This is a genomic window from Methylobacterium sp. 092160098-2 (assembly GCF_028920805.1).
Classification (GTDB): domain Bacteria; phylum Pseudomonadota; class Alphaproteobacteria; order Rhizobiales; family Beijerinckiaceae; genus Methylobacterium; species Methylobacterium fujisawaense.
The window spans coordinates 226,371-281,123 of sequence record NZ_JAQPZJ010000003.1 but is presented as its reverse complement, the minus strand read 5'-3'; the positions used below and the strand labels follow the sequence as shown (position 1 = coordinate 281,123).

The following is a 54,753-nucleotide window of genomic DNA, read 5'->3' as shown; positions in this document are numbered from 1 at the left end:
TGATCTGGGTCCGCGACGGCAGGGCGCGCAGGTCCGCGAGGCTCAGCGACAGCGGCGTCTGGACGAGCCCGTCGACCGTGAGTTTGAACTCGGCGAACTTCTTGGCCGCGAGGGCCCGGTAGGCGCGGTCCGGCGGGTCGATGGTGCCGTTCGGCTTGAACCAGGGCGAGATCATCGCGGCCGGGAATTCCCGGGCCAGGGTTGTCGGCGACATCAGCAGGCGCTGGACGTACTGGTTGGCGTCCTCGCCGACCTGGAGGGTCTGCCGGCCCGCATCGGATCCGGCGAATCTGTCGCAGCCGCCGAGCAGGGCGGTGCCCATCAGGCCGGCGCCGGCGGTGAGGAGCTTGCGGCGGTGGAGGATCATCGGGCACCTTCCCGGTCACGGCCGAGGCTGAACCAGCCGGTGATCATGCCGCGCATGTTGTTGACGAGGCCGGAGACCAGCACCAGCAGCACGTGGACCACCACGAACAGCACGATGAGCCCGGCGGCGATGAAGTGGACGCTGCGCGCCGATTGCCGGCCCCCGAACAGCTCGGTGAGCCAGGGCCAGGCGGCATCCATCCCGGGCGACATGGCGAGTCCCGCGAGCACCATCGCAGGTAAAAGGCCCAGCACCAGGACGAGATAGGTGAGCTTCTGGATGACGTTGTAGCGCTTGGCCTCCGTGCCCTCGGGGAAGCGCAGGAGCAGGTGTTCCTTCACGGAAGCCCCGAAGTGGCGGATCTGGTCCCCGTCCGGAATCAGGCGACGGCGGAGCTGGCCGCTGAACAGGCCGTAGGTGAGATAGACGGCGCCGTTGATCACCAGCAGCCACGCGAACAGGAAGTGCCAGCGGCGGCCCGTGGCGAGGTCCTGGTTGGCCGGTAGGGTCGCCCAGGACGGGAAGGCCCGCTCCACCTCCGTGCCGCCCTCACGCGACAGGCCGAGAACGCCCGTGGTGTCGAAGGTCCGCGTGCCGACCGTCACCACCCCGCGGCTCTTGCCGTCGCGGCCCTGATCGCTCGTGATGGCGAGCGCCGGGTCGTCGAAGGTCGAGACCGCGCCCCAGTAGAGTGCGGGGTGGGCGTTGAAGATCTGGAGGCCGCTCATCAGCAGCACGAGCAGCACCGCGGCGTTGATCCAGTGCGCCAGACGGATCACCAGCGGATGGCGGTAGAACCACCGGCGCCCCTGCCGGTCGACGGTCTCGGGGGCTTGGAGAGCAGGGGAGGCGGCCAAGAATCGGGTCCCGGTTGGGCGTCGCTGGGCCGGGGATCGTCCGAACCCCGACCGTTCGGGCCAATACGTGGCGCGAGGAGCACCGGTTACCATCGGGCGGAAAAAAGGCCGCAGGGCCCGTCCGGCTTCCCCGGCGCGGCCGCGGGCTGCAGGGCCTGCGGGGGCTCCAGGCACGGGGCCGAGGGCGGAGCGCGGCCTGTCCCCTTTCCGAGCGGACGGGCCAGCCGGGAGCTCACGCCGAGCCAGCCCCTGTGCGCCGGAGGACGCGTCCCGGCCTGAACCGCGATGGATGCGCGCGATGGATGCATCGGACAGCCTTGCCGGGACGGCGCGCCGCACCTACACCCGGGCCTCATCATGACGACGCCCGCGCCCCCGGCCTTCCCGCACCGGCACCTCCTCGGCATCGAGGGTCTGACCCGGCCCGACATCGAAGGGCTGCTCGACGCCGCCGAATCCGCCGTCGACCTCTCGCGGCAGGTGGAGAAGAAGCGCACGACCCTGCGGGGCCGCACGCAGATCAACCTGTTCTTCGAGCCCTCGACGCGGACGCAATCCTCCTTCGAACTCGCCGGCAAGCGGCTCGGCGCCGACGTGATGAACATGTCGGTCGCCTCGTCCTCGGTGAAGAAGGGCGAGACCCTGATCGACACCGCGGCGACGCTGAACGCCATGCGGCCCGACATCATCGTGGTCCGCCACGAATCGGCCGGCGCCGTGCACCTGCTCGCCCGGAAGGTCGATTGCGCGGTGGTCAACGCGGGCGACGGCGCCCACGAGCACCCGACCCAGGCGCTCCTCGACGCGCTCACCATCCGCCGCAACAAGGGCCGGATCGAGGGCCTGCAGGTGGCGATCTGCGGCGACGTCCTGCACTCGCGGGTGGCGCGCTCCAACATCATCCTGCTCCAGGCCATGGGTGCCCGGGTCCGCCTGATCGCGCCCTCGACGCTGCTGCCCGCCGGCATCGAGCGCTTCGGCGTCGAGACCTTCACGGACATGCGCAAGGGTCTCGTCGGCTGCGACATCGTGATGATGCTGCGTCTCCAGCGGGAGCGCATGAACGGTTCGTTCGTGCCCTCCGTGAAGGAGTATTTCCGCTATTTCGGCCTCGACGCCGAGAAGCTGGCGCTCGCCAAGCCCGATGCCCTGGTGATGCATCCGGGCCCGATGAACCGCGGCGTCGAGATCGCCTCGGACGTCGCCGACGGGGCGCAGTCGCTGATCCGCGAGCAGGTGGAGATGGGCGTCGCCGTGCGCATGGCGGTGCTGGAAGCGCTCGCCCGGCATCTCCCGAACGGCTGAGCCCCGGACAAAGCCCATCCGCCTTCACCCGCGCCGCTTGCTCGCAGGGCGGTCGTGGCGCAGTTTCCTGCCGAAATCCGGCCCGGATCCGTATAAGGGGCCGGCGCAACATGCAGATCGCTTCATGACCGCCTACACGCTCGCCGACCTCGCCGCCCTCGTGGCGAGCCGCGCCGGGACCGATCCGGCCACCTCCTACACGGCCAAGCTCCTGTCCGAGGGCCCCGCCAAGGCGGCCAAGAAGCTCGGGGAGGAGGCGGTCGAGGCGGCGATCGCGGCCGTGCAGGGCGACAAGACCGGCCTGAGGAACGAGGCCGCCGACGTGCTCTACCACCTCGTCGTGCTGCTCCGGGCCGGCGGCGTGGAGCTCGAGGCGGTGATGGCCGAGCTGGAGCGCCGGACGGCCCAGAGCGGCATCGCCGAGAAGGCCGCGAGGCGCCACGCGTGAACGCGGCCGCGCTGCCGGGCTCGGTCGAGGCGATCCTCGACGCGTCGGACCGGCTCTCGCCCTATCGCCGCTTCAGCCGGGAGGAATGGGCGCAGCTGCGCGCCGACACGCCGCTCACCCTCAACCAGGAGGATCTGGAGCGGCTGCAATCGATCAACGATCCGATCTCGGTCGAGGAGGTGGTGGCGATCTACCTGCCGCTATCGCGCCTGCTGGCCCTCTACGTCGCGGCGACGCAGGGGCTGTTCAAGGCGACGCAGCGCTTCCTGATGGCCGAGCGCGAGACCAAGGCGCCCTACATCATCGGGCTCGCCGGATCGGTGGCGGTGGGCAAGTCCACCACGGCCCGCATCCTGACCGCCCTGCTGGCGCGCTGGCCCAACACGCCGAAGGTCGACCTCGTCACCACCGACGGGTTCCTGCTGCCCAACGCCGAACTCGCCGCCAACGGCCTGATGGAGCGCAAGGGCTTTCCCGAAAGCTACGACACCGCCGCGCTGCTGCGCTTCCTCCACGACGTGAAGGCCGGCCACAAGCGCGTGACCGCGCCGCTCTACTCGCACCTCGTCTACGACCGGGTGCCCGGAGAGGAGCGGGTGGTGGAGAGCCCCGACATCCTGATCGTCGAGGGCCTGAACGTGCTCCAGCCCGCCCGCCTGCCGCGGGACGGCACCGCGATCCCGTTCGTGTCCGACTTCTTCGACTTCTCGATCTATCTCGACGGCCACGAGGACGACCTGCACCGCTGGTACGTCACCCGCTTCATGAAGCTGCGCCAGACCGCCTTCCGCGACCCACGCTCCTACTTCCGAAAATACGCCGAGATCCCGGAAACCGAGGCGCTCGACATCGCCGACCGGCTCTGGACCACGATCAACCTGCCGAACCTGCGCGAGAACATCGTGCCCACGCGGCAGCGGGCGAGCCTGATCCTCACCAAGGGCGCGAGCCACCGGATCGAGAGCGTGGCGCTGCGGCGGCTGTAGGTCGGTCCAACCCTCCAGCTGATCCTGAGGTGACCGCGAAGCGGGCCTCGAAGGAGGTCTTCCGGGCCCACAGAGCCCTCTGGATGAGGGGAGGCCTGAAGCGACCGCCTCACGCGAACGGAAAGTCCGCCTCCGCCACATACGGCCCACCCCCGGTCGAGTCCCGCGCCGAGAACAGCGTCACCCGGTCAACCGCGAAGGCCAGCGGCGCGAAGACCGGCGCCTGCGACAGGTACATCGCCGTCGCCTCCGGCGTGGCGTCGCGGCGCAGCCGGGCCAGGGTGACATGCGGGGTGAACTTCCGCCGTTCCGGCTCGACCCCGGCGCGGCGCACCAGCCGCTCCTGCTCGGCCTGGAGATCCGTCAGCGCCGGATCGGCCACCACCGCCGCGTAGAGCGCCCGCGGCCTGTCGCCGCCGAAGATGCCGAGGCCGTCGAGGGTCACCGTCAGGGGCGGGCGCGCCCGCATCTCGGCCAGCGCCTCCACGACATCGTCGGCGACGGTGGCCTCGACATCCCCGAGGAAGCGCAGGGTGACGTGAAAGTCGCCGGGCTCGATCCAGCGGGCGCCGGGCAGCCCGCCCTGGTAGCCCTTGAGGGCGTCGGCGACCGCCGGCGGCACGGCGAGCCCTGTGAACAGGCGCGGCATCAGCGGACCGGCGCCTGGCGGATCCGGTCCAGGAACGAATCGACCGTCGGCAGCATGCGGGCCGCGATCGTCTCGACGCCCTGCCGGTTCGGGTGGATCATGTCATCGAGGTGCTGCGCCCGGTCGCCCACGATCCCGTCGAGGAAGAACGGGTAGAGGGTCAGCCCGTAGCGCTTGGCGAGGGCCGGAAAGATCGCGTCGAACCGCGCCTTGTAGTCCGGCCCGAGATTGGGCGCGGCCTGCATGCCGGCCAGCAGAACCGGGATGCCCCGGGCCTTCAGCCGCTCGATGATCGCCGACAGCGCCCCCTCGGTCACCTTCGGGTCGGTGCCGCGGAGCATGTCGTTGGCGCCGAGTTCGAGGATCACGCCCGCGGTCCCGTCGGGCACCGACCAGTCGACCCGGTCGAGGCCACCGGTGGCGGTGTCGCCGGAGACGCCGGCATTGGACACGGTCACGTCCTCGCCCTTGGCCTTGAGCAGCCGCTCCAGGACGGTGGGGAAGGCGGCATCGGCGGGCAGCCGGTAACCGGCGGTCAGGCTGTCGCCCAGGGCGACGAGCTTGACCGGGCCGTTCGGGGCGGCCTGCGGTGCCGTCATGAAAGGGACCATGAGGACGGCTAGCGCTGCGGCAAACAGGGCCGTGCGCCGGAACACAGCGCCGTCGTCATGGCGCGGCCCCAATGCGGATCCCATATCGCGGTGCCCCCGCGGCCCGTGCAGCCAAGTTCGCAGCCAACCGAGGACCTCGCGCGCCATGCTCGTCATCGCCCACAGATCGGCTCGCCCGTGAGCCAAGGCAAGGTGCTGCGCGATCCGGCGATCGCGCTGTCGAACATCGATCTCAGCCTCGGCCGCGGCGCCGCCCGGGTCCACATCCTCCGCGGCATCTCGCTCACCGTCGACCGCGGCGAGGCGGTGGGGCTCGTCGGCCCGTCCGGCTCCGGCAAGTCGACGCTTCTGATGGTCATGGCCGGGCTGGAGCGGCCCGATTCCGGCGGCGTGGTCATCGAGGAGACCGATCTCGTCCGCCTCGACGAGGACGCGCTCGCCCGCTTCCGGGGCCGGCGCATCGGCATCGTGTTCCAGGCCTTCCACCTCGTGCCGACCATGACGGCGCTGGAGAACGTGGCGCTGCCGCTGGAACTCGCCGACCGGCCCGGCGCCCACGAGCGGGCCCGCGCCGAGCTGGAGGCGGTGGGCCTCGGGCACCGGCTGCACCATTACCCGGCGCAGCTCTCGGGGGGCGAGCAGCAGCGCGTCGCCATCGCCCGGGCGGTCGCCCCCGACCCGGCGATCCTCGTGGCCGACGAGCCCACCGGCAACCTCGACGAGGCCACCGGCCGGCAGATCGTCGATCTCCTGTTCCGGCTGAAGCGCGACCGCGGCGCGACCCTGGTGCTCGTCACCCACGACAACGGCCTCGCCCGCCTGTGCGACCGCACGGTGCGCCTGCGCTCGGGCCGGATCGAGGAAGCGGTGACCGCCTGATGCACGGCACGATCACCCGACCGGACCCCGGCCCCCGCCGCCTCCCGCTCATCCTGCGGCTGGCGCTCCGCGAACTGCGCGCCGGCCTCACGGGCTTCGCGGTGTTCCTCGCCTGCATCGCGCTGGGCGTCGCGGCGATCGCGGGCGTGGCGTCGATCTCGCGCTCGCTCTCGGACGGGCTCGGCCGGGAGGGGCGGCGGATCCTCGGCGGCGACCTCGCCTACAACCTGATCAACCGCGAGGCCACCGACGCCGAGCGGCAGGCCCTGGCGCGGGAAGGCCGGCTCGATAGCGTCGCCTCCCTGCGGGCCATGGCGGTGGCGGAGAGCGGCGACGCGGCCCTCGTCGAGCTGAAGGCCGTCGACCCGGCCACCTACCCGGCGGCGGGCGACCTCGCCACCGACCCGCCGGGCCGCCTCGCCGACCGGCTGGCCGAACGGGACGGGGTGCCGGGGGCGCTCGCCGACCCGGCCCTGCTCACGCGCCTCGACGTCAAGGTCGGGGACCGGATCGCGCTGGCTGGGCACAAGGTGGCGATCCGCGGGACCATCGTGTCCGAGCCCGACAAGATCGCCGGCGGCATCGGCTTCGGGCCGCGGCTGATGATCTCCGAGCCGACGCTGCGCGCCACCGGTCTCGTCCAGCCCGGCAGCCTCAACCGCTGGAGCTACCGGATCCTCCTGCCGCCGGGCACGCCGGATGCCGATCTCGACGCCGCGCAGGCCCGGATCCGTGCCGCGACGCCGGAGGCGGGCTGGGAGGTCCGCTCGCGCAGCAACGCCGACCCGCGCTTCGCCAAGAGCATCGAGCGCTTCACGCAGTTCCTGACCCTGGTCGGGCTCACCGCGCTGATCGTCGGCGGCGTCGGCGTCGGCAATGCCGTCCACGCCTTCGTGGAGCGCAAGCGGGCCTCGATCGCGACCCTCAAGAGCGTCGGCGCGCCCGGCTCGCAGGTGGTCGCTCTGTACCTGACGCAGGTGATGCTGATCGCCGGGATCGGCACCCTGATCGGGCTGGCGATCGGCGCGAGCCTGCCCTTCCTCCTCGACGCGCTGTTCTCCGCCGACCTGCCGCTGCCCCTGAACCCGACGCTCGCCCCGGGCGAACTCGCGCTCGCGGCCGCCTACGGGCTCCTCACCGCCTTCGCCTTCGCGATCACCCCGCTCGGCCGCGCCCACGACGTGCCGGTCTCCGGCCTGTTCCGCGACACCGTCGATCCCGCACGGGTGAGGCCGCGCTGGCGCTACCGGATCTGGTTGGGCCTGAGCCTCGCGGCGCTGGTCGGCCTGTCGGTGGTCACCGCCTTCGACCGGCGCGTGGCGCTGATCTTCATCGCGGCGGCCGCCATCGCCTTCGGCCTGCTGCACGGGGTGGCCCTCGGCCTGATGGCGCTCGCCCGCCGCCTGCCGCATCCAAGCTGGCCCGCGCCCCGGATGGCGCTCGCCAACCTCCACCGGCCGGGGGCCCTGACGCCCGCCATCGTCCTGTCGCTGGGCCTCGGCGTGACGCTCCTCGTGACGCTCAGCCTGATCGACGCCAATGTCCGCCGGACGATCAGCGCGACCCTGCCGGCCCGCGCGCCGAACCTCTTCTTCCTGGACATCCCCTCGCGGGACGCCGCCCAGTTCCGCGAGTTCCTGGCGCGCGCCGCCCCGAACGGGAAGATCGAGGACGTGCCGATGATGCGCGGCCGGATCGTCGCCCTGAACGGCGTGCCGGCCAGCAAGATCCGGCCCCCGGAGGACGCCGCCTGGGTGCTCGACGGCGACCGGGGCATCACCTACGCCGACACGGTGCCGGAGGGCTCGAGCCTCACCGAAGGCGCGTGGTGGAGCGCCGAGCAGGGCGCCAAGCCGCTGGTCTCCTTCGAGGCCGACCTCGCCCGCCAGCTCGGCCTCAAGCTCGGCGACACCGTGACGGTGAACGTGCTCGGCCGCGACCTCACCGCGACGATCTTCAACCTGCGCCGGGTGGAGTGGCGCAATCTCGGCATCAACTTCGTGATGGTGTTCTCGCCGGGGACCTTCCGCGGCGCGCCGCATTCCGACCTCGCCACGCTGACGCTGCCGGGCGGCACCGACGCGGCCGCCGAGAACCACATCCTGCGCGACGTCGCCAAGACCTTCCCGTCGGTGAGCGCCGTGCGGGTCAAGGACGCGCTGGACGCGATCGGCGACCTCGTCGGCCGGCTGGTCCTGGCGATCCGCGGGGCGAGCGCCGTGGCGGTCCTGGCGAGCCTGTTCGTGCTGGCCGGCGCCATCGCGGCCGGGCACCGGGCGCGGCTCTACGACGCCGTCGTGCTCAAGGTGCTGGGCGCGCGCCGGTCGCGGCTGCTCGCCGCCTACGCCCTCGAATACGCCGCCCTGGGCCTCGCCACGGCCCTGTTCGGCCTCATGGCCGGAACGCTCGCAGGGTGGGTGATCGTCGCCAAGGTCATGCACCTCGACTTCCGCCTCGACCTGTCGGGCGCGCTGGTGGCGGCGACGGCCGCCGTCGCGCTGGCGATTCTCCTCGGGCTCGCCGGCACCTGGCGGATCCTGGGGCAGAAGCCGGCGCCGTATCTGCGGCAGATCTGAGGAGCGCCTCCCGGTCCCGGGAGGACCGCCCGGGCGCTCAGACCCGACGGGCCGCCGTCAGCGCCAGAATGTCCACCAGGGCCGTCGCACGACGGGCACCTCGCGATAGCCGCTTCCCGAAAAGCCGTGCTGGAACGCCCCGGGCGCACTCTCCGCGACGTCCGCAGGCCGGGGGAACGGTTTGGAGCCGCCGAGCAGGAGGTTCTCGACCAGGAAATCGAGACACCGCGCCTGATACTCGGCTCCGTGCGTCGCGAGCATCGGCTCCGCGCACAGGGCCGACACGACGCGGTATGTCTCGCCGTGCCGCTCAAATCCGACCCGGTAGACGCCGAGGCCGGTCCAGCTCCGGTGAAAGCAGAGATCGAGTCCGTCGAGATAGATGAACCACTTGTCTTCCATCACCTCCGGACGCAGCCCCTTCGCCAGCTCCGCGAATTGGGCGGGGTCGAAGGCCGCGCGATAGGGGATCGGGGACATCGCCGCGAAGGGCAGGCGCTTCCAATCGTCCGGCTTCGCCGTCGCCCGCATCGCCATGTTTCCGGGGTCTCCAGCCTTTGCCGCCGGCAGCGTCAGCCCTCGGCAGGTTCCGAGCCGACCATCCCCACTACCGCTTCGCCGAAGCGTCGGCGCGCCGCCGGATCGAGCTGGCGGAGATGGACCTTCACCAGAGCCAGGAGCCGCTCCGTCTCCCAATCGATCGCCGGCCGCGTGGCAGGGCCGCACCGATCCGGCTGGTAGAACGCCTCGATCGGAAGATCGAGGGACTGCGCGATTCGAATGAGGGCTTGGGACGACGCAGTGTCCGCTTTCGCGCCGGCAATCATGCGCAGACGTTCGAGCCCGTTCTCATCCATGACCGACCCTCGAACATCTCCAGGAAGGCGCAAATCGACCCACAGCACCGCGGAGTGCCCGACCGCAACTTTATCCGCAAGTGAACTCTTTGTCATTTGTGTGATATATTGGTACGGAGAAAGACGTTCGGGCTCCGGCCGACCAGAGGACCAACCGTCATGGGCATTACCGTCATCGATGGCTACGGGGAGGATACGGAGCGTCTCCGTGCCGCCCTCGAAGCCTCGTGCGTCGTGGGTGCCTGGGAATGGGACCATGTCGGCGGCCGTGTCGTCTACGATGAGGGCGCGGCCATGTTGCTGACCGGCACCCCCGACCTCGCCAATCGCCCGATCAGCGGACCGATGGCACTGGCCGCGGTGCATCCGCAGGACATGACCTGGCTGATGGACCACATGCTCCGGGCCGTCCGGTCCGGTGGACTGGTGCTGGCCGAGTACCGCGTCTTCAAGACGGACGGCTCGGTGCGATGGCTCCTCAGCCGCGGACGGACGCATCGGGACGCGGCCGGCCAGCCGGTCCGCTCGCACGGGATCCTGATGGACATCACGGAGATCCGGGACGGCGGCGATCGCTACGTCCTGGGCAGGCCTCCTTCGGGGGGCGCCCCGCTGGAGCGCGCGGCCGACCTGGCGATCGCGCTCAAGGAGACGCTCACCGACGATATGCCGGCTGAGGTGCAGGTCGCCGCCGAGCTGATGCTGCTGAGCCTGGGCCGCGCCTTCGCCCGCAGGGCCGCGCACTGAGCCCTGGACGTCCGGTCCGCCGGAACCCTGCGGACGGGCGGCGGCCGGCCCGCGGCGGACAAACCGGCGCGGGCGCCGCCGCGGGTGGCATCAGGAAACCGTTAAGACTGCTCGCACGGCTATCGAAACACCTGCATCCCGGCAACCGTCAGTCGAAAGACACGCTTTGCAACAGGAAATGCATTTTAATCCCTGCCCGGATGGACAAAAATACATCCTCCGGACACGGAAAACCCGGGCCGCAACCGTGGCCGGGGACTTGTGTCCAGGACGCGGGCGCAACATATTCCTGACCGAGGCGCCAGCCTGGCGCCAGAGGTCCTGCGTGGGCCTCGCCCGAACACCACGCTGAGAGAGCCTCCGCAAGGAAACTCCCATGGCATTCGAGAATAGCCCTTTCCGGTACGGCGCCCAGCAGCCGACCGGCTACGCCGGCACCCAGGTCGAAGTCGACCAGGGCCTGCGCACCTTCATGCTCGGCGTCTACAACAACATGGTCGTCGGGCTTGGCATCTCGGGTCTCGTCGCGCTCGGCCTCAACATGGCCTCCGTGGCGGCCTACCAGGGCACCCGCCCGATCCTGACCCCGTTCGGTCAGACCCTCTATCTCAGCCCGCTGAAGTGGGTCCTGATGCTCGCCCCGCTGGCGTTCATCTTCGTCTTCTCCATGCGGATGGACCGGATGTCGGCCTCTTCCGCGCGGACGATGTTCTTCGCCTTCGCGGCGGTGATGGGCGCCTCGATGTCCTCGCTCCTGCTGGTCTTCACCGGTGGCAGCGTGGTCCAGGTGTTCTTCATCACGGCGGCGGCCTTCGGCTCGCTCAGCCTCTGGGGCTACACCACGAAGCGTAGCCTCTCGGGCATGGGCTCGTTCCTGATGATGGGCCTGATCGGCATCATCCTCGCGTCGCTGGTGAACATCTTCTTCGCCTCGTCGGCCCTCCAGTTCGCAATCTCGGTGCTGGGCGTGCTGATCTTCGCGGGGCTGACCGCCTACGACACGCAGAAGCTCAAGGAGATGTATCTCTACGGCGGCTTCGACGGTGAGATGGCGGCCAAGATGTCGGTGAACGGCGCCCTGACCCTCTATCTCGACTTCATCAACATGTTCCAGTTCCTGCTGAGCCTAATCGGCGACCGCCGCTAAGCCGCAAGAACCGATCGTTGAGAGAAACCCCGGCGGGCAACCGCCGGGGTTTCTTTTTGTCTCGCCGCACCGACCGGATGCGCTAAGCTCGGGCCATGCCCGCGCTCTCCGGCCTTTCCGGCCTCTCAGCCTTCCCGATCACCCCGAGCGACGCCGACGGTCGGGTCGATGCCGGAGCCCTGCAGCGCCTGCTGGAGCCCCTCGTGGCCGCCGGGGTCGATTCGATCGGCCTGCTCGGCAGCACCGGGACCTATGCGTATCTGAGCCGCGACGAGCGTCGCCGGGCGGTGGCGATCGCCCGCGAGGCCGTGGGCGGCCGGGTACCGCTCCTGGTCGGCATCGGCGCCCTGCGCACAGACGAGGCCATCCGCCTCGCGCAGGATGCGCGGGCGGCCGGCGCGGATGCGGGACTGCTCGCCCCCGTCTCCTATACGCCGCTGACCGAGGCCGAGGTCGAGGCGCATTTCGCGGCCGTGGCGGAGGCGGGCGGATTACCCCTCGTCCTCTACGACAACCCCGCGACCACGCATTTCCGCTTCACGCCGGCGCTGATCGGCCGGCTCGCCCGCCGTCCCGGGATCGTGGCCGCCAAATGCGCCGCGCCGGCCCCGGCCGACGCCGCGGCCGGTGTCGCGGCCCTGCAGGCGGCGGTCCCGGCGGGCTTCTCCATCGGCTTCAGCGGCGACTGGAACGCGACCGAGGCGCTGATCGCCGGCGGCGCGGCATGGTACAGCGTGGCGGGCGGCCTGTTCCCCCGGACCTGCCGCGCGATCGTCCAGGCCGTGGAGGCCGACGACACGGACCGGGCGCGCACCCTGAACGCGGAACTGGAGCCGCTCTGGACGCTGTTCCGGACCCATTCCAGCCTGCGGGTGGTCTACGCCTTGGCCGATATCCTGGGCCTGTGCCGCGCCGAGCCGCCGCGGCCGATCCGTCCCCTGCCGCCGGAGGTCGTGGCCGAGATCGCCGCGACCGTCCGGCGGATGCCCCTGTCCTGAGGGGCGGAGCGGGATGCTGTGCGGGGGCAGACCGCCGGTCAGACCGCCTTGGGCGCCGGCTCCAGCACGGCGATGACCCGGGCGAGTTCCGAGCCGCGCTTCAGGATCTGGCCGCTCGCGGCGATGACCGCGTAGGCCCCCTGGCGGCGGGCAAGCTTGGGATCCTTCTCGATCCGGTAGAGCGGCATCTCGGAGGCGCGGCGGTAGATCGAGAACACCGCCCTGTCGCGGCGGAAATCGAGGGCGTAGTCGCGCCATTCGCCCGCGGCCACCTGCCGGCCATAGAGGTTGAAGATCGTGCGCAGCTCATCCCGGTTGAAGGCGACCTGTGGAGGAGCCGCGCGGGCGGGGAAGGGAATGACATGCCCCGCCGCCTCGTCGGGCCTCGGCCCGGCGCTCGTCCTTTCGGTCATCACCACTCCCGTGCATCGTTCCTTTGCCGGATGATGGGCTTCGCCGCAGCGGCCCGCAAGGGTGACGGCCGCCCCGCGCCGTGACCTGCGAGACACGCCCAAGCGACAAAAAACATGGTTTGGCCAGATTCGCGCCTTTTGCAGGCCGCGTTGCCGCGCGACAACAGACGTCGAACCTCGCCGGGTCCTGCCCGGCCGGCGCCCGACACCCAGCTCCCCAGCCATCGGCCGCCGTTCGGGATCCCAGGATCCGGCACTCCGAGGTTTCGAGACCCAAGACTTCAGGCCGCCCCTCCGGGCGGCCTTTTTTCTGTTTCCCGTTGGGCCCGGGAAGCGGGTATGCCACCGGCATCATGGGCCCGCCTGCCTTCGACGACGCCTTCCTGCACGACCTCGACGCGCTGTTCGCGTGGCGCCGCGACGTGCGCCGGTTCCGGACGGATCCGGTGGACGAGGCGTGCCTGCGCACCTGCCTGACGGCGGCCCACCGGGCGCCGTCGGTCGGCAACAGCCGGCCCTGGCGCTTCGTGCGCGTCTCGGATCCGGCGCGGCGCCGCGCGGTGTCCGACAACTTCTCCGGCTGCAACGCCGCCGCGGCCGCAGGCTACGATGCGGACCGCGCCGCCCGGTATCGCGGCCTCAAGCTCGCCGGCCTGCGGGAGGCGCCGGTCCATCTGGCCGTCTTCTGCGACGCGGCGACCGAGACCGGCCTCGGGCTCGGACGGGCCAGCATGCCGGAGACCCTGGCCTATTCGGTGGTGGGGGCGGTGCAGTGCTTCTGGCTCGCCGCACGGGCGCGCGGCCTCGGCGTCGGCTGGGTCTCGATCCTGGAGCCGCAGACCGTCTCGGCGATCCTGGCGGTGCCGGAGACGTGGCGGCTCGTGGCCTATCTCTGCGTCGGACACCCGGTGGAGGAGCATCTCGACCCGGAGCTGGAGCGCCACGGCTGGCAGCCCGAGGACAAGCGGGGCAGCACGCTCTACGAGCGCTGAGGGGCGGCCGAGCGGCCCCGCCGCCGCCCCCGCGCCGTCGATCGTGGTTGCTCTTTTACCGTGCCTCACGGATGCGGCACGCTGACCCCACATCAACCATAGCTATTCTTGGAACGGTAAGCTCGGCCGCGGATTACTTGCCCGCGTCAACTCTTGCTTGTCGAGGATCGTAGTGATGTCGGGTCGGGTGGCGGCTGTATTCGGTTTGGCCGGCGCGATGCTGGCCGGTTGTCTTCAAACGGCGCAGGCGCGCGAGGTCGTGCCGTTCCAGAACGGTGTCGCGCCGGGCTCGGTGGTGATCAGCGTGTCGCAGCGCAAGCTCTATCTCGTGAACGGCGACGGCACGGCGATCCGCTACCCCGTGGCGGTGGGCCGGCCCGGCAAGCAGTGGTTCGGCACGAAGCCGATCGACGGCAAGTACGTCGCCCCCGCCTGGTCGCCCCCCGCGGAGGTGAAGCGCGACAACCCGCGCCTGCCGAACCTCATCGCGGGCGGCTCGCCGCACAATCCGATGGGTGCGGCGGCCATGACCCTCGCGGGCGGCGAATACGCGATCCACGGCACCAACCGGCCGAGTTCGGTGGGCACCTACGCGTCCTATGGCTGCATCCGGATGTACAATCAGGACGTGGTCGACCTCTACGCGCGGGTCGATGTCGGCACGCAGGTCTACATGACCCACTGAGGCCCGCGGGCCTCAGTCGGCCGGCGGCGCGGTCGCCTCGACGGCCGTGAACGTCTCCAGGATCCGGTAGGTGTGCGCGGCGCCCGCCGGCACGCAGTAGGAATCGCCCGGAGCGAGGGCGAGGGTCTCGCCCTCCAGGACGAGCTCCGCCCGGCCGCTGACCACGTAGCCGACGGTCTCGTAGGCCGATTTGGTCATCGGCTTGTCGGCGTTCGGCTCCTCCGCCCGCCACATCCGCATCCCGAGCCGCTCGCCGCGGGCCAGGGTGATCGCGCCGTGCGGTCCCGCGACCGCGCTGCGCGCCGATACCGTTGTCGCCATGCTCGCCTCCTCCGGGTGAATCCGCTCAACGGGCCCGGAGGCTCGACGTTCCGCGCCGGACGTTCCGTGCCCGACGGCGCGCCGCTTGACGGCCCGCACCGGGCCCCGACAGGATGACGCACCGGTTCGACAGACGCCCGACAGAGGCGCGGACCGGGGCGGCGCCCGCGAACCCGCCCGGGTCCGATGCGCCGGCGAGCGATCCGGATCGGGAGGATGCGCGCCATGCAGATCAAGGCGGCGATCGACAGGATTCCCGGCGGCCTGATGCTGGTGCCGCTGCTGCTCGGAGCCCTGTGCAGGACCTTCGCGCCGGGGTCCCCGGCCTATTTCAAGGGCTTCACGCAGGGGATCATGACCGGCGTGATCCCGATCCTGGCGGTCTGGTTCTTCTGTATGGGCGCCTCGGTCAGCCTGAGGGCGACCGGGACGGTGCTGCGCAAGTCCGGCACGCTGGTGGCGACCAAGCTGGTCGCCGCCTGGGCGATCGTGCTGGTGGCCGGGCTGTTCATCCCGCCCGAGGGGATCCAGACCGGCTTCTTCGCCGGCCTCTCGATCCTGGCGATCGTCTGCGCGATGGATATGACCAATGGCGGCCTCTACGCCTCGCTGATGCAGACCTACGGCAGCCGCGAGGAGGCCGGCGCCTTCATCCTCACGTCGATCGAATCCGGCCCGCTGATGAGCATGATCATCCTCGGGGCCTCCGGGGCTGCGCATTTCGAGCCGCAGATCTTCGCGGGCGCGGTATTGCCCTTCCTCGTCGGCTTCGCCCTCGGCAACCTCGACCCGAAGCTCCGGGCCCTGTTCGCCCCGGGCGGCCAGCTGATGATCCCGTTCTTCGCCTTCGCGCTGGGGAACACCGTGGACCTCAGCAACCTGCTCTCGCCGCTCGCGGGGCTCGGCATCGTGCTGGCGCTGGCGGTGATCGTCCTGACCGGCATCCCGCTGATCCTGGCCGACCGGGCGATCGGGGGCGGGACCGGCACGGCGGGGCTGGCGGCCTCCTCGACGGCCGGGGCCGCCGCCGCCAACCCGCTGGCGATCGCCGCCGTCGCCCCGCACTTCGCCCCGGCCGCGCAGACCGCCACCGTGCTGGTGACGATCTGCATCATCGTCACCTCGATTCTCGTGCCGATCCTGACCGGGCTCTGGTACCGGCGGTTCGGGGCGGGTGCGGCGGAGGCCCGGACCGAGACCGGCCCGCCGCTGGCGGTCCCGGCCGAATAGGGCCGGACCGGTGCGCCGGCCCCTGCGCCGTCCTCAGAAGTCGACCGCGAGGCCCTTCACCTCCCAGTCGTCGTAGCGCACCGGCTCCAGGCCGCCGCGCCCCTGGCGCTCGGGCCGGGCGCTGATCTCGGCGGCCCGGGCGTCGATCGCCGCGCGGCGCTCGGCGGCCTCGGCCAGGGCGCGCTGCGCCGCCGGGCTGAGCGCGCGGGGCGGGGCCGTGCCGTCGCCGGCCTCCGGTCCGTCCGGATCCTGCCTGTGCGGGTCTTGTGCGGTCGGCTCTTGCATCGCGCTCGCTCGAGTGTGAGGGCGTAGGCCCAGAAGACGTTGGATCTGGAGCAGAAGTGGCATCGCGGGACACAGGCCGCAACACGCGGAAGGAAGCTTCGACGGGCGAGACTGGGCCGGATACGGCGGGCCTGGGCGCGCGCCGCGCGGCGATGCAGGCGGTCGCGGCCCTGATCGGGCAGGAGCGCCCCCCCGCCCTCGACGACGCCCTCGCCCAGGCGATCCGCGCCGAGGCGCTGGCGCCGGCCGATGCCGGGCTGGCGCGGGCCATCGCGGTGGCGACCTTCCGCCGCTACGGGCTGATCCGCGCCGCCCTGGCCGCGCGGCTGGAGCGCGGGCTGCCCGCGGCCAAGCCGCAGCTCACGGCCCTTTTGGCCACCGCGACCGCGCAGCTCCTCGACCTCGCTGTCCCCGACCATGCCGCCGTCGACCTCGCGGTGCGGCTCGCCAAGGGGGATACCCGCACGGCCCATCTCGCCGGGCTGGTCAACGCGGTGCTGCGCCGGATCGCCCGGGAGCGCGACGCGATCCTGGCCGCGGACGCCGACGCCCTGGCGGTCAACACGCCGGACTGGCTCGCCCGCCGCTGGGTCGCGGCCTACGGGCCCGAGCGCGCGGCGGCGATCGCCCGCGCCCATCTCGCCGGGGCCGCCATCGACCTGACCCCCCTGCGCGACACCGCCGACTGGGCGGAGCGGCTCGGCGCCGTCACCCTGCCGACCGGCTCCCTGCGCCTGCCGGAGAACGGCCCGGCGATCCCCGACCTCCCCGGCTTCCAGGAAGGGGCGTGGTGGGTCCAGGACGCCGCCGCGGCGCTCCCGGCCCGCCTCCTGGCGCCGCAGCCCGGAACCCGCGTCCTCGACCTCTGCGCGGCGCCCGGCGGCAAGACCCTGCAGCTCGCCGCCACCGGCGCGCAGGTCACCGCCGTCGACCGGTCCGCGCCGCGGCTGGAACGCCTGCGCGAGAACGTCGCGCGGCTCGGCTTCGCGGTCGAGATCGTGGTGGCCGACGCCCTCACCCTGGAGCCGCGGGACCACGACGCGGTCCTGCTCGACGCGCCGTGCTCGGCCACCGGGACGATCCGGCGCCACCCCGACGTGGCCTGGACCAAGGTGGAGGCCGATATCGGGCGGCTCGCCGCGCTCCAGGCCAGGCTCCTCGACCACGCGGCCGGGCTGGTGCGGCCGGGCGGGCTTCTCGTCTACTGCACCTGCTCGCTGGAGCCGGAGGAGGGCGAGGCGCAGATCGCGGCCTTCCTGGCCCGCGACTCCCGGTTCACGCGGGTGCCGGTCCGGCCCGAGGAGGTCGGTGGCGCCGCGGCTCTGATCGACGGCAATGGCGACCTGCGCACCCTGCCGTGCCACCTGGCGGAGGTGCCGAACGCCCGCGGCGGCCTCGACGGCTTCTTCGCGAGCCGGCTCCGACGGGCGGATTGATCGGGCACGCAGGCCGGATCTCCGGAGGTGGACCGGCGGTCCGGTCCAGTCGCCCGTCATTCCGGAGCGCCGCGGGCGGACAGGGAGAAATGGCGCGCGGCAGCGTGCGTCACGCCGCCCGCACCTTGACAATGTTCCTATTTTGTGCTTCCTGACCGCACCTGTCCGCGGCGGCCCGGGAGCGATCCCGGGGCGTCCTTCGGGGACCCGCCCGGTGGCTGACCGGGCGGGTCCGGGGGCGGGGCGGGGCCCGCGTCGGTGGCTTTCAGCCGCCATCGCCCCGGGCGGCGGACCGGTGCGGGGCGTGTCTCGGAAGCGGGCGTGAGACCGGGCGGCAGTTTGCCCGGCGGGGTCGAGGAAATGCCCCCGCGCCGACCCGCCTCTGGGCCGACCCTGAGCGACCTGCGGACCCGCCCACTACGAGGCGGGGGGCGGCTGGAAGGCCACGGCGCTGATGCGGGTTCCGGAGGTGCGGGCACGGCGTGCCTGGGCCTCGCCCGAGACCGCTAACAGGGAGTCGCAGGACCGGGGCGCTGGAGACGCCGCGACGAGAAAGACGGCACCGGCCGGGGCAGGCGCCCGGTCGATGCCGCGGGGCGCCGCGGGGATCGGATCCCGCGCGACTTTGGCCGACACCTGGGTTCCCGCGGCGTCCCGCGTCCCTCGTGTTCGCTCCCGGGCCATGCCCCCGGCGCCACCGGCGCGCGGGGACGATGACGCGTGGCGGGAGGTCCGCGCGCCCGAATCGATGCCCGACGAAGCGGAACCCGGCAGGGGCGGGCGCGACGTCCCGCGGCGATCCGCGACCCCTGGAAAGTTGACGGCGGCCCGGCGGGCTGCCATCCGCCCGTCCGACACGTCCGCCTGCCGGCGGTTCCCTCGAGTCCGAAGAACCCATGACCGACCTGATCGAGACGATCCGCCGGACGCTCGTGCCGATCCACAAGGAGGGCTATCCCTTCATCCTGATCGGCATCGTGCTGACGGTCCTGGCGGGCTATTTCTCCCAGTTCTTCGGCTGGATCTTCCTGATCCTCACCCTCTGGGTCTGCTACTTCTTCCGCGATCCCGAGCGGGTCACCCCGGTGGCGGACGGACTCGTGATCTCGCCCGCCGACGGGCGCGTGAACCTCATCGCCACCGTGCTGCCGCCGCCCGAGCTCGACCTGCCGCAGGTGCCCACGCTACGGGTCTCGGTGTTCATGAACGTGTTCGACTGCCACGTGAACCGGGTGCCGGTGGCCGGCCGGATCGGCCAGATCCACTACACGCCGGGCCTGTTCCTCAACGCCGAGCTCGACAAGGCCAGCGACGACAACGAGCGCAATGGCATGGTCATCGAGACGACCCATGCCGGCCAGCCGAAGCGCGTCGGCGTGGTGCAGATCGCCGGCCTCGTGGCCCGGCGCATCGTCGGGTTCGTCTCGGCGGGCGACGTGCTCGGCGTCGGCGAGCGCTTCGGCCTGATCCGCTTCGGATCGCGGGTGGACGTCTACCTGCCGGCCGGGTCGACCGTGCTGGTCGGGCTCGGCCAGAAGGCGGTGGCCGGCGAGACGGTGCTGGCCGATCTCGGCGGGGGCCCGGAGCGCCTGTTCAAGCGGATCTGAGGCCATGGACGATCTCTTCCCGCCCTTCGCGCCCGATCCGAACGAGCCGCGGCCGCGCCGGTTCAAGCCGGTGCCGTTCCGGATGATCGCGCCCAACATGATCACCCTGATGGCGCTCTGCCTCGGGCTCACGGCGATCCGGCTCGCCTTCGAGGGCAAGTTCGAGCCCGCCGTCATCGCCGTGGTGGTGGCGGGCGTGCTCGACGGCATCGACGGGCGGGTGGCGCGCCTGCTCAAGGGCACGTCGCGCTTCGGCGCGGAGCTCGATTCCCTCGCCGACTTCGTGAATTTCGGCTGCGCCCCGGCGCTCATCCTCTACGGCTTCGTGCTGTTCCACCTGAAATCGATGGGCTGGATCGTCGCGCTGATCTTCGCCATCGCCATGGCGCTGCGGCTCGCCCGCTTCAACGCGATGCTCGACGATCCGAACCGGCCGGAATGGAAGAAGGACTTCTTCGTCGGCATGCCGGCGCCCGCGGGGGCGCTCACCGCGATGCTGCCGCTCTACCTCCACTTCCTGGGCTTCGGCATCGAGACCTGGGCGGCGCCCGCGGTCCTGATCTACGTGCTGTGCATCGCGCTGCTGGTCGTCTCCACGGTCCCGACCTATTCGGGCAAGACCATGGGCAAGCGGGTGCCGCGCAGCCTCGTCCTGCCGATCTTCCTGTTCGGGGTCGCGGCCTTCGGCCTCCTGATCAGCTACCCGTTCGAGGCGCTCGTCGCGGTGAGCGGGGGCTATCTGCTGACCATCCCGGTGGTGGCCGCCCAGTATCGCCGCCGGGTCAAGGCGGAACTCGCCGCCCTGGGCGAGGACCGGCCCGCCCTGGCCACGGCCGGCCGACCGGCATCGGAATAGGCGCTGGCCTTCGCGGAGCCGTCCTCTATCTTGGCGGTATCAAGCGGGCGGGGGCTGGCGGATGCTCGGGGATTTCAAGACGTTCGCGCTGCGCGGGAACGTGGTCGATCTCGCGGTCGGCGTGATCATCGGCGCGGCCTTCGGGGCCATCGTGACGTCGGCGGTCCAGGACATCTTCATGCCGGTGATCGGCGCGATCACCGGCGGGCTCGACTTCTCGAACTACTACATCCCGCTCTCGTCGAAGGTGCAGGCAGGCCTGCCCTATGCGGATGCCAAGAAGCAGGGCGCGGTCATCGGCTACGGCCAGTTCCTGACCCTGACCCTGAACTTCCTGATCGTCGCCTTCGTGCTGTTCCTGGTGATCCGGGCGATGAACCGCCTGCAGACCGCCGAGGCCAAGAAGCCCGAAGCGATACCGGCCGACGTGAAGCTTCTTTCCGAGATCCGCGACCTGCTGGCCGAGAAGCCGCGCGTCTGACGCCGGTGCGGGCGCGCGGTGCCGCCTCAGCCCTTGGGCTTGTCGGTCTCGTCCGGCTTGACGCCGAGGGCATCGAGGATCTGGTCGAGGGCATGACCGACGGCTTCGGTCCCCTCCTCGTGGGTCTTCAGCCGGGTCTCGAGCCGGCGGATCTGCGGCTCGAAGGCATCCGGCACGGGATCGTCGCCGAGGAAGCGGGGCTTGTCGGACCCCACCGGCAGGACGCCGCGCAGCTGCTGCCCGAGGTGGTCGCGCACGGGCTCCGGCAGAGTGGTTTTCGGATCGGTGGGTGCGTCGCTCATGATCGCCTCACGGCTCGGGCCATCTCTCAACGGCCGAACGGATGAAGCGTTGCGCCGACGGCCGCGGCTATGAAGATGCCCCCGGAGCCGGGCTCCGGGGGCGCTTGGGCCAGCGCGAAACCGGCCCGGGGTCTTAGTCGATGACCTCGACGATGCGGTGGCCGCGATCGACCAACACCGGACGATCGTTCACCACGGTGTAGCGGTAGCCCGGCTGCACGCGGTACTCGTTGGGCACGTCGTAATAGGTCACGCCCGAAGCCGGCAGGGTGGTGCCGACGGCGACGCGGCCGTCATAGTCGTAGGAGCGGACATTGCGCTCGCGGACATAGCTGCGGAAGCGCGGGGCCATGTCGACGCCGAGGATGCCGCCCACCGTGCCGGTGGCCGCACCGACCGCGCCGCCGACGATGCCGCCGATCGGGCCGGCCGCATCGGCACCCGCAGCCGCGCCGCGCTCGGCGCCGGGGATCGTGCCCTGGGCCTGGGCGGCCAGCGGAAGCGACAGGACGAGGGCCGAGGCGGCGATAAGGGTCTTGAAGGTCATGCGGGACATCTCCGTTCCGTGGTGTTTCGCCGCGCAGGCGCAGCGAAGCTCGGGCCGGTAACGCCCGACCCCCGGAATCGGATGCATCTTTTTTTGTGGAACGCCGGGATGCAGCCGGCTGAGCCCTCACGCGTCCTTGGGCATCGCCGACTGGATGAAGCGGTCGGAGCCGAGATCCTCCTCGTCGTAGCCCAGCAGCTCCGCGAGCCTGCCACGGGCGCGGCTGACGCGGCTCTTCACCGTCCCGACCTTGCAGCCCATGATGGCGGCAGCCTCCTCGTAGGAGACGCCCTCGGCGCCGACCAGGACCAGGGCCTCGCGCTGATCCGGCGGCAGCTTGGCCAGCGCCGATTGCAGATCCTCGACGTCGAGCCGGTCACCCTGGTGCGGGGCGGTGGCGAGGCGGGCCGCGTAGGACCCGTCCTGATCCTCGACCTCGCGCACCCGCTTGCGGTGATCCGAGTAGAAGATGTTTCGCAGGATCGTGAACAGCCACGCGTTGAGGTTCGTCCCCGGCTGGAACCGGGCGCGGTGCTGCCAGCCCTTGAGCAGGGTGTCCTGCACGAGATCGTCCGAACGGGCGGGGTTCGACGTCAGCGACAGCGCGAAGGCGCGCAGGGACGGGACGGCCGCGAGCAGACCGTTGCGGAATTCCGGCTCGATCGCCTCGCCGCGGGCGCGCAAAGCCGCCTCGAGCTTCTCGATCAGCTCGGCGAAGCGGGACGGCAGCGTCTCCTCGCCGATCCGCTCGTAGACGGTGCGCAGATGCTCCCCGAGATGCGTGCGGATCCCGGGAGCCAGGTTCGGGCGGCCATCCCGAGTCCCGTCCTCCTGGGACAGGACGGTGTCGGTGTCGTCGCGGGTCATGTGTATCGCGCTCGTCAACTCGTCGTGGCTCGACCTGTGGTCCCCGGCGGGTCGAGGCGGAGCGCTTATCGGCCCGAACCGGTTGGAAAGCCCGGCCGATGCGCTCCTGTTACCGGAGTTCTAGCGCATCGGGCGCGGGCATGCACCCTCAGGCAAAACACACTTAAGCTAAGTTGGCCGGTCTCAACAGCCGGATCGCCCCGTCGCGCAGGGTCAGGACGTCGCCGCGGGCGAGATCGGTCCAGCACTCGTCCCGGGTCAGCGCCTGGGTGGCGATCACCGTCACCACGTCGTGCTCGGTGGTCTCCTCGGCGAAATCCACCTGCCAGTCCTCGTCGATCAGGGTGGCCTTGCCGAAGGGGGCCCGCCGGGTGAGGTAGCAGAGGCGCTTGCCGCAATGGGCGTAGAGGGTGCGGCTGTCGGTGAGCAGCATGTTGAACACGCCGAGGGCGTGGAGTTCGCCCGCGAGGTCGGCCACGGCCCGGTCGAGGGTCTCGGGCCGGGGGAGGGCGCGGAACCGGGCCTGGAGCCGGCCGAGCATCCAGCAGAAGGCGTGCTCGCTGTCCGTCGAGCCGATCGGCATGAAGCCGCCCAGCGGCAGCCGCTTCACGCCCTTGAGCTGTCCGTTATGCGCGAAGGTCCAGCGGCGGCCCCACAATTCCCGCGAGAACGGGTGGGTGTTCTCCAGGCTGACCCGGCCGCGGTTGGCCTTGCGGACATGGGCGACGACGATGCGGCTCTTGATCGGCATGTCGCGCAGCAGCCGGGCGAGCTGCGAGCGGGCGCTCGGCTCCGGCTCGTGGAAGCTGCGGCAGGTGCGCCCGTCGTAGAAGCTGATCCCCCAGCCGTCCGCATGCGGCCCGGTCTCGCCGCCGCGTCGGGCGAGGCCCGCGAAGGAGAAGCGGATGTCGGTCGGCACGTTGGCGCTCATGCCGAGCAGTTCGCACATCGTCTGTCAGCCGGGCTATGCGGGGGAGCGGCGACGTTTAGGAGTGTTCGGCCGCCCGGACAACGGATTTCGCGTCGCTCAGCGCGCCAGATAGTCGGTCAGCGTCATGCCGACCAGGATGGCGACCCAGAAGAAGCCGAGCCCCGAGAACAGCCGGATCAGCGGCGGCTCATGGATCACCTCCATGGAGACGAGGAGGATCAGCGCCACCATCACGGCGACCACGGCGAGTTCGACGATCCAGACCTGCGCGAAGGGGAGGGTGGCGCCGAGGGTGACGTTGACGGCCAGAAGCGCCAGCAGCGCCAGGAAGGTGAGCACCGGCGTGCGCAGGCGCCGCCGGATCAGGGCGCGGTCGTCGGCGCTCAGGGTCGCGAGGCGGTTCCGCATCCTACCGGTTCACCACGTAGAGGATCGGGAAGGCCAGGATCCAGACGAGGTCGATGAAGTGCCAGTACAGGCCGTAGACCTCGATCCAGTTCTGGTGCCGGGCGAGGAACCCGGCCTTGGCGGCCATCCAGGTCATGCCGAGCAGGAGCGCGATGCCGGTGAACAGATGCAGCGCGTGGAGCAGGGTTGCGACGTAGTAGAGGTTCACGAACAGCCGCGCCGCCGGCGTCTCGGCCAGCGCGAAGGGCCGATCGCTGAGGAACGGCATCATGTGCTCGGCCCAGTCGGCGTAGTACTCGTAGCCCTTGAGGACGAGGAACAGGCCCCCGAGCGCCGCGGTCGCCAGCATCGCCCGCACCATGGCGCGCTGCCAGCCCATCCGGGAGAATTCGATCGCCATCGACATCGTGAGCGATGAACAGATCAGCACCACGGTGTTGGTGGCGCCGATCCAGAACTTGAGGTGCTTGGCCGCCGCGATCGTCGCTTCGGGATGCTGGATCCGGGTGATCAGCGCCACCAGGAACAGCGCCGAGAACAGCAGCAACTCGGTGATCAGCCAGGCCCAGATGCCGAGCGTCGCCGCCTCGCGCTGCTGGGCCACGCTCTCGAAATGCTCCGCGCGCGCGACCCCGACGCCGTCGGCCAGACCTTTGCTCATCCGTGCTGGTCCCGGGATTCCTGGGCCTGGATCGGGTAGTCGTAGGGGATGCGCGGCACCTCGGGCGGGGACAGGAAATTGTGCGTCGGGGGCGGGGAGGCCGTCTCCCATTCGAGCCCCTTGGCGTTCCACGGATTGGCGGGCGCCTTCCGGCCGAACCAGAGGGAATAGACGAGGTAGAGCATCGGGAAGATGTAGCCCGCCGCCAGGATCGTGGCGCCCGCCGAGGACAGCACGTTGAGCAGCTGGAACTCCGCCGGGTAGGTCGCGTAGCGCCGCGGCATCCCGAGGTAACCCAGGATGAATTGCGGGAAGAAGGTCACGTTGAAGCCGAGGAAGATCAGCAGCGCCGAGACCCGGCCCCAGGGCTCGCTGTACATCCGGCCGGTGAATTTCGGCCACCAGAAATGCAGGCCGCCGAGGAACGCCAGCACCGTGCCGCCGACCATGATGTAGTGGAAATGCGCGACCACGAAGTAGGTCGCGTGGATGTGCTGGTTGATCGAGAGCGTCGCGAGATAGAGGCCGGTGAGGCCTCCGAGCACGAACAGGCCGATATAGCCCATCGCGTAGAGCATCGGGGTATCGAGCCGGAGCGAGCCCTTATGGATCGTGGCGGTCCAGTTGTAGACCTTCACCGCCGAGGGCACCGCCACCGCGAAGGACAGGCCCGAGAACACCAGCGAGGCCAAATCGCTCTGGCCGTTGACGAACATGTGGTGACCCCAGACGAAGAAGGTCACGGAGGCCAGTCCGATCGACGCGTAGGCGACGAAGCGGTAGCCGAACAGCTTCTTCTGCGCGAAGGCCGGGACGATCTCGGAGATCACCCCCATGCCGGGCAGGACCATGATGTACACGGCCGGGTGGGAGTAGAACCAGAACAGGTGCTGGAACAGCACCGGGTCGCCGCCATAGGCCGGGTCGAACACGCCGATATGGAAGGCGCGTTCCGCGATCAGCAGGATCAGCGCCGTGGTGATGACCGGCGTCGCGAGCAGGAAGATCAGGCTCGTGGCGTAGTGCGCCCAGACGAAGATCGGCAGTTTGAACCACGTCATGCCGGGCGCCCGCATGGTGTGGATCGTGACCACGAAGTTGAGCCCCGTCAGGATCGACGAGAAGCCCACGATGGTGACGCCGATCAGCGCCGGCAGCACCCAGGTGTTGGAGAAGGCCGTCGAGAGCGGGGCGTAGAAGGTCCAGCCGGTATCGACCCCGCCCAGCACCACAGAGACCAGGGTGAACAGCCCAGGTTCAAGCGGTCGTCGCAACACCAGCATGGCTGGATCGTAAGATCGCGTCGAGAGCCTCGGCGGGGGTTTTCCATCCCAGTGTCTTGCGCGGTCTACCGTTGAGCGCTGCCGCAACCGCCGCCAGATCATCTGAGCTGTGAGCGCCGAGGTCAGTTCCCTTGGGGAAGTACTGCCGCAGTAAACCGTTGGTGTTCTCGTTCGTGCCGCGCTGCCAGGGTGAGCGCGGATCGCAGAAATAGATCTGCAAACCCGAATCGATCCGCAGTCGGGCATGCTCAGCCATCTCCGCCCCCTGGTCCCAGGTCAGCGAGCGCCGCAACTGCTCTGGCAGGCTCGTGACCGTGCGGCTGATCGCGTCGCGCACGGCCTCGGCACCATGACCCGCCAGCGCCGGCCCGTTCTTCTCACGCGCTACTATTCCGTGCCCCGCCATCGGCGGCAGATGCAGCAGCATCGTGAAGCGCGTCGTTCGCTCGACCAAGGTGCCGATCGCCGAGCTGCGCAGCCCGAGGATGAGGTCTCCTTCCCAATGCCCCGGCACGGCGCGATCCTCTGCCTCGGGCGGCCGCTCGCTGATGAGGACCTCGGGGGTGATGAACGATTTGCCCCGACGAGCGCTGCGCGATCGAGGCACCCGCAAAGCTCGTCCCGTGCGTAGGCACGCGGTCAGATCGCGCTTCAGCGCTCCTCTACCCTGGATGTAAAGAGACTGGTAGATCGCCTCATGGCTGATGCGCATCGTCTCATCGCCTGGAAAGTCCAGCCGCAAGCGCTCAGCGATCTGCTGCGGGCTCCACGCCAGACCCCAGCGCCGATGCTGACGTGGCCCGTGTCGCCGTCCCTTCCAGGGCACGGCCGGCCCCGGTAGCGCAGCGCCGTCGGGCGCGATGATAGCGCCCCCGAGCCGGTCCTGCACATACGTCCTCAGAGCTGCGTTGGCGGCCAGCTTCGCCTGCTTCGGCCGGCGCGCCGCACGCTCGGCGTGCCATTGGGCTGTCGTAGCACGATAGTCGAGATTGCCGCTGCGCGTCGCCGCGTTCCGCCGCAGTTCCCGTGAGATCGTCGAGGCCGCCCGACCCAGCCGCCTCGCTATCTCCCGAACGCCCTGACCTTGCGCCCGAAGCAGCGCGATCTCCTCACGCTCGGTGAAGGACAAGTAGCGATCAGAGGGCGACGGCGACGAGGGCGAGAGATGTGAGGGCGGCAGTCCGCCCGCTTCTCGAAACCAGCGTGTCCCTACCGGCTGTGAGATCCCGCATCCCATCGCAGCGCCCTCGCTCGATAGACCCAACGCGATCAATACCCAGAACCGGCGTCGATGCTCCTGCCGTGCCACGGGCGGACGCCCCGGCGATCTCAGCTTGCTCCGGAGTGCCCGATCCGAACGCCGCCGCCCCACCATCGCAACTGCCCTCCGCAGGCTGTTGCGACGACCACCTGAATCTACCCAGGGCCCCGGTCATGAACACGTACCAGCTCGTCAGGTTGAGCTTGGGGAAAGCGAGGTCCTTGGCCCCGATCATCAGCGGGATCAAGAAATTGCCGAAGGTCGCGGGGATCGACGGGATCAGGAAGAACCAGACCATCACCACGCCGTGGATGGTGAAGGCCTTGTTGTAGGTGTCGTTGGTCATGATCGCGCCGTTCGGCACGACCAGAGCGAGGCGGACCACGCCCGCCGCCAGGGCGCCGATCACGAAGAAGCCGGTGATCGAGGCGAGGTAGAGGATCGCGATGCGCTTGTGGTCGGTGGTGAGGAACCACGAGCGCAGGGTCGATTCCGCGTGCAGGTAGTCGGATTTGCGCCCGATCGTGGATTCCGGGGTGTGGGGTTCCCGGTGGGCGGTGCCGCCGATGCTGCCCGATGCGCTCATCGTGTCGCCCTCGATAGGTAGCGTCGGAAGCCGGACGTCAGGACGTTCGCGCGCTCGTCCGACCCCGATCCGCGGGCCGCGATGTTCACAGGTCTGAGGCGGACATCGCCGCTGGCGACAGGGCGCGAAGGGCCCCCTCTCCCGGGCGGGAGAGGGTTGGGGTGAGGGACGAGAAGGCTCAGGATCGAGCACACCCTTGAAGCATCGACAGGTCGCGCCTCGTCTGGAGCGTTCTCATCCCTCACCCTGTCCCTCTCACGCTCGGGAGAGGGGACCCGCGCTCGATCCTGAAAACGCAAGGCCAGATCGGAGGTGTGAAACCGCGAGCAGGGCGAAGAGCTGGTCCGGTGCGCCTTGCGATCCGACGACTGAATTTTCAGGTTGACGCAGCTCATCATCGTGTCGCGTCCGCGGCTTTCGAGGTCGGGTAGGCTTTCAGAAAGTCGATCAGCGTGCCGAGCTCGTCCGCCGGGATCCGGCCGGCGAAGCTCGGCATCACCTGCTTGCCCCCGCCGGCGAGCCGGTCGCCGTTCGGATTCAGGATTTTCTCGCGCAGCCACGCCGCATCGGCGGTGACGGTGCGGCCGTCGGCGAGCCTCACCTGCGACCCGAACAGGCCCGCGAGGCTCGGCGCCTTCACGGACGTGCCGGGCTCGTGGCAGCCGGCGCAGCCATAGGCCTCGTAGAGGGCCCGGCCCGCCGCGATCTTGCCCTGCTGCGCGCCGGCATGGGTCAGCCAGTCCTGGTAGTCGCCGGGGTTCATGAAGGTGACCTCGCCGCCCATCACGGAGTGGTCGGTGCCGCAATATTCCGAGCAGTAGAGGTGGTAGGTGCCGGTCTTGTCGGCCTTGAACCACAGGTCGGTGTAGCGGTCGGGCAGGGCGGCGACCTGCATCCGCACGGCCGGCAGGTAGAGGGCGTGGATCACGTCCTGGCTGATGATGTGCAGGCGGATCGGCTGGCCGATCGGCAGGTGCAGGTTGTTGATCTCGGACTGGCCCGTCGGGTGCTGGAACTTCCACATCCATTGCCGGCCGATCGCCTCGACCACCATGGCGTCGGGGGGCGGGTTCTTCGACTGGATGAACAGCTTCGCGCCCCAGACGAAGAAGATCAGCGTCAGCAGGAACGGGATCAGCATCCAGCTGATCTCGATCAGGTTCGAGCGGATGCCCGAGGGGCTCCGGTCCGCCTCGGACCCCTCGCGGTAGCGCAGGGCGAAGTAGGTGATCGCCACGAAGACCGGGACGGTCAGGAGCAGCGTCAGGACCGTGAAGGCCAGGATGAGCAGGTCGGTCTCGCTCGCGGTGGCGGAGACCGCCGCCGGCCAGAGCTGGAGGGAATCGTGGCTCGGCGTCATCGCGCAGCGGGCTCCGCCGGTTCGAGGGAGCGGCCGACGATCAGGTCCATGGCGCGCCCGATCGGGATTCGGGCGCGGGTCCGGGCGTCGTCCCGGTAGCCGTAGCCGGCGAGAGACGCCTCGGCCGCCGCCCGCGCACGGTCGATATCGGCGTACGGGTCGGCCTGAAGGTTCGGAGGCGGCGGCGCCAACTGCGTGGTCTGCTGCGGCGTCAGGGCCGGCAGGGCCCGGCGCTGACGCGCCGCGAAGGTGTCCATCAGCCAGATCATCGTCCCAACGACTGCCAGGACCGTGAGCGCGAGGCCCGCCATCACCATCACGGTGTTGCGGACATTGACGTCCCGGGTCTCGTGCCCGGGCTCATTCGGATCGCGCTGGGTGTTGGCAGCCGGACGGGGCGGCCGCCCGTTCAGGAGCCCGCTGCCGCGCAGGGTCAGCCCGGCAAGGATCGCCGGGATCAGCCCGGAGGGGCCGTCGGCGCTCATGCCGGCCTCCCGGCGCGCCGGGCGTCGGAGGCCACGCGGTCCGCCCGCGGCCGCAGCACCGGCCGGAGCGCGGCCGCGAGGCAGGCCACGGCAGCGGCGGCGAGCACGTCGCTCGGCCGGAGTACGAAGCGGTCGCGCACCGCCGGGGTGATCAGCCAGAACATCTCCAGGGCGTGGACGGCCACCGCCGCGCCGGCCAGGATCCGGGTGGTCGGGCGTCCCGGCCGGAGGGTCGCGAGCCCGGCCAGCACGACGACCGCGCCGGCCACGACCGCCAGCGCCCGCCCGACCCAGCCGCCGCGGGCGAAGTACCACGTCACCTCGGGCGGCAGATTCGCCGACCAAACGATCAGGAACTGGACGAAGTGCAGATAGGCCCAGAGGCCCAGAAGCACCACGAGGGGCACCAGCCGGCCCCGTCCGGGCGCGGTACGGCCGCGGCCGACGGGCTCCGGCTCCTCCCAGGCGAGGAGGATCGCCGCCGCGAAGGCGAGGCCGCTCCAGGCCGTCATCACCAGGAGGCCCAGAAGGGTGGAATCGAGCCGCGGATCCAGGGAGGCGACGACGTCGGTGACGAACAGGGTGCCGACGACCGCGTGCAGTCCCACAGCCGGCACGGTCCGCCCCTCGCCGGGGGCGTCGAACGGCCTGGCGAACCTCAGCGCCAGCCAGGTCCAGGCTGCGAGATAGACGATCGCCCGGATCGCGAAGAACGGCACCGTGAACCACAGGGCGGCCAGCGGCGTGCGCGCCGGAGCGCTCACCCAGGGATAGAGCAGGGGCGTGGCGGCCAGAAGCGGCAGCGACAGCACGGCCGCGACCGGCATCAGCGCCATCAGCCGGCGCAGACCCGCCAGCATCTCGATGCCGCCGCGCTCGCGGACCCGCTTGCCGAAACGCTCGGCGACGATGACCACCGGCAGGGCGCCGACCGGCAGGGCGAGAAGGACGAGCCACGCCGCGAGATACGAGGCCGCGGCCCCGCGCCAGCCGCCCGCGAGCAGGCAGACGGCCAGGAGGACGAGGCCGGCGAGGCCGAGCAGGGCGGGGCGCCTCACGGCGTCGCCTCCAGGCGGGTGCGATCCTCCGGGGGCAGGCTCGCCACCGGGGTATCCTGGCTGAGCTGGAGGGCGCGGAGATAGGCGATGATCGCCCAGCGGTCGGCCGAGGGGATCATCTGGGCCATGCCGAACATGGACTTCCGGCCGTTCGAGATGGCGTCGTAGAGCTCCGCCGCTGAGGCCATGCGCACGGGCTCCGCCGTGAGATTGCCGGCGGAGGGAAATCCCCGGGCCACGATCATGCCGGCGCCGCGCCCGTCCTGCCCATGGCAGGGGGTGCAGAAGACTCCATAGCGTTCCCGGCCCTGGTCGAGCAGCGCCCGGCTGATCGTCTGCGGCTGCGGCGCCGTCCGGGCCGGATCGATCCGCGGCACGGTGCCCGCCACCGGCTGGCGCATGGTGATCTCCCGGGGAAAGAACGGGTTCTTGTCCCAGGTCTTGGCCCGGGCCTGATCGGCCATGTCGGCCTCGCCGCAGGCCGCCAGCGGCGCCAGGGCGAGAAGAGCGAGCGGCACGGTGCGGAGGGCGGCGCGCCTCATCGCGGGATCCGCCGGAGCTCGAGGGGACGCCCGGCCTCGGCCGGCAGGGCCGCGAGCCGCCGCTCGATCCGGCCTGCGTCGAACCGGTCACCCCGCGCCTCCGCGGAGAGGAAGAACCGGTCCTCGGAAGCCCGCAGGAAGCCCGGGATGTTGAAGGCCGGGTGATTCAGGCGGGGCAGGCGGTTGAGCACGAGGAGCGCGAAGTGGATCGCCACGCAGCCCGCCATCATCGCGACGGAGACGCTCGGCACCACGAACGAGGGCCAGGACAGGCGCGGGCGCCCGCCGATCAGGAAGACGTAATCGTAGGCCGTGGCGTAGAGGCACAGGGCGAAGAAGCCGACACCGCCGAGCAGGGCCCCGGCCAGGGCGTAGGGCAGGATCGAGCGTCCCTCCAAGCCCAGAGCCCGCAGGGTGCGGGGCATCGGCACCGGCCCGTGCCCGTCGAGATGGACGTGATCCGGACTGATCCCGGAGACCGCCTGGAGGGCGGCGGCGAGGTCGCCCTGACTCGCGAAGGTCGCGGACACGCCCCACAGGGGCGCGGTGACCGGGTCGTCCTCCGGGCGACCGGTGGCCCGGGATGCGGCCGCGCGGGCCGCCTCCTGCGCGGCCGGCGACACCATCAGGGCGAGGCGGCGGCTCTCGACGATCGACACGGCCGGCAGGTAGCGCAGGAACAGGAGGAGCAGGGTCAGGAACAGGCCCACCGAGCCCGCGAAGGTGGCGATACCCCAGACATCCGTCGTGTAGGGCAGCCGCGAGGACGGCAGGAAATCCTGCGTCAGGGTGACGACCAGGACCATGACGTGGTCGGCATAGGCGCCGATCGCCACGAGAAGGCCCACCACCGCGATGGCGACCGGCGCCGTCCGGGCCCGCGCCGACCACAGGATCTGTGCGGGCAGGACGAGGCACAGGATCGCCGTCCAGGACACGAGGGCGTGGTCGCCGGTCATGCGCCGGACCAGGACGCCGCGCCCCGCGGCGTCGCCATTGAGGAACGTGTCGAAATACTCGGCCGCGTAGCAATAGGCGCTGGCGCAGCCGAGACAGAGCAACAGCCGCCCGAGCACGTCGAGATGGCGGTCCGTCACCAGGGCGCCGAGGCCGTACACGAGGCGGATCAGCATCACGATCACCGCCGTGACGCCGACGCCGGAATAGACCGCATTCACCAGGAAGCTCACCGGCAGCAGCGTGCTGTGCCAGCCCGGCATCAGCGAGCCCGCCAGCATCACCGAGGCCCCGGTCTGGACCGACACCACCAGCAGCACGCCGAGCAGCGCCACCGTCCGGTAGGCCTGAACCCAGATCTGCCAATGGGCCGCCGAGCCGCGCCAGCCCGAGGCGAGGATGCCGTAGACCTGCGCGCGCAGCAGCGCGCGCTTCCGGGTCGCTGCCTTCGTCTCCCGCTGGCGCATCGCCTCCGCGTGGGCACGGTCGCGCAACGTGGCGAGGTCCGGCAGCAGGCCGATGAACCAGAGGCTCACGCAGATCACCAGGAAGGACACGATGTCGATCGCGTCCCAGAGGAGTGGCGAGCGGAACTGCGGCCAGAGATCGTAGGTGTTGGGGTAGGGCAGGTTCCAGAAGAAGAACCACGGCCGTCCGAGATGGATGATCGGGTAGAGCCCGGCGGCCGCGGTGGCCAGCAGTGCCAGGGTCTCGGCCACGCGGTTCACCGCCCCGCGCCACTCCGCCCCGAGCAGGAGCAGGATTGCCGAGACCAGCAGGCTGCCGGACGCGACGCCGATCCACCAATCGTAGCTCGCGATGTCGAGGGCCCAGACGACGGCATTGTTGTTCGCCCAGATGCCGGGACCGGCATAGAGCAGATAGCCGAGGGTGAGCACGAACAGGCCGAGGAGCGAGGCCGCCGCCGCGAAGGCGATCCACCAGCGCCGGTTCCCCGGATGCGTCAGCGGGATCGCCGTGACCGCGCCGCCGATCCCCTGAAGGGTCTCGTCGGGCCGGATCAGGGGGCCGGGCTGCGGACCGCCGGAGAGGGGGCCGGCCATGCTCAGCCCTCCCGTCCGTTCGGATCCGCGGCGGGCGCGAGCCCGGCGAGATAGGTGGTGCGCGGCCGCGTGTTCAGGTGGCCGAGGAGCGCGTATTCCCGCGTGTCCCGCCGGGCGGCCGAGACCCGGCTTCCCGGATCGGCGACGTTGCCGAAGGTGATCGCCCGGGTCGGGCAGGCGCCCTGGCAGGCGGTCTCCACGGCCCCGTCGGGGATCGGCGCGTGGGCGTCCTTGGCCGATGTGATCCGCGCCGCCGTGATCCGCTGGATGCAGTAGGTGCACTTCTCCATCACGCCCCGGGACCGGACCGTGACCTCGGGATTGCGCTGCTGCTGCTCCACCGGGGTCATGCCGCCGGTGTAATCGAGGTAGTTGAAGCGGCGGACCTTGTAGGGGCAGTAGCTCTGGCAGGTGCGCGTGCCGACGCAGCGGTTGTAGACCTGCAGGTTCAGGCCCTCGCTGTCGTGGAGCGTCGCCTCCACGGGGCAGCCGAGTTCGCAGGGCGCTTGCTCGCAATGCATGCAGGGCACCGGCTGGAAATGCGTCGTCGGCGCGTCGAGGTCGCCCGCGTAGTAGCGGTCGATCCGCAGCCAGCCCATCCAGCGGCCGAGTTCGACCTCCTCGCGCCCGACCACGGGGATGTTGTTCTCCGCCTGACAGGCGGTGACGCAGGCGTTGCAGCCGGTGCAGGCATCGAGATCGATGGCCATGCCCCATTGCGCGGCGACCCAGCGGTCCTGGCTCTCGGGGGGCGGATAGAACGAGGCGGGCGTCGGCGCGCCCTTCGGATCGCCCACGGGTGCGGCGCCCAGAGCCTGCACGCGCACGAGATCCTGACCCTCCATCGTGCCGAGATGCTGGGTGGTGACCGGCCTGCGCTGTTGTCCGGTCTTCGTCAGCCGGGCGCCGGCGAGACCCCAGGGAGAACCCGGCGGCCGCAGGGGCGCGGCGTCGTAGCCGAGGCCGCGGGCGAGGTGGTCGGGGACGTCGCGGCCGTAGCCCAGCGTGAGGGTCACGGTGGTGTCGGCCTGCCCCGGCAGGATCCAGGCCGGCCCCTCGACCGCGCGGCCGCCGGCCTCGACCCGCAGGATGTCGCCCGTGGCGATCCCCTCGCGCTCGGCGAGGCGCGGGCTGAGCGCGATCACGTTCTCCCAGACCACCTTGGTCAGGGGCTTCGGGAGCTCCTGCAGCCAGGCGAGGTCGGCATGGGTGCCGTCCCAGATCGTCGGATCGGGTCGGAACAGCACCTCGACCCCCTCGGCGGCCGGCGCGGGCGATGAAGCTGCCGCGGGGGCGGCTGCCGCCGCCTGCGTCAGCGCCACCGTCTCGACCGGACGCGCGCTGTCCGCCCAGAAGCCCAGGCGCAGGGCCTCGGAGAAGCGGGCCTCGAAGGCCGCCTCGTCCTCGCCCGGGTTCCGTCCCTGCGCCTTGAGGAGCCCGAGGGCGTCCTGACCGCCCTCCCCACCCTCGCCGCTTGCCAGGAAGGCCAGCATCTCCGCGAGCGTCCGGCCGTTGTACAAGGGGGCGACCGTGGGCTGGATCAGACCCACCGTCCCGTCGAGGGACCGGATGTCGCCCCAGGATTCCAGCGGGTGGGCGGCCGGCAGATGCCAGTCGGCATGCGCACCGGTCTCGTCGTAGTAGAGCCCCGCATGGATCTTGAGGGGCACGCGCGCCATCCGGGCGGCGAAATCGAGGGCGCCGGGCGCCTCGTAGACCGGGTTGGCGCCGAGGACGACGAGCACCTTGACGGCACCCTGATCCATGGCCTCCGCGAGATCCGCGAGGGTCCCGGCGCCCGTCTCCGCCACGGGCGCGGTGTGGACCAGGGTCGCGCCGGTGTTGCCGAGGGCGCCGTTGAGGCGGTGAACCAGCGCGTGCAGGTCCGGGCTGGCGGTCAGGCCGGCGATGACGATGCCGCTTCCCCGGGCCTCGGCGAGGGCCGTCCCGGCGCTCCGCGTCCAGCGCGCGACGGGATCGTCGCCCCCGGGGGCCGCGCCGCCCGCGGCCAGATTGAGCAGGTCCCGGGCCAGGGCCTCCAGCCGGCCGGCCGGGACCACGAGCCCCCGATCCGCCTTGGCGCTGGTCAAGGTCGGTGTCGGCGCCGCCGCGTGGAGGGTGAGGAGGCGGCCCTCCGCGTAGGCCGCCCGCCGTGCCTCGCTCCAGCGCCGCGACAGGCCGACCTGACCGGGTCCGAGATCCAGAAAGTCGCCGTCCAGCGCCACGATGGTCCGGGCGCGATCGAAATCGGGGCGGGTCTCCAAGGGCCGTCCATAGGCCTGGCGAGCGCCCTCGTAGATCCCGTCGCGCCCCGCCCCGGCACCGACATACCAGCGGAGCGCCGGGTAGGCGGCCCGCAGCCGCGCGAGCTGGGCCGCCACGCCGGGCGAGGTCACGGGGCCGGTGAGCAGGGCGAGACCCTCGCCCCGGTTCTCGCGCCAGCCCGGCATCCGACCCTGCAGGTCTGCCCGGAACGCCGCCCAGGAACTCGGCCGGCCGAGATGCTGCACCGCCTGGGAGCGGAACGGGTCGTAGAGCCCGAGCACCGAAGCCTGGGCCAGCACGTCGGTGCCGCCGCGGCTCCAGGGATGCTCGGGGTTGCCTTCGATCTTCAGGGGCCGGCCGTTGCGGGTGGTGACCAGGATGCCGTTGCCGAAGCCGTCGAACATGGCCGAGGAGGCGTAGGACAGGTCCGTGCCGGGCACGATCCGCTCGGGCTGATTGACGTACGGCACCTCGTAGTCGCGACCGCCGCCCCCGCCGCAGGCGGTGAGGCCGCCCAGCGCGAAGGAGGCGGCCATCAGCTTCAGGAAGCCGCGCCGCTCCGGGGCCGCGGCGAGCCGGGACGCCGACGGGAACTCGGCCGCCAGATAGGCGCGGAACTCGGGGCTGTCGGCCACGGCGTCGAGGCTGCGCCAGAAGCGCGGACCGTCGCCGCCGGCGAGTTTCGCGCGCAGGGCCGCGATGTCGGGGGCGCCGGTCATCGGTGGCAGATCCCGCATTCGGTCAGCCGCTCCCCGCCGCGGATATGGTACTGGGCCACGAGCTTGGGGCCCAGGGTCGCTTGGTCGGAGGGCGGCGTCCAGGTCATGTTCCAGACCTGATCCGGCGTGCGGACATACTTCTCCGGCGCCCGGTGGCAATCGAGGCAGAACTGCATCTCGAAGGCGTTGGCCCGGTACGTCATCTGCATCGCCGTGACGTCGCCGTGGCAGGTCGAGCAGCCGATCCCCTTCGTCACGTGGACGGAGTGATTGTAGTAGACGTATTGCGGCAGCTTGTTCAGCCGCTTCCATTCGAGCGGCTTGTCCTGCGCGTAGCTGTCGCGCACCGGCTTGAGCATCTCGGAGCCGGTCCAGATCTGCGAGTGGCACGTCATGCAGGTATGCGTCGGCGGGATGCCGGCCGTGGCCTCCCGGTCGACCGTGGTGTGGCAGTAGCGGCACTGGATGCCGAGTTCGCCGGAATGGTGCTTGTGGCTGAACGGCAGGGGCTGGGCCGGCGCGACCCCGACGCCCGTGACGTAGTTCGAGCGCACGATCCCGGCCGCCAGAACCGGGAGCCCAACCAGGCAGGCGACGCCGGTCATCAGAGCGAGGCGGTAGAGCGCGTCGGCCCCGGGCGTGAACAGCTGCGCCATCAGGCCGACCCGCAACAGGCGAAGGCCGGGAGATGGCGCTCGGTCTTCTCAGCCCCTCGCCGCAAGCGTCGCCCCACCTTCTGGTCCCGGTCGAAATCGTGCGGTGCGCCGGCCGGCCGCGCGATACGGCTCGGGCGCCCGCGGCGATCAGGCTTGGAGGTCCCGCGCCTCGCAGATCCGAGCCACGGCCGCGCCATGCCCCATGGTTGTAACGCTGGAGCGCTTCCAAACCAGGGCCACAACCGCAAACAACCCGGCCGACATGTCGCAGCGGCCGGCGGCAAGGTCCGCGCAAGGGAAGCCCGCGCCCGCGACCCTTCCCGTGACCGGCGCGAACGCCTATGCCCGCGCGACGGTTGAGACGCCCGATCCTGTCCGGAGACGCATGGAATCCGATCCTCTCGTCCTGACGTGGCGCGCCGCGCGGCCTCAGCACACCGCGGCGGCGGCCCTCGCGGTCGGGATCGGCGCGCCGCTCTGCGCGCTCGCGCTCCTGTGCCTGCGCGACCTGATCGCGGTCCTGCCGCGCGACGAGGCGCCGGTGCTGCCCTTCCTGCGCGTGGCGGTCGCGCTTCCGGGCGGAGAGCTGGTGCTGGCCCCCGGCATCCCGATGCGCCCCGCCGAACTCGAGCTCACCGCCTTCCTGTGCATCGCCGTCTGCGCCCTGGCCCTGGCGGGCCTCGGCTGGTGCGTGGCGCGCCTGTGCTTCAAGGCGCAGAACAAGGCCGGGGACGCCGTCCGCGAAGGCGTTCTGCGGGCGATCCTCGACGCCCCCGCGGGGGCCCGGGACGAGGCGCGCAGCCTGGCCCGGATCGTCGGAGAGGTGCTGGCTCGAGCCGACCGCCTGCTCGCCGCCGGCATCGTCCTGCCGGCGATGACCCTCGCGGCCCTGATCCTGGCCCTCGGCTTCGCGGCCCTGGCCGCGCCCCGGCTGATCCCGGCGGCCGTGATCGGACTGGCGGCGATCGGACTCGCCTACGGCTTGGTGCTCGAACGGGCGCGCGACCGGCAAGAGTTGCGCCTGCGCTCCAGCGCGCGGGCGGAGGAGAACCTGAACGACCTCGTTCGGCGGCTTCCTGCCGTGCGCAACCACGGAGCGGCGGCCATCGAGCGCAGACGTATCGCCGCCCGCGTCGCCGCGATGCGGACCAATGTCGGTCGCGCCGAGGCGCGGCTGGCCTACGCCCGGGCGCCCGCCCTGGCGCTGGCGGTGATCCTGCCGGCCATCGCCGCCGGCACGGCACTGTGGCGCTCGGCGCCAGGGCAGCCGCCCGCGGCCCCGGTGGATCCGGCCGCCCTCCTGGCGGCCGTCGGCGCCTTCGGCCTCGCGGGCTGGCTCGCCGCCATCTGCGCGCGGTTCTGGATGGTCCGCCGGTCGGTGCGCCCGCGCCTCCGCGACCTCGCCCGCATCATCGCGTCCCTCGAGGGGCGGCGGGCGAGGGCCGCCCGGATTGGTGCGGCCGCATTGCCGCTGCCCCGGTCCGGGATCCTGGCCACGGAAGGCGTCGGAGCCTTCGATCCGGCCACGGGCGAGCGCCTGACCGGCGTCGCCGTGGCCGTGACGATGCCGGGCCACGTGGCGATCACGGGCAGCCGCGGCAGCGGCGCCCGGGCGCTGGCGGCGGTGCTGGCCGGGCAGGTCGAGCCGACGGCCGGGGCCGTCACCTATGCGGGCACGGACCTGCGCGACTTCGACGCCGCGGAGCGCGCCCGGCGGATCGCCTTCACGTCGGGGGAGGCGATCCTGATGGAGGGCTCCCTCCGGCAGAACCTGCTCTACGGCACCGATCCGGCGACCGCGCCCGACGACATCGCGCTGATCGGCATCAGCCGGCTCACCGGGCTCGACGGCTTCGTATACGCCCGCGGGCTGACCGGACGGCTCGATCCGGCGGCCCAGCCGCGGCTCGCCGCCGCGATCGTCACCGCCCGCCGGACCATGCGGGTGGCGCTGGCCGCCAAGGGCGCCGAGCGCCTCGTCGAGCCCTTCGATCCCGACCGCTACAACAACCAGGCGAGCATCGGCGAGAACATCCTGTTCGGGGAGCCGGTGGGCGGCACCTTCGCGCCCCTGCGTTTCGCCCGCCACCCCTATCTGCGGGCGGTTCTGGAGGCCGAGGGGCTGGTTCGCCCGCTCACCGAGATCGGCCTGTCGGTGGCCCGCAGCACGGTGGAGATCTTCGCCGACCTGCCCAACGACCATCCCCTGTTCGACGCCTATTCGCTGTTCCAGGCGGCCGAGCGGGGCTATTTCGAGGATCTCGTGGTGCGCCTGCCCAACGCGGCGAGCCTGCGCCGGGGACCGGCGGGCCAGCGCGACCGCTTGCGGTTGATCGGCCTGGCGCTGCGCTACAACGAATCGCGCCACCGCTTCGGCCTGATCGACGGCCCGTTCGAGGAGCGCCTCGTCCAGGCGCGGCGGTCCTTCGCACGGATGCTGCCGCCCCACCTCGCGGGCGCGGTGGAGTTCCACGACCCCTCCCGGGTCAATCCGGCCGCCAGCCTGGAAGAGAACCTCCTGTTCGGCCGGATCAGCCTCGGCGAGGCCAATGCCGAGCCGCGGGTGCGCGAACTGGTGCGCCGGGTTCTGGCCGACGAGGGCCTCGAGGCCTCGGTCTATGGCCTCGGCCTCGACAGCAAGGTCGAGGCTCAGCCCAGCACCGGGGCTCTGGCGGACGGCGCGATCAATGCCCGCGAACGCGTGGCGATCGAGCTGAGCCGCTGTCTCGCCCGTGATCCCGACATCCTCGTGGTGGCGGTCGCGATGGACGAGCGGAAGGTCGAGGGCGCACGCGAGCGCCTCGCCCAGCTGCGGCAGGCGCGGGCCGGGCGCGGCCTGATCGTCTGCCTGCCCGAGACGAGTCTTGCGGAGAACGCCGCGCCCTTCGACGCGGTGATCGCCGTGGAGAACAGCGCGGTCATCGCACCCGTCCCGGCCGCCGCCGAGCGGGACCCCGCACCGGCAGCCTGACAGGACGTCACGATCCGCCGGCGCCGTCGGCCTTCCGCGCGCAGCGGGACAATCCAGCGGGGTCGGGCTGACCGGACGCGCAGCCTCATGGCCGCCGCAATAATCCGTCAGGCCGCGAGGCCGCGCCTGTCCGGCAGCCATCCCGGCCGATCCAGCGCGGACGGTTCATGCCCCTGTCGACCTCGATCCCCCTCGCTGCCGGCCTCGTCGTGCTGGTCCTCGCCGGTCCGGCCGCCGCGCAGGCCGGCAAGGCGGAGGCGCCGATCCCCGCCGCGACCCTTGCCCTGATGGCGCAGAAGGGCGTGACGGCCGCCTCGCCGGTCCTGTTCCGGGCCTACAAGAAAGAATCCGAGATCGAGGTCTGGAAGAAGGGTCGCGCCGGCTACGTCTTCATCAAGACGTTCCCGATCTGCCGCTGGTCCGGCCAGCTCGGGCCCAAGCGCAAGAGCGGCGACCGGCAGACCCCGGAGGGGTTCTATACGGTGCCCCGGCGTCAGATGAACCCGAACTCGCACTACTACCTGTCCTTCGACGTCGGATATCCGAACGCCTACGACCGGGCCCATGGCGGAACCGGGTCCGCCGTGATGGTCCACGGCATCTGCTCGTCCATGGGCTGCTTCGCCATGACCAACAGTACGGTCGGCGAGATCTACGCCATCGCCCGGGACGCGCTGAACGGCGGGCAGGCGGCCTTCCAGTTCCAGTCCTACCCGTTCCGGATGACCGCCGAGAACATGGCCCGCCACCGGACCGACCCCAACATCGCCTTCTGGCGGGAACTCAAGGCCGGCTCGGACCGGTTCGAGGCGAGCCGCGAGGAGCTGCAGGTCTCGGTGGTCGCCGGCCGGTACGCGTTCGCGCCTTCGCGGGATCCCGCCATCGAGGCGGCGGTCACCACCCGCCGGGCGGTCGAGGAGGCGCGGATGACCGCGCTCGCCGAGGCGGGCGAGCCCGCCGTGCGCACGACCTATTCCGACGGCGGCCAGAACGCCTTCTGGGCGGCCTACACGGCCCGGGGCGGGGCGGTCGGCGACATCAGCCGGCCGGAAGCCCTGGCCTTCGCCGGCCAGGAGGTGGTGGTCGTGCCGGGCCATCGCGCCCATCGCCCGGTGCCCGACACGGTCTGGGCCGGCTGGGCCGCGCCCGAGTCGGGCCTGTCGCCGCGGCAGATGGCGGGCTTCGTCCCGGTCTACGAGCGCGCCCCCGATCCGTTCGGGGCGCTGGTCGCGCCGCTCCCGACCCGCTACAGCGACGCGCTTCCGTCCTGGCTGGCCGCCGGCCTCGCCGGATCGGGCTCCGGACGCCCGATTCTGGCCGGTTCGCCGGGCGGTCTCCTGGCCTCGGCCGAGGCGCTCTGAGCATGCGAGGGTCCGGTCAAGCGTCCCGTGCGTGTGCGCGGACGCACATCACGACCGCCTGCGGCACACCAATTCATGATACGGCAGGGGATGAGCGGTACACCTGCTCCGTCGGCCTGCCTTATTCAAAGCTACCTTCCCGGAACGGCGACGGGGTTTCGATCATAACCGATCGGGACCGACTGTCCGCGGATTCGTGATCGCCATGTCGAACAGTTCCGAGCCGACTCTCCTGACGGCCGACCAAGACCTCGTACTCCGCTTCTGGGGCGTCCGCGGCTCGACGCCCGTCAGCGGCCCGCAATACGCCGAATTCGGCGGCAGCACGCCCTGCATCGAGGTGCGGTGCGGCCAGCGGATGTTCATCGTCGACGCGGGCTCGGGCATCTACAATCTCGGACAGGGTCACCGGACCGATCTGCCCCGGGAAGTCGACCTGCTGTTCAGCCACCTGCATCTCGACCACACCGCGGGGCTCCCCTTCTTCAAGCCGGCGGTCCTCGACTGCGACCGGGTGATCAACACCTATTGCGGCAACCTCGGCGGCGAATCGGCCGGCCCGACCCTCGACCGCCTGTTCGCGCCGCCGCTGTTCCCGGTTACGCTCGACAGGCTGTGCTGCACCTTCCGCCACCACGGCTTCGAGGCGGGGCAGACCCTGACCTTCCCGGACGGGACGCGGGTCGCCACGATCCTGCTGAACCATCCGCAGGGCTCCGTGGGCTACCGGTTCGAGCATGCCGGCAAGCGCCTGTGCCTGATCAGCGACATCGAGCACAGCGACCCCTGGCCCGATCCCAACCTCGCCGCCTTCGTGGCCGACGCCGACCTGATGGTCTACGACGGCATGTTCACCGACGGGGAGTATCCGACCTGCCGGGGCTGGGGCCACTCGACCTGGCAGAAGGGCGTGGAGCTCGCCCGGACGGCGGGCGTCAAGGCGCTCGGGATCATTCACCTGCACCCGGCCCATTCCGACACGGCGCTGCGCGACATGGAGGCCGACATGCAGGCCGAGATGCCGACCGCATTCATCGCGCGCGAATGTCAGAGCCTCACGGTCGGGGCTCCCCGGGCGGTCGGCGGCCGTCCAAACGGGCGTCCGGCCGTGGCGCGGGAGATGCGCCGCCGGATCAAGGTCGCCTGAGCCGGCGGATCAGGCGGAGTGCCGCCTGCGGGTCCGGCTGTACCGGGACCACGCGAACAGCACGAACAGCGCGACGCCGATGATCAGAATGCTCCAGCCGTAGTTGCTGACGAGCTGCGCGTCGATCGGGTGCCCGACGAACCCCAACGCGACCAGCAGGCCGAACACCGCGATCGCCGCGGAAACGAGCATCCCTACAATCATCGAAGTCCCCGGCGCGTCCCATCCGCGCGATTCGGCAGGGCCGTATGGTGGGGAAGAATGCGTGGCGGCCGCACCCGTTCCAGCGTCCGGCCCTCTGCCGCGCCGGTCATCGGCCCCACGCTGTTCACCGGAATGGCGCGGCGGCTCATTCGGCGGCTCCCATCGCGCCGAAGTTAGGCTAAGTAGGCCGCCTGACGGCGCCCCGGGGCGCGCGAGGAGCTCGAGACCACGGCGATGAGCGGCCAAGAGAACACGACGGCGCCCGCGGCGGCGCACACGAGTCCGGAGACGCAGTCCGCATCCGCCGCCACGCCGGGGCTCCTGCGTCCGCAGGACCAGCTCGTGACGATCTACGGCGGCTCCGGCTTCCTGGGACGGCACGTGGTGCGGGCGCTGGCCAAGCGCGGCTACCGGATCCGCGTCGCGGTGCGCCGGCCGGATCTCGCGTTGTTCCTGCAGCCCCTGGGGAAGGTCAACCAGATCGTGGCCGTCCAGGCCAACCTGCGCTACCCGGACTCGGTGGTCCGGGCCGCCGAGCGGTCGGACGTGCTGATCAACCTCGTCGGCATCCTGCAGGAGACCGGCTCCCAGAGCTTCGCGCGGCTGCAGGTCGACGGGGCCGAGGCGATCGCCCGCGCCGCGGCGCGCCAGGGCGCCCGGATGATCCACGTCTCGGCGATCGGGGCCGATCCGGCCTCGCCGTCGGTCTACGCGCGCACCAAGGCGGAGGGCGAGGCGCGGGTCTTCGCCGCCTGTCCGGACGCGGTGGTGTTCCGGCCCTCGCTGATCTTCGGGCCCGGCGACAGCTTCTTCAACCGCTTCGCCGGCCTCGCCCGGGCGCTTCCGGTTCTCCCGCTCGCCGGCGGCCAGTCCCGCTTCCAGCCGGCCTTCGTGGGCGATGTCGCCGAGGCGATCGCCCGCGCGGTCGACGGCACCGTGGCGCCCGGCAAGGTCTACGAACTCGGCGGCCCGGAGGTGGGCACGCTGGAGCACTTCGTGCGCTACATGCTGAAGACGATCCGGCGGAAGCGGGTGGTCGTGGACCTGCCTGCGCCGGCGGCCAAGCTCCAGGCCCGCATGCTGGAGATCGCCGACACCCTGACCTTCGGCCTGCTGCCGGATTCGCTGAAGCTGACCCGCGATCAGGTGACGCTGCTTCAGAACGACAACGTCGTCTCCGAGGCCGCCAAGGCCGAGGGTCGGACCTTCGAAGGCATCGGCATCACGCCGACCGCCGCCGAGGCGGTGGTGCCAGGCTATCTCTGGACCTTCCGCAAGGCGGGGCAGTTCGCCACCGACCAGGACGAGTCGCACCTGTCCGAGGTGCCGGACACGCTGGCATCGAAACCCCTGGCGGCCGGCTCTCAGCATCGGCCCCAGACCGCCTCCGGCCCGGCGATCGGCGCCGATGCCGGCAGCTCGCCGGGGGCCGGGCAGGGCAGCAGGGGCGTGCGCTGGGGAACTCGGAAACCGGGCTAGGTGACAGCCCGCGCCCGGATCGCGCCATGAGCGCGCCCTCCCTCCACGGATCCGGCGGCCCGGTCGGGCGGCGCATCCTCGTCACCGGGGCGGCCGGCTTCGTGGGCGGCCACGTCCTGCCGCTCCTGGCGACGATGAGCGCGGGAGCGGGCGATTGCGTGGCCGGGATCGGGCGGGGGCGGGCGCCGCACCTGCCGGAGGGCGTCAGCTACGCGGCGATCGATCTCCTCGACGAAGCCGCGCTCCGCGGCTTCGTGGCGCGATTCCGGCCGACCGCGATCCTTCATCTGGCGGGCCTCGCCTCGGTGGCGGATTCCGCCAGCGGCCCGGGCCAGACGTGGCGGGTCAACGTCAACGGCCTGATGAACCTCGTGGCCGCGGTGGAGGCGGTGCCGGGCTGCACCTTCTTCTTCGTCAGTTCCGGCGAAGTCTACGGCAGCGCCTTCCTGGCGGGCCATGCCCTCAGCGAGGCGGTCGAGCCCCTGCCGCGCAACACCTACGCCCGGTCGAAATGGGTGGGCGAGCAGCTGCTCCGCGACCTGCTGCCCCGGATCGGCGTGAAGCTCGTCGTGCTGCGGCCGTTCAACCATATCGGCCCCGGCCAGGACGAGCGCTTCGTCGTGGCCTCCTTCGCGGGCCAGATCGCCCGGATCGAGGCCGGCCTCGTGCCGCCCTGCCTGGAGGTCGGCAACCTCTCCTCCTACCGCGACTTCCTCGACGTCGCCGACGTGGCGAACGCCTACGCCGACCTGATCGGCCGGGCGGACGCCCTGGCGGACGGGAGCGTGTTCAACATCAGCTCGGGCCAGCCGCGGACGATCGCCAGCGTCCTCGAGGACCTGCGCGCCCGGGCCCGGGTCCCGTTCGAGATCCGGATCGCCCCGGAGCGCGTGCGCCCGACCGAGATTCCCCTGGCCGCGGGCGATGCCGGCCGCCTCCACGCCGCCACCGGCTGGCAGCCGCGGGTCTCGTGGGACGCGGCCCTGACCCGGGTGCTGGACGACGCGCGGGCGCGGCTGGCGGACGCGCGCAAATCCGGCTGAGGCGCCGGGTTTGGCGCCACCGCGGCGCTCAGCGCTCCGCGACGGCGATCAGGGCGGTCGAGGGGATCGGCAGGACGGGTCGACCGCCCGCCATGCGCCGCGCCTCCGCGATCACCGCGGCCCGGTCGGCCGCGCTCAGGTCGACCCAGTCCGGCGACAGACCGAACACCGTGTCGGGGTCGTCGAGCATGGCGACGTCGAGCGCGTAGTCGAAGGTCACCCGGTCGATCCGGGGGGCTGCGTACCCGGCCGCGACCAGCGCCCGGGTGAACCCCGCCGGATCGCCGAGCGCCCGCACCCCTTCGGGCATCGCCCGGCTCTCGCGCTCGGGGAACAGCTTGCGACGGATCTCGCCGAGCAGCAAGAACGTCGCCGCGCCCTGATCCTGCCACGTGGCCACGACGCCCGATCCCCCGGGCCGCGTCACGCGCGCCATCTCGGCGAGGCCCTTCCGCCAGTCGGGGAACATGATCACCCCGAAGATCGAGAACACCGCGTCGAAGCCACCGTCGGGTAGGGCGAGGGCCTGTCCGTCCATGACCCGCGCGTCGACATTGGGCAGTCTCGCCCCGGCGATGCGCGCGACCATGCCGGGCGAGAAGTCGACCGCGAGGACCTGCGCCCCCGTCCGCGCCGCGGCCAGCGCGAGGGCACCGGTGCCCGCCGCGACGTCGAGGACGCGGCTGCTTCCGGCCAGCGGCACCCGCGCGAGCGCCGCCTCGGCGAAGCGCGCCGTGAACGGATGGGCGGTCGTCTCGTAGTGCTCGGCGACCCTGTCCCACCGATCCGGATTCTCGAACTCGCGCACCGCTTCAGCTCCGCTCCATCACGTAACTTGATAAGTATCGTGATGGCGCACGGTTGCCAATCCCGAGTCCGGTGTGATGGATCGACGGGTGCGCACCGACAGCCGCCTCTCCCGAACGCTCCATGTGCTGCTTCACATGGCGCGCCACGACGGACCGATGACGTCCGAGGCGATCGGGCGGATGCTCGGGACGAATCCCGTGGTCGTCCGCCGCACGATGGCCGGGCTCCGGAACGCGGGCTACGTGACGTCGGAGAAGGGGCACGGCGGCGGATGGACCATCGCGGCGGACCTGAACGCGGTCTCGCTGCTCGACATCCACCGCGCGGTCGGCGGGCCCCGCATCTTCGCGATCGGCAGCGATCGCGCGAACCCGGCCTGCGCCGTCGAGAAGGTCGTCAACGCGGCGGTCGAGGACACGCTGCGCGAGGCCGAGGCCCTTCTGATCACGCGGCTCGGTTCCGTCAGCCTCGCCGAGCTCGCGCGAAGCTTCGACGCCCGGTGCCGGTCCGAGGGGGCATCGGACACCTCGACCTGCGCGTGACGGCGGGCGCGGCGGCGGGCATCGCCGCGCGCGACCAGGCTCGCGGTCGGAACGGAGTGTCCGATCGCGGCGGGCGCTTGCCGCGCCGACGGTCGGGCGCCATGCTCCGCCTCGACGCGGACCAGCACGAGATGATCGGCCATGGGGCTTCTGGACGGATTGCTCGGACACGGCTCGGCCGTCGATGCGGCCTCCCTGGAGCGCCGGCTCGACGGCATCCTGATCGACGGCGAGACGGCGCGGCTCGCCTTCAAGATCATCCGGGACGTGTTCGTGTTCACCGAGCGCCGCGTCATCCTGATCGACGTCCAGGGCGTGACCGGCAGCAAGGTCGAGTTCCTGTCGGTGCCGTACCGCGCGATCGTGCGCTTCTCGGTCGAGACCGCCGGTACGTTCGACCTCGACGCCGAGTTGAAGATCTGGGTCTCGGGCGCGGCGGAGCCGATCCAGCGGACCTTGAAGAAGGGCGCGGACATCCGGGGCATCCAGCGGGCCCTGGCCGAAGGCGTGCTGCGCTAGCCCACGGCCCGACCGCGCGGATGTTGGCCCGCTCCGACCCGCGGCGAGCCGTCCACGGCACGCGACGGCAGGAGGCGACCTGCAGGAGGCGACCTGCCTACCGGACCACGCCCTTGACCCGCAGCGCGTCGCGCGCGCCCTCCGGATAGTCCAGCTCCTCGGCCAGGATCTCGGCGCTCGAATCCCCGAGGCCCGGCGGCATGCGCCGCACCGGCAGCCGGCGGCCGTCGAGCCGATAGGGCGGGGCGATGACGTGGGCATTGCCGGGCGCCGTCACCACCAGCCCGGCCTCCTGGGCCCGGTCGCAGGTGAGCGCCTCGCGCAGGCCCATCACCTCGCCGCAGGGGATGCCCGCGGCCCTGAGCCGCGCGATCAGCGGCGCGCGCTCCCACTTGGCGAGCTCCGCCTCCAGCACCGGGATGAAGGCGGCGCGGTTGCGCGATCGGTCGAGGTTGGTGGCGAAGCGCGGGTCGGCGACCCAGTCCGGCCGCTCCAGCACCTGCTCGCAGAATCGGCGGTACTGCCCGTTGTTGCCGACCGTGATCACCACCGGCCCGTCGCCGGCCTCGAACACCCCGTAGGGCACGATCGAGGGATGGGCATTGCCGTAGCGGGGCGGATCGATGCCCCGGGCCAGCGCCTCCAGGCCGTAATAGGAGGTCAGCGCGACACCGCAATCGAACAGAGCGAGGTCGATCGTCTTGCCCCGTCCGGTCCGCTCCCGCTGGTACAGGGCCGCCAGCACGGCCTGGGCCGCGAACTGCCCGGTGAACAGATCGACCGCCGCGACCCCGAACTTGAGCGGCGGCCCTCCAGCCTCGCCGTTGAGCGCCATCACACCGGATTCACCCTGCACGACGAGGTCGTAGCCGGGTCGTCCGGCCTCAGAGCCGTCGGAACTGTAGCCGGCGATCGAGCAGTAGATCAGGCCGGAATTCTCCGCCGACAGGTCGCCGTAGCCGAGGCCGAGCTTCTCGGCCCCGCCGGTCTTGAAGTTCTGCACCAGGACATCGCTCTCGCGCGCGAGCGCCTTGACGATCGCCAGCCCGTCCGGGCTGGCGAGATCGATACCGATGGAGCGCTTGTTGCGGTTCACGCTGTCGAAATACGAGGTGTTGCCGGGGCTCGTGGGCACGCCCCAGTCGCGGGTATCGTCGCCGCGCTCCGGGTGCTCGATCTTGATCACGTCGGCGCCGAGATCGCCCAGCACCTGCGCGCACCACGGCCCCGCCAGGACCCGGGACAGGTCGAGGACGCGGATCCCGGCGAGCGGCAGGTCGTCGGTGGCGGATTCGGCATCCATCGCGGACATCCTCAGGCTCCCATGACGCCGTCGAGGCTGCGGACGGCTGCGATGAGTCTCGGGCGCGCCACCTCCATGAGGAAGCGTGCGTCGGTGATGACGGTGGGGGCGCCGCAATTGACCGACATGGGCGGCAGGCCGCCGCCGGGATGGAACCCCACCGCGATGGCGCAGACGGTTTCCTGCCACTCGCCGAACGAGGTGCAGCAGCCGATCTCCCGATGCTCGGCCACGGCCCGGTCGAGACCGGCCCGGAGCGCGGGCCAGGCGACCGGGTCCAGGGCCTTCAGGTCCTCGTAAATGCCCTCGCGCTCGCGATCCGTGCAGATTGCCACGTAGGCCCGGCCCATGGCGCTGCGGGCGAGGGAGATGCGCGAGCCGGTATCGAGGTTGAGCGAGATCGCCGCCGGGCCGCGCTGGCAATCGACGTAGCGCATGCTGAGACGGTCGCGGACGCCGAGTCCCACCGAGGCGTTGGCGGCTTCGGCCACGGCGCGGAGCACGGGCCGGGCGATGCCGCGGACGTCGAGGCCTCCGAGAGCCGCCGAGCTGAGCGCGATCGTCGCCGTGCCGAGGCGGTAGCGGCCGATCTCGGGCAAATGCTGCAGGTAGCCGAGCTTGGTCAGCGTGTAGGTGAGCCGTGATACGGTGGAGCGCGGCAGGCCGCAGGCCTCCGCGATGTCGTGGTTGGCGAGGCTCGTGCGCCCCGGACCGAAGCAGGCCAGCACCGACAGCCCCCGCGCGAGGGCCGTCACGAAGTGCCGGTCCTCCTTCGCGCCGAGTCCGGCGGTGTCGGGATCGGCCAGCAGGGCCGCGTCCGCATCCATCCGCGCCCTCATCGGTGCAGGAACGCCGCGAAGGCCGCCTGCGCCTCCGGGGCGCGGCGGAGCGCGTGGAAGACCTCCGCCTCCTCGCCGAACGTCCGGGCGACAGCTTCCTCGTGGCCACGGCGCAGGGCCTGCTTGGTAGCGGCGATCGAGGACCGGGGCAGGGCCGCGAGCGCGCGCGCCTTGCCCAGGGCGGTCTCCAGCGCCGTCCCCGCCGGGACGGCGGCGTTGACGAGGCCCGCCGCGGCGGCCTCCGCGGCCGTGAAGGGCTCGCCGAGCATCAGGAGTTCGGCGGCGCGCTTCGAACCCGCCACCAGGGGCAGCAGGTAGCTCGATCCGCCCTCCGGGCTCAGGCCGAGCGCCGTGAAGGGCAGGCGGAACCGGGCGCCGTCCCCCGCATAGGCGAGATCGCAATGAAGCAGCAGCGTCGTGCCGATCCCGACCGCATGGCCCTCCACGGCCGCCACGACTGGCGTCGGGCAGGCGCGCAGAGCCTTGAGGAAGGTCAGGCCGGGGCTGTCGCCGCCGGTCTCGACGTCCTGAAAATCCTTGAGATCGTTGCCGGCGGTGAAGCAGCCGCCGGCGCCGGTGAGCACGACGGCGCGCACCGCAAGGTCCCGGGCCACGGCCACGATGGCCGCGGTCAGGCCCGCATAGGTCGCCCGATCGAGGGCGTTGCGCCGCTCCGGCCGGTCGATGGTGATGAGCCGGATCCCGGGCTCCGGGTCGGCGACGCGCAGGTTCGGGGGGGCGGATTCACACATCACAGTCGCGCCCCCGTCTCCCGAGCAGGCCGCTGTCCCCTCGCCGGACGGGCAACGGGCGGCGAGAGGCGGATGCACCCGGACGCTCACGGCACGGCCTCGCCCGCGTATTCCGCCGACAGGCCGGCCATCCGCCCCCGCGCCGCCGCGTATTCCCGCGCGAGACGGGCCACGAGGTCGGCGGTGGCCGGCGCGTCCGCGATGGTGCCGACGCCCTGGCCCGCGCCCCAGACGTCCCGCCACGCCTTCACGCCGCCGCTGCCGAAATTCATCGCGGTCTTGTCGCGCACCGGCAGCGCCTCGGGATCGAGCCCGGCGGCGCGGATGCTGGGCGTCAGGTAGTTGCCCGGCACGCCGGTGAAGTAGGGGGTGTAGAGGATGTCGGCGGCCGCGCTGCCGGCGATCATGTCCTTGTAGGCGGGGGCGGCGTTCGCCTCCCGGGTGGCGATGAACCGGGTGCCCATGTAGGCGAGGTCGGCCCCCATGGCCTGGGCGGCCAGGATCGCCGCGCCCGAGGTGATCGCCCCCGAGAGGATCAGCGGACCGCCGTAGAACCGCCGGATCTCACCGACGAGGGCGAAGGGGCTCAGCGTGCCGGCATGCCCGCCCGCGCCGGCGCAGACGAGGATCAGCCCGTCGACCCCGGCCTCCAGCGCCTTCTCGGCATGGCGCACGGTGGTGACGTCGTGGAAGACCACGCCGCCATAGGCGTGAACCGGGCGGATCACCGCGTCGGGCGCCCGCAGCGAGGTGATGATGATCGGCACCCGGTGCCGGACGCAGGCCTCGACGTCCTGGGCCAGCCGGTCGTTGGACGCGTGGACGATCTGATTCACCGCGAAGGGCGCGACCTTGCACGACGGGTCGGCCGCCCGGGCCTCCGCCAGCGTTCGCGTGATCCGCGTGAGCCATTCGTCGAGCAGAGCGGCGGGCCGGGCATTGAGCGCCGGGAACGAGCCGACCACGCCGGACAGGCACTGGGCGATCACCAGTTCCGGCCCGGAGACGATGAACATCGGCGCGCAGATCACCGGCAGGGCGAGGCGTCCGCGCAGGGCTTCGGGCAGGCGCCCGGACAGGGTCTGCTCGGGACCGTCGCTCACCGCCCGCTCCCTGCCGCCCGATTCCGCGCCGGACAGGCGCTCCCGGGCCGCTCGCCCCGATGGATGCCACGCACCGCGATCCTCCCCTGCTTCGGGCAGCCCGATCATCGCTCACCCGGCGGCGACCGCAACTGAGTCCCGCCCGGGGCCGTTTTGATGACATGGCGCCGGGGCGCGGGTCAAACGGAAGCATCCGTTGATTTCTGCAATGCAGAATGATCGGTTCGGAGATGACGTCAGCCGCAGACGAGTCACGACCTTCGCTTGACGCTCGCGTCGACCCGGACCAACATTCAACCAACGTGCAGACCATTATTCTGCATTGCAGAATGACAGGGAGTGTTGTGTGGTTCGTCAGGAGGTCGATGGCGGCGTGGCCGTGCTCACGCTCGCCAACCCGCCGGTCAACGCGCTCGGTGCCGCGTTGCGGGCCGCCCTCGACGGGGCCCTGGACCAGGCCATCGCGGACGAATCGGTCCGCGCGATTGTGCTGGCCGCCGAGGGTAAGGTGTTCGTCGGCGGGGCCGACATCACCGAGTTCGGCAAGCCGCAGCAGCCGCCGAGCCTGCCCGACATCCTGGACCGCCTCGATGCCAGCCCGAAGCCCGTGGTGGCGGCCATCAACGGCGTGGCCCTCGGCGGCGGCCTCGAACTGGCGATGGCCTGCCACAGCCGCGTCGCGGCGCCGGCCGCCAAGATCGGGCTGCCGGAGATCAAGCTCGGGATCATCCCGGGGGCGGGGGGCACGCAGCGCCTGCCGCGCCTGATCGGCCCCGACGCCGCCTTCCCGATGATGCTCACCGGCGAGCCCGTCTCCGCCGAGAAGGCGGCGGCGCTCGGCATCATCGACGCCGTGGTCCTGGGCGACCTCGTGGCGGAGGCCCGGACCCGGGCCCTGGAGCTGGCCGATGCGGGCCGCCTCCCGCGGGTGCGCGACCGGTCGGAGAAGCTCACGCCGGAGGCCCGGGAGCGGTACGAGAGCCTGGCCGCCGAGGCGGTGAAGCGGGATCCCGACGCCACCAACGTCCACGCCCTGGTGCGGGTCGTGCGCGCCGGCCTGGAGCAGGATTTCGACGCCGCCGTCGCGGTGGAGCGGGCCGAGTTCCGCACCCTGGTGGAGGATCCGCGCTCGAAGGCCCTGCGCTACGCCTTCTTCGCCGAGCGCGAGGCGGCCCGCGTCCCCGGCCTGCCGAAGGACACGCCCCGCCGCCCCGTCCGGACGGCGGCGGTGATCGGCGCCGGCACGATGGGCGGCGGGATCGCCATGTGCTTCGCCAATGCCGGCATCCCCGTGACGGTGATCGAAACGGAGGCCGGTGCCCTGGAGCGCGGTCTCGACCGGGTGAGGGGCCTCTATGCCGGCTCGGCCAAGCGCGGCTCGATCACCGAGGCGCAGCGCGACGAGCGGGTCGGCCGGATCACGGGGGCGATCGGCCTGGAGAACGCCGCGGAGGCCGACATCGTCATCGAAGCAGCTTTCGAGGACATGGGCGTCAAGCGGGAGATTTTTTCCAAGCTCGACGCCATCGCCAAACCGGGCGCGATCCTGGCCACCAACACCTCCTATCTCGACGTGAACGCCATCGCGGCGGTGACTGGCCGGCCGCAGGACGTGCTCGGCCTGCACTTCTTCAGCCCGGCCAACGTCATGCGCCTCGTCGAGGTGGTCCGGGCCGAGAAGACCAAGCCGGACGTGCTCGCCACCGCCCTCGATCTCGGCAAGCGCCTCAACAAGCTGCCGGTGACGGTGGGGGTCTGCTTCGGCTTCGTCGGAAACCGCATGCTGGAGCGCCGCAGCCGCGCCGGCGAGCGCCTGCTGCTTGAAGGGGCGCTGCCGCACGAGGTCGACGCGGCGGTGACCGGTTTCGGCTTCCGGATGGGCCCCTTCGCCATGAGCGATCTCGCGGGGCTCGATATCGGCTGGCGCTCGCGCAAGGATTTCGGAGGCCGGGCGCCGGTCGCCGATTCGCTGGCCGAGCAGGGCCGCTACGGCCAGAAGACCGGCCGCGGCTTCTACCTCTACCCGGACGGCGCCCGCACCGGCACCCGCGACCCGGACGTGGAGGCCCTGATCGCCCGCGTCGCCGCCGAGCACGGCATCGCGCGCCGCAGCTTCACGCCGGACGAGATCGTGGCGCGACTGATGTACCCGATGGTCAACGAGGGCGCGCGGATCCTGGAGGAGGGCGTCGCGGCCCGTCCGAGCGACATCGATACGATCTGGATCAACGGCTACAACTGGCCGGCCTGGCGCGGCGGCCCGATGCACTGGGCCGATACGGTCGGGCTGAAGACCATCGCCGAGGCACTGTCGCGCTTCGCGGCCGAGACCGGGGACGACAGCCAGGAGCCGGCCCCGCTCCTGAAGCGCCTCGCCGCCGAGGGCGGCCGCTTCGCCGAGTGGAAGGCTTCGGCCTGATGCCGTTTCGGCTTGCGCACACCAAGTCCCGGCTTCGAAAGGTCCGGGACCTTTCGCGGGTGCAGGGCAGCGCCCTGCTGACGGCCGAGGCCGCATCCGTCGGGGCCTCGCCCCGACACCCCACCAAAGGGCGTGACGCCCTTTGGGAACCCCAGAGGATTCCGGCATGACCGACGCGGTGATCGTCGCGACCGCTCGCACGCCCATCGGCAAGGCCCATCGCGGCGCGCTGAACCTCACCCGCGGCGCCGATCTGGCCGCCCACGCGATCCGCGGCGCCCTGGACCGGGCGCGGCTGGAGCCGGAGGCGGTCGAGGAGGTGGTGCTCGGCTGCGGCTATCCGGAGAACGCCACGGGCGGCAACGTCGCCCGCCACGCCGCCCTGGTGGCGGGGATCCCGGTCGAGTCGGCCGGCGTCACGGTCTCGCGCTTCTGCGCCTCGGGCCTGGAGGCGATCGCCAGCGCGGCGCGCCGGATCATCCTCGACGGCGTGCCGGTGGCGGTCGCGGGCGGGGTCGAGTCGATCAGCCTCGTCCAGCCGAAGGTTCAGCGGGAGCTGACCCGCAACGCGTGGCTGGAGGCCCACCTGCCGGCGATCTACATGCCGATGATCGAGACCGCCGACATCGTGGCGGAGCGCTACCGGATCTCCCGGGAGGCGCAGGATCTCTTCGCCCTGGAGAGCCAGCGCCGCACCGCCGCCGCGCAGGAACGCGGATTGTTCGACGACGAGATCGTCCCGATGAGCACCGTCATGGCGGTGACCGACAAGGCCACCGGCGAGACCCGGGAGGTCGAGACCCGGCTCGCCAAGGACGAGGGCAACCGGCCGGACACGACCCTGGAGGGTCTCGCCAAGCTCAAGCCCGTGCGCGGGGAGGGCGCCTTCATCACGGCGGGCAATGCCAGCCAGTTGTCGGACGGGGCCTCGGCCTCGGTGCTGATGTCGGCCGCCGAGGCGGCGCGGCGGGGCCTGACGCCGCTCGGAACCTTCCGGGGCTTCGCCTCGGCCGGCTGCGGGCCGGACGAGATGGGCATCGGCCCCGTCTTCGCGGTGCCGCGGCTCCTCGAACGGCAGGGTCTGCGCGTCTCCGACATCGACCTGTGGGAGCTGAACGAGGCCTTCGCGTCCCAGTCGGTCTATTGCCGCGACCGGCTCGGGATCGACCCGGACACGGTCAACGTCAACGGCGGCGCCATCGCGGTCGGCCACCCGTTCGGCATGTCGGGGGCGCGGCTCGTGGGCCACGCCCTGCTGGAAGGCCGCCGCCGCGGCGCGCGCTACGCCGTGGTGACCATGTGCGTCGCCGGCGGCCAGGGCTGTGCCGGCCTGTTCGAGATCGCCCGGAGCTGAATCGATGGATCTGCGCTTCACCGACGAGGAAATCGCGTTCCGCGACGAGGTCCGGAACTTCTGCCGGACGGAGATCCCGGCCGAGATCCGAAAAAAGGTCTCGGAGGGGCGCAGCCTCTCGAAGGACGACTACGTCACCAGCCAGCGGATCCTCAACGCCAAGGGCTGGGCGGTGCCGCACTGGCCGCAGGAATTTGGCGGCCGGGATTGGACCCCGATCCA

At 71.4% G+C, this 54,753-nt stretch carries 54 protein-coding genes and 2 pseudogenes (2 of these 56 running past the window's edge); 25 read left to right on the top strand and 31 right to left on the bottom strand.

Annotated features, from left to right (window positions below; genetic code table 11):
- On the bottom strand, positions 1-367 hold the start of the coding sequence (locus tag PQI07_RS33590; protein WP_274929028.1) for a molybdopterin-dependent oxidoreductase. It extends 581 nt beyond the left edge of the window; only the first 367 of its 948 coding nucleotides appear in the window; it begins with the start codon at positions 365-367; its stop codon lies beyond the left edge, outside the window.
- On the bottom strand, positions 364-1,224 hold the full coding sequence (locus PQI07_RS33585) for a cytochrome b/b6 domain-containing protein (RefSeq protein WP_274929027.1): 861 nt from the start codon (positions 1,222-1,224) through the stop codon (positions 364-366). The genes PQI07_RS33590 and PQI07_RS33585 overlap by 4 nt, the downstream gene beginning before the upstream one ends.
- 357 nt (positions 1,225-1,581) lie before the next feature.
- Between PQI07_RS33585 and PQI07_RS33580 the strand changes: the two genes are divergently transcribed.
- The 3 genes from PQI07_RS33580 (at position 1,582) to coaA (ending at position 3,963) form a co-directional block, all read left to right on the top strand.
- Positions 1,582-2,529 carry an aspartate carbamoyltransferase catalytic subunit gene (locus tag PQI07_RS33580; protein ID WP_043356791.1) on the top strand — a complete coding sequence of 316 codons (948 nt, stop codon included), beginning with the start codon at positions 1,582-1,584 and terminating at the stop codon, positions 2,527-2,529.
- A 124-nt stretch (positions 2,530-2,653) separates the two neighbouring features.
- Positions 2,654-2,977 (top strand): phosphoribosyl-ATP diphosphatase, encoded by a 324-nt coding sequence (locus tag PQI07_RS33575; RefSeq protein ID WP_043356782.1) that lies wholly within the window; start codon positions 2,654-2,656, stop codon positions 2,975-2,977.
- Entirely contained in the window at positions 2,974-3,963 is a 990-nt protein-coding gene (gene coaA / locus PQI07_RS33570) for a type I pantothenate kinase (RefSeq protein WP_043356784.1), read from the top strand. Before PQI07_RS33575 ends, coaA begins: the two co-directional genes overlap by 4 nt.
- Before the next feature lie 109 nt (positions 3,964-4,072).
- On the opposite strand, the gene thpR is transcribed toward coaA, so the two are convergent.
- The gene (gene thpR, locus PQI07_RS33565) at positions 4,073-4,612 is read right to left on the bottom strand and encodes an RNA 2',3'-cyclic phosphodiesterase (protein ID WP_274929026.1); all 540 of its coding nucleotides are present in this window, start codon (positions 4,610-4,612) and stop codon (positions 4,073-4,075) included.
- Positions 4,612-5,307: an arylesterase gene (locus tag PQI07_RS33560; protein ID WP_446721013.1), complete on the bottom strand. Its 696-nt coding sequence runs from the start codon at positions 5,305-5,307 to the stop codon at positions 4,612-4,614. The genes thpR and PQI07_RS33560 overlap by 1 nt, the downstream gene beginning before the upstream one ends.
- A 93-nt stretch (positions 5,308-5,400) precedes the next feature.
- Between PQI07_RS33560 and PQI07_RS33555 the strand changes: the two genes are divergently transcribed.
- Positions 5,401-6,102, top strand: a complete 702-nt coding sequence (locus tag PQI07_RS33555; RefSeq protein WP_374701379.1) for an ABC transporter ATP-binding protein — start codon at positions 5,401-5,403, stop codon at positions 6,100-6,102.
- The gene (locus PQI07_RS33550; protein ID WP_179698381.1) at positions 6,102-8,678 is read left to right on the top strand and encodes an ABC transporter permease; all 2,577 of its coding nucleotides are present in this window, start codon (positions 6,102-6,104) and stop codon (positions 8,676-8,678) included. Before PQI07_RS33555 ends, PQI07_RS33550 begins: the two co-directional genes overlap by 1 nt.
- Before the next feature lie 57 nt (positions 8,679-8,735).
- On the opposite strand, the gene PQI07_RS33545 is transcribed toward PQI07_RS33550, so the two are convergent.
- Both PQI07_RS33545 and PQI07_RS33540 read right to left on the bottom strand, forming a co-directional pair.
- Entirely contained in the window at positions 8,736-9,215 is a 480-nt protein-coding gene (locus PQI07_RS33545; RefSeq protein ID WP_274929025.1) for a hypothetical protein, read from the bottom strand.
- A 35-nt stretch (positions 9,216-9,250) separates the two neighbouring features.
- Complete coding sequence (locus PQI07_RS33540) at positions 9,251-9,583, bottom strand: hypothetical protein (RefSeq protein WP_244447742.1); 333 nt, start codon at positions 9,581-9,583, stop codon at positions 9,251-9,253.
- Between the two features lie 111 nt (positions 9,584-9,694).
- On the opposite strand from PQI07_RS33540, the gene PQI07_RS33535 reads away from it, so the two are divergent.
- From PQI07_RS33535 to PQI07_RS33525, 3 genes are all read left to right on the top strand, one after another.
- Positions 9,695-10,282 (top strand): PAS domain-containing protein, encoded by a 588-nt coding sequence (locus PQI07_RS33535; RefSeq protein WP_043355306.1) that lies wholly within the window; start codon positions 9,695-9,697, stop codon positions 10,280-10,282.
- 376 nt (positions 10,283-10,658) lie between these two features.
- Positions 10,659-11,429, top strand: coding sequence for a Bax inhibitor-1/YccA family protein (locus PQI07_RS33530; protein WP_043355307.1), 771 nt, complete (start codon positions 10,659-10,661; stop codon positions 11,427-11,429).
- Positions 11,430-11,524: 95 nt separating this feature from the next.
- Positions 11,525-12,427: a dihydrodipicolinate synthase family protein gene (locus PQI07_RS33525; protein WP_274929024.1), complete on the top strand. Its 903-nt coding sequence runs from the start codon at positions 11,525-11,527 to the stop codon at positions 12,425-12,427.
- 38 nt (positions 12,428-12,465) lie between these two features.
- Here PQI07_RS33525 and PQI07_RS33520 read toward each other — a convergent pair whose 3' ends face one another.
- A complete protein-coding gene (locus tag PQI07_RS33520; RefSeq protein ID WP_043355313.1) occupies positions 12,466-12,840 on the bottom strand; it encodes a DUF2794 domain-containing protein in 375 nt (124 codons plus the stop codon).
- A gap of 353 nt (positions 12,841-13,193) precedes the next feature.
- Here PQI07_RS33520 and bluB point away from each other — a divergent pair, with 353 nt between their 5' ends.
- Both bluB and PQI07_RS33510 read left to right on the top strand, forming a co-directional pair.
- Complete coding sequence (gene bluB / locus PQI07_RS33515) at positions 13,194-13,832, top strand: 5,6-dimethylbenzimidazole synthase (protein WP_043355309.1); 639 nt, start codon at positions 13,194-13,196, stop codon at positions 13,830-13,832.
- A 175-nt stretch (positions 13,833-14,007) separates the two neighbouring features.
- A complete protein-coding gene (locus PQI07_RS33510; protein ID WP_043355310.1) occupies positions 14,008-14,517 on the top strand; it encodes a L,D-transpeptidase in 510 nt (169 codons plus the stop codon).
- 12 nt (positions 14,518-14,529) lie between these two features.
- On the opposite strand, the gene PQI07_RS33505 is transcribed toward PQI07_RS33510, so the two are convergent.
- Complete coding sequence (locus PQI07_RS33505) at positions 14,530-14,838, bottom strand: cupin domain-containing protein (RefSeq protein ID WP_053610804.1); 309 nt, start codon at positions 14,836-14,838, stop codon at positions 14,530-14,532.
- Between the two features lie 216 nt (positions 14,839-15,054).
- On the opposite strand from PQI07_RS33505, the gene PQI07_RS33500 reads away from it, so the two are divergent.
- Positions 15,055-16,068, top strand: a complete 1,014-nt coding sequence (locus tag PQI07_RS33500) for a 2-keto-3-deoxygluconate permease (protein ID WP_274929023.1) — start codon at positions 15,055-15,057, stop codon at positions 16,066-16,068.
- Positions 16,069-16,101: 33 nt separating this feature from the next.
- Here PQI07_RS33500 and PQI07_RS33495 read toward each other — a convergent pair whose 3' ends face one another.
- Entirely contained in the window at positions 16,102-16,353 is a 252-nt protein-coding gene (locus PQI07_RS33495) for a DUF1674 domain-containing protein (RefSeq protein WP_043345843.1), read from the bottom strand.
- A 56-nt stretch (positions 16,354-16,409) separates the two neighbouring features.
- Here PQI07_RS33495 and PQI07_RS33490 point away from each other — a divergent pair, with 56 nt between their 5' ends.
- From PQI07_RS33490 to mscL, 4 genes are all read left to right on the top strand, one after another.
- On the top strand, positions 16,410-17,789 hold the full coding sequence (locus PQI07_RS33490) for an RsmB/NOP family class I SAM-dependent RNA methyltransferase (RefSeq protein ID WP_170867527.1): 1,380 nt from the start codon (positions 16,410-16,412) through the stop codon (positions 17,787-17,789).
- A gap of 896 nt (positions 17,790-18,685) precedes the next feature.
- The gene (locus tag PQI07_RS33485) at positions 18,686-19,396 is read left to right on the top strand and encodes a phosphatidylserine decarboxylase (RefSeq protein WP_012318030.1); all 711 of its coding nucleotides are present in this window, start codon (positions 18,686-18,688) and stop codon (positions 19,394-19,396) included.
- 4 nt (positions 19,397-19,400) lie between these two features.
- Complete coding sequence (locus tag PQI07_RS33480; protein ID WP_043383395.1) at positions 19,401-20,252, top strand: CDP-alcohol phosphatidyltransferase family protein; 852 nt, start codon at positions 19,401-19,403, stop codon at positions 20,250-20,252.
- A gap of 61 nt (positions 20,253-20,313) precedes the next feature.
- Positions 20,314-20,733 carry a large conductance mechanosensitive channel protein MscL gene (mscL, locus tag PQI07_RS33475; protein WP_274929022.1) on the top strand — a complete coding sequence of 140 codons (420 nt, stop codon included), beginning with the start codon at positions 20,314-20,316 and terminating at the stop codon, positions 20,731-20,733.
- 26 nt (positions 20,734-20,759) lie between these two features.
- Here mscL and PQI07_RS33470 read toward each other — a convergent pair whose 3' ends face one another.
- From PQI07_RS33470 to PQI07_RS33395, 16 genes and pseudogenes are all read right to left on the bottom strand, one after another.
- Entirely contained in the window at positions 20,760-21,035 is a 276-nt protein-coding gene (locus PQI07_RS33470) for a hypothetical protein (protein ID WP_043352614.1), read from the bottom strand.
- A gap of 133 nt (positions 21,036-21,168) precedes the next feature.
- Positions 21,169-21,582, bottom strand: a complete 414-nt coding sequence (locus PQI07_RS33465; RefSeq protein ID WP_043352617.1) for a DUF1236 domain-containing protein — start codon at positions 21,580-21,582, stop codon at positions 21,169-21,171.
- A gap of 126 nt (positions 21,583-21,708) precedes the next feature.
- Complete coding sequence (locus PQI07_RS33460; RefSeq protein ID WP_043352613.1) at positions 21,709-22,449, bottom strand: NepR family anti-sigma factor; 741 nt, start codon at positions 22,447-22,449, stop codon at positions 21,709-21,711.
- A gap of 163 nt (positions 22,450-22,612) precedes the next feature.
- Complete coding sequence (locus PQI07_RS33455; RefSeq protein WP_043352612.1) at positions 22,613-23,398, bottom strand: class II glutamine amidotransferase; 786 nt, start codon at positions 23,396-23,398, stop codon at positions 22,613-22,615.
- Between the two features lie 78 nt (positions 23,399-23,476).
- Entirely contained in the window at positions 23,477-23,788 is a 312-nt protein-coding gene (locus PQI07_RS33450; protein WP_274929021.1) for an oxidase, read from the bottom strand.
- 1 nt (position 23,789) lies between these two features.
- Entirely contained in the window at positions 23,790-24,449 is a 660-nt protein-coding gene (locus PQI07_RS33445) for a cytochrome c oxidase subunit 3 (protein ID WP_043383401.1), read from the bottom strand.
- Positions 24,446-25,696: pseudogene (locus PQI07_RS33440) on the bottom strand (cytochrome c oxidase subunit I); the annotation flags it as partial. The gene PQI07_RS33445 and the pseudogene PQI07_RS33440, both read right to left, overlap by 4 nt.
- A 10-nt stretch (positions 25,697-25,706) precedes the next feature.
- Entirely contained in the window at positions 25,707-27,107 is a 1,401-nt protein-coding gene (locus PQI07_RS33435; RefSeq protein WP_274929335.1) for an IS30 family transposase, read from the bottom strand.
- Between the two features lie 49 nt (positions 27,108-27,156).
- Positions 27,157-27,579, bottom strand: a pseudogene (locus PQI07_RS37810) (cbb3-type cytochrome c oxidase subunit I); the annotation flags it as partial.
- A gap of 394 nt (positions 27,580-27,973) precedes the next feature.
- Positions 27,974-28,939, bottom strand: coding sequence for a cytochrome c oxidase subunit II (gene coxB, locus PQI07_RS33425; RefSeq protein ID WP_043354179.1), 966 nt, complete (start codon positions 28,937-28,939; stop codon positions 27,974-27,976).
- Entirely contained in the window at positions 28,936-29,424 is a 489-nt protein-coding gene (locus tag PQI07_RS33420) for a hypothetical protein (RefSeq protein ID WP_274929018.1), read from the bottom strand. The genes coxB and PQI07_RS33420 overlap by 4 nt, the downstream gene beginning before the upstream one ends.
- Positions 29,421-30,482: a hypothetical protein gene (locus tag PQI07_RS33415; RefSeq protein ID WP_043756130.1), complete on the bottom strand. Its 1,062-nt coding sequence runs from the start codon at positions 30,480-30,482 to the stop codon at positions 29,421-29,423. Before PQI07_RS33415 ends, PQI07_RS33420 begins: the two co-directional genes overlap by 4 nt.
- Positions 30,479-31,024, bottom strand: coding sequence for a c-type cytochrome (locus PQI07_RS33410; RefSeq protein WP_043354187.1), 546 nt, complete (start codon positions 31,022-31,024; stop codon positions 30,479-30,481). The genes PQI07_RS33415 and PQI07_RS33410 overlap by 4 nt, the downstream gene beginning before the upstream one ends.
- Positions 31,021-33,045, bottom strand: a complete 2,025-nt coding sequence (locus PQI07_RS33405; RefSeq protein WP_043383409.1) for a quinol:electron acceptor oxidoreductase subunit ActD — start codon at positions 33,043-33,045, stop codon at positions 31,021-31,023. The genes PQI07_RS33410 and PQI07_RS33405 overlap by 4 nt, the downstream gene beginning before the upstream one ends.
- 2 nt (positions 33,046-33,047) lie before the next feature.
- Positions 33,048-36,029: a TAT-variant-translocated molybdopterin oxidoreductase gene (locus tag PQI07_RS33400; RefSeq protein ID WP_274929017.1), complete on the bottom strand. Its 2,982-nt coding sequence runs from the start codon at positions 36,027-36,029 to the stop codon at positions 33,048-33,050.
- Positions 36,026-36,685 (bottom strand): cytochrome c3 family protein, encoded by a 660-nt coding sequence (locus tag PQI07_RS33395; RefSeq protein WP_043345872.1) that lies wholly within the window; start codon positions 36,683-36,685, stop codon positions 36,026-36,028. Before PQI07_RS33395 ends, PQI07_RS33400 begins: the two co-directional genes overlap by 4 nt.
- A gap of 385 nt (positions 36,686-37,070) precedes the next feature.
- On the opposite strand from PQI07_RS33395, the gene PQI07_RS33390 reads away from it, so the two are divergent.
- The 3 genes from PQI07_RS33390 to PQI07_RS33380 all read left to right on the top strand — a co-directional run bounded on the left by PQI07_RS33390 (position 37,071) and on the right by PQI07_RS33380 (position 42,164).
- Positions 37,071-39,656: a P-loop NTPase family protein gene (locus PQI07_RS33390; RefSeq protein ID WP_043383415.1), complete on the top strand. Its 2,586-nt coding sequence runs from the start codon at positions 37,071-37,073 to the stop codon at positions 39,654-39,656.
- A 167-nt stretch (positions 39,657-39,823) separates the two neighbouring features.
- Positions 39,824-41,017 carry a L,D-transpeptidase family protein gene (locus PQI07_RS33385; protein WP_274929016.1) on the top strand — a complete coding sequence of 398 codons (1,194 nt, stop codon included), beginning with the start codon at positions 39,824-39,826 and terminating at the stop codon, positions 41,015-41,017.
- Positions 41,018-41,222: 205 nt separating this feature from the next.
- Entirely contained in the window at positions 41,223-42,164 is a 942-nt protein-coding gene (locus PQI07_RS33380; RefSeq protein ID WP_043345866.1) for an MBL fold metallo-hydrolase, read from the top strand.
- Positions 42,165-42,173: 9 nt separating this feature from the next.
- Here PQI07_RS33380 and PQI07_RS33375 read toward each other — a convergent pair whose 3' ends face one another.
- Positions 42,174-42,356 carry a hypothetical protein gene (locus PQI07_RS33375; RefSeq protein WP_236952875.1) on the bottom strand — a complete coding sequence of 61 codons (183 nt, stop codon included), beginning with the start codon at positions 42,354-42,356 and terminating at the stop codon, positions 42,174-42,176.
- A gap of 246 nt (positions 42,357-42,602) precedes the next feature.
- On the opposite strand from PQI07_RS33375, the gene PQI07_RS33370 reads away from it, so the two are divergent.
- Both PQI07_RS33370 and PQI07_RS33365 read left to right on the top strand, forming a co-directional pair.
- A complete protein-coding gene (locus PQI07_RS33370) occupies positions 42,603-43,847 on the top strand; it encodes a complex I NDUFA9 subunit family protein (protein WP_083683329.1) in 1,245 nt (414 codons plus the stop codon).
- A gap of 26 nt (positions 43,848-43,873) precedes the next feature.
- On the top strand, positions 43,874-44,890 hold the full coding sequence (locus PQI07_RS33365; protein ID WP_274929015.1) for an NAD-dependent epimerase/dehydratase family protein: 1,017 nt from the start codon (positions 43,874-43,876) through the stop codon (positions 44,888-44,890).
- Positions 44,891-44,918: 28 nt separating this feature from the next.
- Here PQI07_RS33365 and PQI07_RS33360 read toward each other — a convergent pair whose 3' ends face one another.
- On the bottom strand, positions 44,919-45,698 hold the full coding sequence (locus PQI07_RS33360) for a class I SAM-dependent methyltransferase (RefSeq protein WP_053609162.1): 780 nt from the start codon (positions 45,696-45,698) through the stop codon (positions 44,919-44,921).
- Positions 45,699-45,786: 88 nt separating this feature from the next.
- Here PQI07_RS33360 and PQI07_RS33355 point away from each other — a divergent pair, with 88 nt between their 5' ends.
- Both PQI07_RS33355 and PQI07_RS33350 read left to right on the top strand, forming a co-directional pair.
- Complete coding sequence (locus tag PQI07_RS33355) at positions 45,787-46,242, top strand: Rrf2 family transcriptional regulator (RefSeq protein WP_053609163.1); 456 nt, start codon at positions 45,787-45,789, stop codon at positions 46,240-46,242.
- Between the two features lie 141 nt (positions 46,243-46,383).
- Entirely contained in the window at positions 46,384-46,761 is a 378-nt protein-coding gene (locus tag PQI07_RS33350) for a PH domain-containing protein (protein WP_043345852.1), read from the top strand.
- Positions 46,762-46,858: 97 nt separating this feature from the next.
- Here PQI07_RS33350 and PQI07_RS33345 read toward each other — a convergent pair whose 3' ends face one another.
- From PQI07_RS33345 to PQI07_RS33330, 4 genes are all read right to left on the bottom strand, one after another.
- Positions 46,859-48,064: a CaiB/BaiF CoA transferase family protein gene (locus PQI07_RS33345; protein ID WP_274929014.1), complete on the bottom strand. Its 1,206-nt coding sequence runs from the start codon at positions 48,062-48,064 to the stop codon at positions 46,859-46,861.
- An 11-nt stretch (positions 48,065-48,075) separates the two neighbouring features.
- Positions 48,076-48,891 carry an IclR family transcriptional regulator gene (locus tag PQI07_RS33340; RefSeq protein WP_051976095.1) on the bottom strand — a complete coding sequence of 272 codons (816 nt, stop codon included), beginning with the start codon at positions 48,889-48,891 and terminating at the stop codon, positions 48,076-48,078.
- Between the two features lie 8 nt (positions 48,892-48,899).
- Positions 48,900-49,655, bottom strand: coding sequence for an enoyl-CoA hydratase-related protein (locus tag PQI07_RS33335; protein ID WP_274929013.1), 756 nt, complete (start codon positions 49,653-49,655; stop codon positions 48,900-48,902).
- Between the two features lie 86 nt (positions 49,656-49,741).
- Positions 49,742-50,758 carry an NAD(P)H-dependent flavin oxidoreductase gene (locus tag PQI07_RS33330; RefSeq protein ID WP_170861890.1) on the bottom strand — a complete coding sequence of 339 codons (1,017 nt, stop codon included), beginning with the start codon at positions 50,756-50,758 and terminating at the stop codon, positions 49,742-49,744.
- Positions 50,759-51,104: 346 nt separating this feature from the next.
- On the opposite strand from PQI07_RS33330, the gene PQI07_RS33325 reads away from it, so the two are divergent.
- From PQI07_RS33325 to PQI07_RS33315, 3 genes are all read left to right on the top strand, one after another.
- Complete coding sequence (locus PQI07_RS33325; RefSeq protein ID WP_274929012.1) at positions 51,105-53,177, top strand: 3-hydroxyacyl-CoA dehydrogenase NAD-binding domain-containing protein; 2,073 nt, start codon at positions 51,105-51,107, stop codon at positions 53,175-53,177.
- A gap of 166 nt (positions 53,178-53,343) precedes the next feature.
- Positions 53,344-54,531, top strand: a complete 1,188-nt coding sequence (locus tag PQI07_RS33320) for an acetyl-CoA C-acyltransferase (protein WP_274929011.1) — start codon at positions 53,344-53,346, stop codon at positions 54,529-54,531.
- Positions 54,532-54,535: 4 nt separating this feature from the next.
- Positions 54,536-54,753, top strand: partial view of an acyl-CoA dehydrogenase family protein gene (locus tag PQI07_RS33315; protein ID WP_179698394.1) — the 5' portion only. Its footprint extends 979 nt past the window's final position; only the first 218 of its 1,197 coding nucleotides appear in the window; the start codon lies at positions 54,536-54,538; its stop codon lies off the right edge, out of view.

Excerpts from the sequence above, each read along its gene's own strand:
- PQI07_RS33580 (WP_043356791.1), top strand. The coding sequence starts at position 1,582 with ATGACGACGCCCGCGCCCCCGGCCTTCCCGCACCGGCACCTCCTCGGC.
- PQI07_RS33575 (WP_043356782.1), top strand. The coding sequence starts at position 2,654 with ATGACCGCCTACACGCTCGCCGACCTCGCCGCCCTCGTGGCGAGCCGC.
- thpR (WP_274929026.1), bottom strand. The coding sequence starts at position 4,612 with ATGCCGCGCCTGTTCACAGGGCTCGCCGTGCCGCCGGCGGTCGCCGAC.
- PQI07_RS33560 (WP_446721013.1), bottom strand. The coding sequence starts at position 5,307 with ATGGGATCCGCATTGGGGCCGCGCCATGACGACGGCGCTGTGTTCCGG.
- PQI07_RS33550 (WP_179698381.1), top strand. The coding sequence starts at position 6,102 with ATGCACGGCACGATCACCCGACCGGACCCCGGCCCCCGCCGCCTCCCG.
- PQI07_RS33545 (WP_274929025.1), bottom strand. The coding sequence starts at position 9,215 with ATGGCGATGCGGGCGACGGCGAAGCCGGACGATTGGAAGCGCCTGCCC.
- PQI07_RS33535 (WP_043355306.1), top strand. The coding sequence starts at position 9,695 with ATGGGCATTACCGTCATCGATGGCTACGGGGAGGATACGGAGCGTCTC.
- PQI07_RS33530 (WP_043355307.1), top strand. The coding sequence starts at position 10,659 with ATGGCATTCGAGAATAGCCCTTTCCGGTACGGCGCCCAGCAGCCGACC.
- PQI07_RS33525 (WP_274929024.1), top strand. The coding sequence starts at position 11,525 with ATGCCCGCGCTCTCCGGCCTTTCCGGCCTCTCAGCCTTCCCGATCACC.
- PQI07_RS33520 (WP_043355313.1), bottom strand. The coding sequence starts at position 12,840 with ATGACCGAAAGGACGAGCGCCGGGCCGAGGCCCGACGAGGCGGCGGGG.
- bluB (WP_043355309.1), top strand. The coding sequence starts at position 13,194 with ATGGGCCCGCCTGCCTTCGACGACGCCTTCCTGCACGACCTCGACGCG.
- PQI07_RS33510 (WP_043355310.1), top strand. The coding sequence starts at position 14,008 with ATGTCGGGTCGGGTGGCGGCTGTATTCGGTTTGGCCGGCGCGATGCTG.
- PQI07_RS33505 (WP_053610804.1), bottom strand. The coding sequence starts at position 14,838 with ATGGCGACAACGGTATCGGCGCGCAGCGCGGTCGCGGGACCGCACGGC.
- PQI07_RS33500 (WP_274929023.1), top strand. The coding sequence starts at position 15,055 with ATGCGCGCCATGCAGATCAAGGCGGCGATCGACAGGATTCCCGGCGGC.
- PQI07_RS33495 (WP_043345843.1), bottom strand. The coding sequence starts at position 16,353 with ATGCAAGAGCCGACCGCACAAGACCCGCACAGGCAGGATCCGGACGGA.
- PQI07_RS33485 (WP_012318030.1), top strand. The coding sequence starts at position 18,686 with ATGACCGACCTGATCGAGACGATCCGCCGGACGCTCGTGCCGATCCAC.
- PQI07_RS33480 (WP_043383395.1), top strand. The coding sequence starts at position 19,401 with ATGGACGATCTCTTCCCGCCCTTCGCGCCCGATCCGAACGAGCCGCGG.
- mscL (WP_274929022.1), top strand. The coding sequence starts at position 20,314 with ATGCTCGGGGATTTCAAGACGTTCGCGCTGCGCGGGAACGTGGTCGAT.
- PQI07_RS33470 (WP_043352614.1), bottom strand. The coding sequence starts at position 21,035 with ATGAGCGACGCACCCACCGATCCGAAAACCACTCTGCCGGAGCCCGTG.
- PQI07_RS33465 (WP_043352617.1), bottom strand. The coding sequence starts at position 21,582 with ATGACCTTCAAGACCCTTATCGCCGCCTCGGCCCTCGTCCTGTCGCTT.
- PQI07_RS33460 (WP_043352613.1), bottom strand. The coding sequence starts at position 22,449 with ATGACCCGCGACGACACCGACACCGTCCTGTCCCAGGAGGACGGGACT.
- PQI07_RS33455 (WP_043352612.1), bottom strand. The coding sequence starts at position 23,398 with ATGTGCGAACTGCTCGGCATGAGCGCCAACGTGCCGACCGACATCCGC.
- PQI07_RS33450 (WP_274929021.1), bottom strand. The coding sequence starts at position 23,788 with ATGCGGAACCGCCTCGCGACCCTGAGCGCCGACGACCGCGCCCTGATC.
- PQI07_RS33445 (WP_043383401.1), bottom strand. The coding sequence starts at position 24,449 with ATGAGCAAAGGTCTGGCCGACGGCGTCGGGGTCGCGCGCGCGGAGCAT.
- PQI07_RS33435 (WP_274929335.1), bottom strand. The coding sequence starts at position 27,107 with ATGGTGGGGCGGCGGCGTTCGGATCGGGCACTCCGGAGCAAGCTGAGA.
- coxB (WP_043354179.1), bottom strand. The coding sequence starts at position 28,939 with ATGACGCCGAGCCACGATTCCCTCCAGCTCTGGCCGGCGGCGGTCTCC.
- PQI07_RS33420 (WP_274929018.1), bottom strand. The coding sequence starts at position 29,424 with ATGAGCGCCGACGGCCCCTCCGGGCTGATCCCGGCGATCCTTGCCGGG.
- PQI07_RS33410 (WP_043354187.1), bottom strand. The coding sequence starts at position 31,024 with ATGAGGCGCGCCGCCCTCCGCACCGTGCCGCTCGCTCTTCTCGCCCTG.
- PQI07_RS33405 (WP_043383409.1), bottom strand. The coding sequence starts at position 33,045 with ATGGCCGGCCCCCTCTCCGGCGGTCCGCAGCCCGGCCCCCTGATCCGG.
- PQI07_RS33400 (WP_274929017.1), bottom strand. The coding sequence starts at position 36,029 with ATGACCGGCGCCCCCGACATCGCGGCCCTGCGCGCGAAACTCGCCGGC.
- PQI07_RS33395 (WP_043345872.1), bottom strand. The coding sequence starts at position 36,685 with ATGGCGCAGCTGTTCACGCCCGGGGCCGACGCGCTCTACCGCCTCGCT.
- PQI07_RS33390 (WP_043383415.1), top strand. The coding sequence starts at position 37,071 with ATGGAATCCGATCCTCTCGTCCTGACGTGGCGCGCCGCGCGGCCTCAG.
- PQI07_RS33385 (WP_274929016.1), top strand. The coding sequence starts at position 39,824 with ATGCCCCTGTCGACCTCGATCCCCCTCGCTGCCGGCCTCGTCGTGCTG.
- PQI07_RS33380 (WP_043345866.1), top strand. The coding sequence starts at position 41,223 with ATGTCGAACAGTTCCGAGCCGACTCTCCTGACGGCCGACCAAGACCTC.
- PQI07_RS33375 (WP_236952875.1), bottom strand. The coding sequence starts at position 42,356 with ATGCTCGTTTCCGCGGCGATCGCGGTGTTCGGCCTGCTGGTCGCGTTG.
- PQI07_RS33370 (WP_083683329.1), top strand. The coding sequence starts at position 42,603 with ATGAGCGGCCAAGAGAACACGACGGCGCCCGCGGCGGCGCACACGAGT.
- PQI07_RS33365 (WP_274929015.1), top strand. The coding sequence starts at position 43,874 with ATGAGCGCGCCCTCCCTCCACGGATCCGGCGGCCCGGTCGGGCGGCGC.
- PQI07_RS33350 (WP_043345852.1), top strand. The coding sequence starts at position 46,384 with ATGGGGCTTCTGGACGGATTGCTCGGACACGGCTCGGCCGTCGATGCG.
- PQI07_RS33345 (WP_274929014.1), bottom strand. The coding sequence starts at position 48,064 with ATGGATGCCGAATCCGCCACCGACGACCTGCCGCTCGCCGGGATCCGC.
- PQI07_RS33340 (WP_051976095.1), bottom strand. The coding sequence starts at position 48,891 with ATGGATGCGGACGCGGCCCTGCTGGCCGATCCCGACACCGCCGGACTC.
- PQI07_RS33335 (WP_274929013.1), bottom strand. The coding sequence starts at position 49,655 with ATGTGTGAATCCGCCCCCCCGAACCTGCGCGTCGCCGACCCGGAGCCC.
- PQI07_RS33320 (WP_274929011.1), top strand. The coding sequence starts at position 53,344 with ATGACCGACGCGGTGATCGTCGCGACCGCTCGCACGCCCATCGGCAAG.